A 55,727-nucleotide genomic window follows, 5' to 3' on the forward strand; every position below is an offset into this window, starting at 1 on the left:
GTTCCCGTCCGACGCGCTGGGCGCGATCGAGGGCACGACCATGTGCCGCAACTGGACGGCGCGCACCGTGTTCGACGTCGAAGACCGCTTCAGCCCCTGGTACCAGTACACCGACACGCCGTCGGGCACGTTCTGGTGCACCTCGCGCATCGAGAAGGCCAAAGAGGGCGAGTACTCGGTGTCGGTGGGCGTGCCGTTCGAGCACGTGAAATGGTTCCGCGGGCGTGAGACACCGCATCGTGCGGTGTCGCGCTGCCCCGATGACTCCTGCTGCCGCCAGGCGCCGGGCGCGCTGGCCGAGAAATGGGCGGATGCCTCGTGGCCGGCCGCTCGCACTCCCACGTCGTTGCTCGCGGCGCTGCCGACGGGCACGTTCCCGGGCGTCGACCAGACCGAGGTGTACCAGTTCCTCGAGGCGCACGCGCCGCGCGCGTAACAGCCCGGTCCAGCCGTTCGCACGAGCATCCGTTCGCACGCGACATCCGTTCGCACGAGACATCCGTTCGCTCTGTACGACAGCGAGCGGATGTCGGGACACGACGCGCTGGCGCCGGGCAGGTGCCACGCGGGAGGATGGGAACACAGACCGCATCGGAGTGATCTCGTGGCAACCACCGTCTTCGAACGACGCCGGCCGCCGGCATCCGTCGTGCAGCACTCGCTCGCCGACACTCGCCAGTCAGTGTTCTGGCTCGACGACCTCGCGTCTCGCGCCGGGGGCACGCCGCGTCGCGTGCTCACCCACAACCACGTCGCCGACCTCGCGATCGTCGGCGGCGGCTACACCGGCCTCTGGACCGCCGTGCTCGCGAAACAGCGCAACCCGAACGCGCGCGTCATGCTCGTCGAGGCGAAGTCGATCGGGTGGGCGGCATCGGGGCGCAACGGCGGGTTCTGCGAGGCGAGCCTGACGCACGGGCGCGAGAACGGCCTGGCCCGCTGGCCCGACGAGCTCGACACGCTCGACCGCCTCGGGCTCGAGAACCTCGACGCCATCGAGGCGGCAGAGTCCGAGCTGGGCATGTCGTTCGAGTTCGAGCGCAACGGCTCGCTCGACGTCGCAGTCGAGCCGCACCAGCTCGAATGGCTCGAGCAGTCGCTGGCCGACGCAGCCGGTCGCGGCGACGACTCGGTGATCTACCTCGACGAGGCGGCGGTGCAGGCCGAGGTGGCCTCACCCACCTACCTCGGGGCGGTGTGGAACACCCGCACGAGCGCGATCCTGCACCCCGCGAAGCTCGCGGCCGAGCTCGCACGTGTCGCCGAAGAGCTCGGCGTCGAGATCTTCGAGCGGTCGCCCGTGCGGCGACTCGAGACCCCAGGGTCGACGGGTGCGGCGAGCGTCATCACCGATGTGGGTCGCATCGACGCGGCGAAGGTCGTGCTCGCGACCAATGTGTTCCCGTCGCTGCTGAGGCGCAATCGGCTCATGACGGTGCCCGTGTACGACTACGCCCTCATGACCGAGCCGCTCACGGCCGAACAACTCGCCTCGATCGGGTGGTCGCGCCGGCAGGGCATCGGTGACATGGCCAACCAGTTCCACTACTACCGAATGTCGCGCGACAACCGCATCCTGTTCGGCGGCTACGACGCGGTCTACCACTACGGTCGCCGCGTGCGCGATCGCTACGAGCAGCGGCCTGCGGCGTTCGAGTTGCTCGCAAGCCACTTCTTCACGACGTTTCCGCAGCTCGCGGGCACGCGCTTCTCGCACAAGTGGGCGGGCGCCATCGACACCTCGACGCAGTTCACGGCATTCTTCGGCACCGCCCGCGACGACCGCGTCGCGTACGCGGCGGGGTTCACCGGACTCGGCGTCGCCTCGACCCGGTTCGCGGCCGAGGTCATGCTCGACCTGCTCGAGCAGCGAGACAACGAGCGCACCTCGCTCGAGATGGTGCGCAAGCGTCCGCTGCCGTTCCCGCCCGAGCCGGTCGCGGCGGTCGGCATCAACGCGACGCGGTGGTCGCTCGACCGGGCCGACCACAACGAGGGCAGGCGCAACCTGCTGTTGAAGACGCTCGACGCGCTCGGATTGGGGTTCGACTCATGAGCGACATCGGTTCCGCATCGGGCGAGGCGCTTCGCCTGGTCGCCGGCGCGCTGACGGATGCCTCGGGGCTGGTGCTCGAGCACGAGCCGGTGCCGGCCGACCAGGTCGTCGCGGGCTCGCCTTCCACCGGCTATGTCGCGCTCGATGGGTGGGGCGCGGGTGAGATCGGGGTGTGGGAGATGACGCCGGGCGCGATGCGCGACGTCGAGGTCGACGAGGTGTTCGTGGTGCTCTCAGGCGCCGCGACCGTCGAGTTCGAACACCCGCACTCCTCACCGATCGTGCTCGCGCCAGGGTCGGTGGTGCGCCTCGAGGCCGGCATGAAGACCATCTGGACGGTACGCGAGACGCTGCGCAAGGTGTTCATCGCGCGGTGAGGGGGTCGTGGATGCCGCACGCGCGTTCGCATGCTGAGCACTCCACGGCGCCGCATGATCGGAGGTCACCACAGCTTCGGGTTATTTCGCCCGATTCGGCCCGATGTCGTGCAGATCTCCGAAGGCGTGGTTACGCGACGACCCGACCGAGGCGTCGGGTGCCGGGCCGACAGGATCGACGTGGAACATCCGCGCGAAGCGCACGACCGCGTCCTGCTCGCCGGTGAGCAACTGCACGTCGGCGGGGTCGAGGTCTCCCGAGATGAGGTCGCGGAACTCCCCCGGGCTGAGCACCAGCTCGGCGCTCGCCTCGAATGCGACCTCAGCCCTGTCGCCGCGGCGCGGCTGCGGGAGTGCGCCCGGCCCGATCGGCGTCACCTCGAGCGTCGCGTTCGCGACGGCCGCCACCACCGAGACCTCACCCACGTGCAGCACGTACTCGGTCGGGGGCGCCCCGGCTGCGACATCCGCCCGGAACGCCGCACGCAACGCGACGGCGAGCGAATCAGCCGTGACGATCTCACCCTCGGCGGGAGAGCCGAGCACCGACCACCCCCAGCGTTCGAGGGCGACGACGACCGGTTCGAGCCCACGACCGAAAGGGGTGAGCTCGTACCCGCCGCGCACGGTCGGAACCCGCCTGATGACCCCCGACTCCTGCAGCTCCTTCAGCCGGTCGCTCAGGATGTTCGTGGGGATGCGCGGCAGCCCCGCCTTCAGGTCGCCATACCGGCGCGCGCCGACGAGCAGGTCGCGGACGATGAGCAGCGCCCACCGGTCCCCGACCCGCTCGAGGGCCCGAGCTGCACCGCTGTACTGGCCGAAGCCTCGGGCGGCGCGCGTCGCCATGAGGCGATCAGGCCGACGGCGACGAGGCGCCGGCGCCCTGCTCGGCGAGGTACGCGTCGGGGCCCATCTCGGCGGCGGCCGGCTCCATGAAGAGGAATGAGAGGTTGTTGCCGTCGGGGTCATCGAGGTCACGCGAGTACATGAACCCGAGGTCCTGCACGGGGCGCGGCTCGGTGCCGCCCGCGGCGAGGCCCTTCGCGACGATCTCGTCGACGCCCTCCCGCGAGTCGCGAGTGAGCGCGATCGATACCTGTGCCTGCGTCTTGGGGTCGATCACTTGCTTGTCGCTGAAGGTGCTGAAGTACTCGCGGGTGAGCACCATGAAGTAGACGTTCTCGTCGAGCACGACGCACGCGGCGTTCTCGTCGGTGAACTGCGGGTTGATGCTGTAGCCGAGGGCCGAGTAGAACGCCTTCGCACGCTCGAGGTCGGTTGTGGTGATGTTCACGAAGATGCTGGTGGTCATCATTGCTCCAAGGTTGTGTCTTTCGTCTTGCCGAATGCCCCTAGCTTGCTCTTTGCAAGTTTACTTGTCAATAGCAAGTAACGAGATCGCAGATTTGTTCAGCGGCCGGCGCTGCGCCGCACGAGCAGCGCCAGATGCAACGCGGTCAATGTCTCGCCGTCGTCGAGGTCGACCCCGAGCAGGTCGCCGATGAGCGCCAGCCGCTGGTAGAACACCGACCGTGAGAGATGCGATGCGGATGCCGCAGCCGTGCGATTGGCCGGGTGCGCGAGCATCGCCCCCAGCACGTCGAGCAGGTCGCCGCCGCGCGCGAGGTCGTACTCGATGAGCGGCGCGAGCATCCGCTCGCTGTGCCGCAGCAGCCGGTGATCGTCGCGCAACGACGTGACCAGGCGCATGAGCGGCCGGTCCTCGACGCGCCGCAAGGTCGGGCCGTTCGCGACGCGACCGCCGGGCGCCCGCGCGAGGTCGAGCGCCTCCTGCACCGAGCCCAGGAGCCCGTCGAGATCGGCGGCGGCCGTGCCGATCGAGAGCACGATCCGATCGACGGATGCCCCACCACGTGCGATCTCGCGGCCGAACGCCCGGGCGGCGCGATCATCGAAGGCCCTGCCCGCAGGCAACGACAGCAGCACCACCGTGGCGCGCCCCGACGACCTGGTCTCGGGGGCGTCGCCGGCGATCGCCCGTCCGCCGAGGGTTCGTGCCGCGACATCCGCCGCCGTGCCGACGACCGCACCGCCCGTGACGACGACTCCGTGCAGCACCGCGCCGTCGAGCGGCAACCCGGCCGCGGCGAGCCGGGCCGATGCCGCGGCGAGCCCCGCGAACCGACCGGCCAGCAACCCGTCGACGAGTCGCTGCCGACCGGCGCGAACCCACTCGTCGGCGTCGGCATCGCCCTCGGCGAGCCGGCCCAAGGCGAGCGCGATGGCGCCCTGTTCGAGCACGGCGGTGCGACCGGCCGCGTGTGGCGGCCCGGGCAGCGCGATGAGGTACCCCCAGCGGATGCCGCGCGCCTCGACCGGCACGATCAGCCAGTCACCGGGTCGCGGTGAGGTTCCGGGCACGATCGACTCGGCGTTCGACCGGTGCGCGCGACGCGACCGCGCCTCCCAGTGGGCGAGCACCTCGTCGTCGGCGCCGAACGAACCATCGGCGGCGACCACTTCGTGCGCGAGGTTTTCGAGCACGACCGGCGCACCGAGCGTGTCGGCCAACTGGCGAACGACGTAGTCGGCGGGCGCCCCGCGAAGGCTCAGCGCGGTGAATCGCCCGCGCACCTCGTCGCGGGCGCGCAGCGCGGCGGTCTGCTCGCTGATGATGCGGCTGTGCACGGCCTCGGTGAGTGCGACGAACTTGACCTCGCGATGCAGCGCCACGAGCGCGAGACCGTGCTCGTGGGCGGCCGACTCGACGACCGCGGGCACGTACCGGTAGTGCGCCCCGAGCTCGAGCACGAGGCCCGCGAGGCCCGCCTCGACGAGCCCGGCGATGAACTCGGACAGCTCGGCGGGCTCGGTCGGCCAGCCGGACCCGGTCGACAGCAGCAGTTCGCCGCCGTCGAGCAGTCGCGCGACACCCGCACTGTCGGAGACGTGCACCCACCGCACCCGCGCGTCGAGGGCGCTCTCGTCGGCCGAGAGCACCTCGGGCACCCCGGCCGCGACGGCAGGCAGCGCCAGGATCTCGCGCACGGTCGGCAGCGCCGCGCCGTCGCCGACGGCTTCAGCCGACCCGGTCGGACCGGTCGGACCGGTCGGGCCCGTCGGGCCGGCCGTACTGGTCGGGCCCGTCGGGCCCGCCGTACTGGTCGGACGATCCGTTCGGAACGCCTCATCTTCGCGACGATCTGCCACCGCTTCACTCACTTCGCCTCTGCAACACTGGGAACCAGAAGCATAGCCGAGCGTCGGTCATTCTGTCCGACCTGACCTCATCGTAGAGCTGGAAGGACCGCCATGAGCATCACAGAGACCGCATCGTCGACCACCTCGACGCCCGGAGCGCCCGTGATCGGGCATTGGATCGACGGCGCGCTGCGCGCGTCGGCGTCGGGCCGCACTGCCCCGGTGTACAACCCCGCGACGGGCGTCGTGCAGGCAGAGGTGGCGCTCGCCGACCAGGCCGAGATCGATGCGGCGATCTCGTCGGCGCTCGCCGGGTTCAAGGTCTGGTCGGGCTACTCGATCGCGAAGCGCCAGGCGGTCATGTTCTCGTTCCGCGAGCTGCTCAACGCCCGCAAGGGCGAGCTCGCCGCAATCATCACGGCCGAGCACGGCAAGGTGCTCTCCGACGCGGCCGGCGAGATCGCCCGCGGCCAAGAGGTCGTCGAGCTCGCGACCGGCTTCCCGCACCTCATCAAGGGCGCATTCTCAGAGAACGCGTCGACCGGCATCGACGTGTACTCGATCAAGCAGCCGCTCGGCGTGGTCGGCATCATCAGCCCGTTCAACTTCCCCGCCATGGTGCCGATGTGGTTCTTCCCCATCGCGATCGCCGCGGGCAACGCCGTCGTGCTGAAGCCGAGCGAGAAGGACCCGTCGGCCGCGCTCTGGCTCGCCGAGCTCTGGAAGGAGGCGGGCCTCCCCGACGGCGTGTTCACCGTGCTGCAGGGCGACAAGCAGGCCGTCGACGGGCTGCTCACCTCGCCCGACGTGCAGTCGATCTCGTTCGTCGGGTCGACCCCGATCGCCCAGTACATCTACGAGACGGCCTCGAAGCACGGCAAGCGGGTGCAGGCGCTCGGCGGGGCGAAGAACCACATGCTGGTGCTGCCCGACGCCGACCTCGACCTCGCCGCCGACATGGCGATCAACGCGGGCTACGGCGCGGCCGGCGAGCGCTGCATGGCGATCTCGGTCGTGCTCGCCGTCGAGCCCGTCGCCGAGGAGCTCATCGGCAAGATCACCGAGCGCATCGCGAAGCTGAAGATCGGCAACGGCGCGGGCGTCGACGCCGGTGACGGCACGCTCAGTGAGCCCGACATGGGCCCGCTCATCACCGACGTGCACCGCGACAAGGTCTCGTCCTACGTCGACATCGCCGAGGCCGACGGCGCGACGGTCGTCGTCGACGGCCGCGGTTTCGCCGTCGACGGCCACGAGGCCGGGTTCTTCTTCGGCCCGACCCTGCTCGACCGCGTGCCGACCACGTCGCGCGCCTACACCGACGAGATCTTCGGCCCGGTGCTGTCGATCGTGCGCGTGGCGAGCTACGACGAGGGCCTCGACCTCATCAACTCCGGGCGGTTCGGCAACGGCACCGCGATCTTCACCAACGACGGCGGCGCGGCACGCCGCTTCCAGAACGAGGTCGAGGTCGGCATGATCGGCATCAACGTGCCCATCCCGGTGCCCGTCGCCTACCACTCGTTCGGCGGGTGGAAGCAGTCGCTCTTCGGCGACGCGAAGGCCTACGGCGTGCACGGATTCGACTTCTTCACCCGCGAGAAGGCGGTCACCAGCCGCTGGCTCGACCCCGCCACGCACGGCGGCATCAACCTCGGCTTCCCCCAGAACCACTGACCCCGCTGTCGGTCGAGTAGGCGCGCCAGCGCCGTATCGAGACCTCGCCACTGGTCTCGATACGCTCCTTCGTCGCTACTCGACCGGCGAACTTCCGAAAGGACACCTCATGACCGACACACTCATCGGCACGCGGCATCCGCTGTCCGACACCGCCGCCGACGCGCAGGTGCGCGCCGACGACCGGGCGCACGTGTTCCACTCGTGGAGCGCGCAGGCACTCATCGACCCACTGCCCATCGCGGGCGGCACCGGGGCGACCTTCTGGGACTACGAGGGCAACGAGTACCTCGACTTCTCGAGCCAGCTCGTGAACCTCAACCTCGGCCACCAGCACCCCGACCTCGTGACGGCGATCCAGCAGCAGGCGGCCCGCCTGGCGACGATCCAGCCCTCGATGGCGAACGACGTTCGCGGTGAGCTCGCCCGCCGTATCGCCGAGGTGGCGCCCGGTGACCTCGACAAGGTGTTCTTCACGAACGGCGGCGCCGACGCCAACGAATACGCCGTGCGCATGGCGCGCGCGGTCACCGGACGCCGCAAGGTGCTGTCGATGTACCGCAGCTACCACGGCGGCACCGCGACGGCGATCTCGCTCACGGGCGACCCGCGCCGCTGGGCGAACGAGCCGAGCGACGGCAGCGTCGCGCACTTCTTCGGCCCCTACGAGTACCGCTCGTCGTGGGGCGCGACCACGCCCGAAGAAGAGGCGTCTCGCGCGCTCGCGCACCTCGAGCAGGTCGTCACGCTCGAGGGTGCGTCGACGATCGCGGCGATCATCCTCGAGACGATCGTGGGCACCAACGGCGTGCTCGTGCCGCCGCCCGGCTACCTGCAGGGCGTGCGCGAACTCTGCGACCGGCACGGCATCGTCTACATCGCCGACGAGGTCATGGTCGGCTTCGGCCGCGTCGGCGAATGGTTCGCGGTGAACCACTTCGGCGTGACGCCCGACCTCATCACCTTCGCGAAGGGCGTGAACTCGGGTTACGTGCCCCTCGGCGGCGTCGTCATCTCGCAGCGCATCGCGGCGCACTTCGACACTGTCGCATTCCAGGGCGGGCTCACGTATTCGGGGCATCCGCTCGCCTGCGCGCCCGGTGTGGCGACCTTCGAGGTGTTCGAGCGCGACGGAATCCTCGAGCGCGTGCGCGACCTCGGCTCACGGGTGGTCGAGCCACGCCTGCGGGCGATGGCCGACGCCCACCCGAGCGTCGGCGAGGTTCGGGGGCTCGGGTTGTTCTGGGCGATCGAGCTGGTGAGGAACCCCGCGACGCGTGAGCCGCTCGTGCCCTTCAATGCGAGCGGGGCGGATGCCGCTCCCATGGCCGCGGTGGCGGCGGCCTGCAAGCAGGCCGGGCTCTGGCCGTTCATCCACTTCAACCGCATGCACGTCGCACCCCCGCTCGTGATCAGCGAAGACGAGCTCGTGCGCGGCCTCCACATCATCGACGAGGCGCTCACCGTCGCCGACGGGTACGTCGCCGGTTAGCCCCAGAGTCGCACGCATGAGGCCCGGCCTCGGGGACAGCCCCGATGACCGGGTCTCATCGCGGAGTAGCATGGGCCGAATCCGAGGGATCCTCGCGCCACGAGGCTCCCCGATTCCTGGAAAGAGCTCATGGATGCCCGCCTGACCTCAGATCGGGTCGCGCGCGTTGCCGCCGCGACACCGTTCCAACTGCTCTACGACTACTACCGGCTCTCGGGGTACGAGCAGCGACGGCATGAACCCGGCGTGCTCGACTTCACCTTCGGCGACCCGCACGACAAGCCCTCAGAGGCCTATGTCGAGATCCTGCGCGACGCGCTGGTCCCCGAGCACGAGCTCTGGTTCGCCTACAACTTCGGCGACGCGAAGGCGATCGCAGCGGCCACCGAGTCGCTGCGCCGGCACGTCGACCTGCCGTTCGAGCCCGACGACGTGCACCTCACGACGGGCGGGTTCGCCGCCATCTCGATCGCGCTCAAGATCGTCGGCGACGTGGGCGACGAGGTCGTCTACAGCCTGCCGCCCTGGTTCCTGTACGAGCCGCTCGTGCTCGAGGCCGGGCTCGTGCCCGTCAAGGTGTCGATCGACCGCCAGACGCTCGACCTCGACCTCGACGCCATCGCGGCGGCGATCACTCCCCGCACGCGCATCGTGATCGTGAACAGCCCCAACAACCCGACGGGTCGCATCTATCCCCCGGCGACGCTCGAGCGTCTGGCGAACATCCTCCACGAGGCATCCGAGCGCAACGGGCGCCGCATCTTCCTCATCTCCGACGAGCCCTACAATCGCATCATCTACGACGGCGCCGGCTTCCACAGCCCGCTCGAGTTCTACCCCTGGAGCTTCCTCGCGTACAGCTACGGCAAGACGCTGCTCTCGCCGGGCGAGCGCATCGGATATCTCGCGCTGGCGCCTGGCATGCCCGGCCGCGAGCAGTTCCGCGACGCGATCGAGGCCATGCAGATCAGTGGCGGCTGGCTGTTCCCGAACTCGTCGATGCAATACGCCCTGCCCCGCCTCGAGCAGCTGTCGTTCGACATCGAGCTGTTCCAGCGCAAGCGCGACACCATGGTCGCGGCGCTGCGTGAGATCGGCTACCGCCTCACGGTGCCCGAGGGCACGTTCTACCTGTTCCCCGAGTCGCCGCTCGCCGACGACGTCGCCTTCACGCAGGCCCTCGACCGCGAGGGCGTGCTCGTGCTGCCCGGCCGCATGTTCGAAACGCCCGGGTTCTTCCGCATCTCGTTGACCGCGACCATGGAGTCGATCGAGGCGGGCATCCCGCGGTTCGCGGCGGCGTTCCGGGCCGTTGAGGCCGGCGAGACCGCTACAGCCCCGACCGCCTGACCCCAGCGAACCGCACCAGACGGTCCCGCGCGCTAGCCTGAAACACATGGACTCTCGGGCGGCGCCCGGCGGCATGGCCCGGCGAACCTTTCTCGCCGCCTCCCTGTCGGGCATCGCGAGCGTCGTGCTCGCCAGCTGCACCGGGCCGCAGCCGATGCCCACCCCGCCGCCCACGACATCGGGCACCGCCACACCGAGTCCCACCCCGACACCGACCCCGCCGGTCGAGGATGTGCCGCGCCCCACCGCGATGCGCCGATCCCGCTGGGGCGCCGACCCGTTCGCGCGCGGCTCGTTCAGCTTCGACGCCGCGGGTGCCGCGCCCGAACTGCGCGAAACGCTCGCCGAACCCGTCGGCGGGCGCGTGTTCATCACCGGCGAGGCGACCGACACCGACGCGCCGGGCTCCCTGCACGGAGCGCGCAACTCGGGGCTGCGCACCGCGGCGACCATCTCCGACATCGCCGAGCCCGGCGAACGCATCGCCGTGATCGGGGCGGGCCTCGCCGGCCTCACCGCCGCCCGCGAACTCGTCGGGCACGGCTTCGAGGTCGTCGTGCTCGAAGCGCGCGATCGCATCGGCGGCCGCATCGACACCGTCGAGGCCGGCGGCTTCGACGAGCCGATCGAGCTCGGCGCCATGTTCGTGCGTGGCGCCACCCTGCAGGCGCAGTTCGCCGAGGCATCCGTCGACCTGCACCCGGTCGCACCGCCGACCGAGGCGCGCACCCCCGACGGACTCGCGGTGGCGATCCCCTCAACCGGGCCCGACGCGATCGCGACCGCGCAGTCGTGGGCGGCCACGCAGTCCGAGGCCCGTACTCGCGACCTGTCGCTCGCGACCGCGATCGTCGAATCGGGCACGGCCGCGTCGATGTCGAAGACGCCCGACGCCACCGGCGTCTCGCCCGCCGACTGGCTCGCGCACACCATCGCGAGCGGTGTCGCCACCGTGACCGGCGCGACCGCGAACCGGGTCTCGGCGTTCGCGACGCTGCCGGGCACCCGGCCGGCCGTCGATCTCCCCGAGGTGGGTTCCGCGCCCGAAGGCGAGCTCGCGACGGGCATCGCCGCCGCGCTCGAACCCTATGCCGCGCAGCTCGACATCGCGGTGACGAGCGTCGTCACCCGCATCGTGTACGACGAGCGCCGCGTGAGCCTGCGGCTCGACTCGGGCGAGTCGCTCAACGTCGACCGGGTGGTCGTGACCGTGCCGCTCGGCGTGCTCAAGACCGACACGCTGCGCTTCTCGCCCAGCCTGCCACTGTTGCACCAGCGCGCGATCGCGAGGCTCGGCGTCGGTCTGGTCGACACCGTCTGGCTGCGGTTCGATTCGGCATTCTGGCGAGCGGATGACCCGGGCCCCGGGTCATCCGTCGAGGTGCTGACCGTGGTCGGCGAGACGCCGACGGTCGCTGCATGGGTCGATGCCGGCGGCCCCGACGGCGAGCCCGTGCTCGTCGGGCTCATCGCCGCGACGCAGGCTCGGCGACTCGAGGCGCTTGACGATCCTGAGTTCGAGGCGGCGGTGCTGGCCGATCTCGCGCCGTTCGCGCCCGGCGCCACAGCCACCGGTTGAGTGCGACGAGCCCCGCCGTCAGGGTCACGAAGATCACGAGCACGAGCGCGCAGTAGAACGCGACGCCGAGCACACTGCCGACCTGCGCCTCGTCGAGGAAGAAGTACGGGTACCAGCCCACGTCGGCGCCGCGAGCCAGCGTGTACGCGAGCCACACCGTGGGGTACACGAGCACCCAGCCGACGGTCGACCACGGCACCTTCGGGTTGACCGCGATGATGCTGTCGGTCGTCCACGCGACGACCGCGAGCGCAGGCACAACGAAATGCAGCAGCGTGTCGGACCACGGCACGTCGACCCGGTAGTCGCGCGTCGAGGCCTGCGCCACGATGACGCCGAAGACGATGCCCGACACGAGCACGTAGACCGTCACCATCGTGCGCACGATGCCGAGCCAGGCCGGGTCGCGCGGCGCGGCGAGGGCGTAGATGCCCGCGAGGGTCAACGTGATGACCGCCAGGAAGGCCGACTGCACGGTGAAGTAGCTGAAGAAGTTGGTCGTCGCGAAGAAGCGGAACCCGAGCACGTACTCGAAGTTGCCGACGAGCGCCGTCACCTCGAGCGCGGCGACGAGCAGCCGGAACACGCCGAGCACGCGCCTCGCCCGCACCACGCCCAGGGCACTGCGGGGACGCGAGCCGGGCATGGTTCCACGCTAGCCCCACCCGTTGCACGGTCCCCGACCAATGACGACCCCCTGCGTGCCCCGATGCTCACACTCCGAACCATCGTGCGCGTCGTGTCGCGCCGAACTCCGCCTTCTCGGCCACGTACTCCGCTGAGGGCCCTCCCCGGTCATCCGAGCCGCAGACCTTGCGCGCGGCACCGGCCCTTGATACATTCACGAAGTCCGACATCGGATGTCGTATGTCGGCGCACTCATCCTTCAATGACGAAAGTGACCCCTGTGCGCAACATCTCCCCGACCGACCGTCCCGGCCGTCGATCCCGCTCGTCGGTCGTCTCGACCACGTTGCTCGCCGGCCTTGTGACCGCGGCCATGAGCATCGGCGCCGTGCAGCCGACGTTCGCGGCGACTCCGCCCGACTACCTGAATGACCCGACGTCCGCCCCGGGTACGTTCACGTCGGTCAACCTCGCCGCCGACCGCACGGCAGAGAACTTCTTCTACCGCATTCCCGCCATCGCCCACCTCGGCGACGGCGTCGTGGTGGCGTCGTGGGACGCCCGCCCGGGCAGTGCCGCGGACGCCCCGAACCCGAACTCGATCATCCAGCGCCGTTCGACCGACAACGGCCTGACCTGGGGGCCGCTGAAGATCATCGCCGCAGGCCACGTGGGGGATGCCGACGCGCCGAGGTACGGCTACTCCGACCCGAGTTACGTGTTCGATCAGGAGACCGGCCGCCTGTTCTCGTTCTTCGTGTACTCGAAGGACCAGGGCTTCCACGGCAGCACGTACGGCAACGATGACGCGAACCGACAGGTGATCAGCTCTGCGGTCATCCACTCCGACGACGGCGGTGTCACGTGGAGCGAGCCCCGGCTGATCACCGACGTGACGAAGCCGGCGACCGGCACGACGTCCGGCGGCACCTACACGCCCGTCGCGGGCGACGTGCGCGCCAACTTCGCGACCTCGGGCGCCGGCATCCAGCTGAAGTACGGTCCGCACGCCGGCCGCCTCATCCAGCAGTACGCCGGCACCGTGCGCCAGGCCGACGGCTCCACGCAGATCCAGGCCTACTCGGTCTACTCCGACGACCACGGCGACAGCTGGCAGCGCGGCGAGTTCGTCGGCACCGGGATGGACGAGAACAAGGTGGTCGAGCTGTCCGACGGCCGCGTGATGCTCAACTCGCGCGACAGCAGCAACGGGCACGCCCGCAAGGTGGCGATCTCGACCGACGGCGGCGCCACCTACGGCCCCGTGACGCGAGACCTCGAGCTGCCCGACCCCACGAACAACGCGTCGATCATCCGGCTGCACCCCGATGCCGCGGCCGGCAGTGCCGACGCACGCAAGCTGCTGTTCACCAACTCGAACAACGGGGCGAACGGCAGCCGGGTCAACGGCGCGGTGCGCCTGTCGTGCGACGACGGCGAGACGTGGCCGGGCCTTCGCACCATCGAGCCCGGCTTCTTCGCGTACTCCCAGGCGGCGATGCTCGACGGCGGCCGCATCGGCGTGCTCTGGGAGCGCAGCTACACCGACAACGTGCAGTTCTCGACGTTCGATCAGGCCTGGATCAATGCGACGTGCGCACCACTGTCGGTGCCCGAGACCGATCTTGAGCCCGGCGTCGCGACCGAGGTGACCGTGACCGTCACCAACCAGGAGACGACCGCCCTCTCGGGCGAGGTGTCGTTCCATACCCCCGCAGGATGGGCCTCGTCGTCTGCGTCCGTCGCCGATCTTGCCCCAGGTGCGTCGACGACCGTCGCCGTCGCGGTGACGGCGCCGGCCGGCGCCGCCGGCACGCAGCGCCTTCAGGCGGCGTTCACCGCGGCCGACGGCCGATTGAGCCAGACCACCGCCACACTGCGGCTGCCGCAGGCGACCCAGCTGGGTCTGACGCTGGGTTCGACGATCACCACCGCGGCACGCGACGCCATCGCCAACCCGTTCGTCGCGGGCGACGTGCTGAGCTTCCAGGTGCGGGTCGACAGCACGTCGACCATGGCCACGCTGGTGACCCCGGATGCCTCGAACTTCACGAGCGGCTTCGCACCCACCGCGTGCCGCTGGCGCAACCTCCCCGCCATGGACGGGTACAACTGCAACACGCCGCGGCACACCCTGACGGCGGAGGACATCGGGCGCGGCTGGTTCGCGCCCGAGTTCAGCTTCACGGTCGCACCCATGACCGACACCGCGAACACGGTGCTGGTCGAGCACACCGGCGCGGCGGTACTCCTACGCGACGGGGTGCTCGGCGCCACGATCACCGGCGCCCGAACGGATGAAGGGCGGGACCTGGCATCCAGCCCCTACGCCATCGGCGAGCAGGTGCCGTACGCATTCCGCGTCGACAGCACCTCGCCGGTCACGGCGGCGGTGGTTCCGACGGCGGGGGACTTCGCACCGTTCATCCCGCCGGGGCCGGGCAACTGCCGCTACCTCAGCCTGCCGGCCTTCGGCAGCTACGACTGCACCACCCCGAAGCACACCGTCACGCAGGCCGACCGTGACCGCGGCTACTTCGTCGCCGACACGATCTGGACGGTCAGCGCCGCCGGTCAGACCACCAAGACCATCGAGGTCGACGGCGGCGAGGTCGACGTGCTCGCCCGCAATCCCCAGCTGAGCGGCCAGACCTCCGGCGAGTTCACCGACGTGAACGGCAACGGCGTTGCGAACGTCGGCGACACGGTCACCTGGACCAGCACCCTGACCAACGCCGGCAACGTCGTGCTCGACGATGTGACGGTGGGTTACGACGAGATCGGCTCGCTCACCGTCGGCGAAACGCGCACTGCGGGCTCGGAGACGGTCGTGCTGACCGCCGAGCATGTCGCTGCCGGATCCCTCACCCCGGCATCGTTCGACGCGACCGCAGCGAACGGCTCGCGCACGGTCGAGACCGTCGCGGCCGGAGTTGCGCTCGAGCTCCAACGTGCGCCGCTGTGGGATGCAGTCTCCGTCTACACCTCGGGTGACCTCGTGACCTTCGAGGGCAGGCTGTTCGAGGCCACCTGGTGGACCAAGAACACGACCCCGGGCGACCCGAAGGGGCCGTGGCAGGAGATCACGACGAATGCCGACGGGGTCGACCTGTGGACCGCATCACGCGTCTTCCTCGGGGGAGACGTGGTCTCGCACGACGGCGAGCAGTTCGTCGCCGAGCGGTGGACCCGCAACCAGGAGCCGGGCTCGAACCTCAAGCGGGATCCCTGGACGCCGGCACCGTAGCCGCAGTACGCGCCGACGAGAGCCGGTGGCGCAGCGAGCGTAGCGAGAACCGCCTGCGCGGTATCGCTACGCTCGTTGGGCGCTACTCGACCGACGAGCCGGCGAACCAGCGAGGCGTCGCACAGCGCCGAACTCGGCCTTCTCGGCCACGTAACCGACCGCAGGGCCGCGCAGTGGCGCCATCGGCCCGCCGTCGGCGTAGAAGTCGACATCGACGCGACCCACCTCGCCACGCCCTAACTCCAGATAGCACAGCCCCGTGCCGCCGCGCGATCGCTCCGTGTCGCCATTCGGGTCGCCCCGCGTGCTGCTCACGATCTCGTCGGCAACGAGCTTCGCCGCGCTCTCCGCGAACGTGCCGGCCTTCGGGATGCCGGTCTCTGCGCAGTCCCCGAGCGCATAGACACCGTCGTGCGCGGTCTGCAGGGTGCGCCGATCGACCGCGACCCAGCCCTCCTCCCCGGTCAGCCCCGCCTCGACGAGCACGTCGGGGGCCTTATGCACCGGGATGCCGATGAACAGGTCATACGACTCGTCGTGATCTTTGTAGTGCGCCACCTTCGCGGCGGGGTCGATGCCATAGACGCGACGGCGTTTGGTGTACTCGATTCCGCGTTCCGCCATGGCCCGCTCAAGCGCGGCCGACGCCTGAGGCGAGACTGGGATCGGTGAGGGTTGCGGGCTGACCAGGTGAAGTTCGCACGCGCCACGCAGCCCGCGCTCGACGAGTCGATCGTGCAGCAGCAGCATCGCCTCGTACGGCGCCGGCGGGCACTTGAACGGAATCGACAGCACCGCCAGCAGCACCCTGCCGCCGTCGAACCCCGCCAGCTCGTCGCGCAGCCGCTCGGCGCCGGCGACCGTGTAGTACTCGAATCCGCCGTCGACGAACCCCGGCGTCGCGTCGAGGTCGTAGTCGGCGCCGAGCGCGATGACGATCACGTCGGGGTCGTAGGCCGCCACGTCGGTGACGACGTGGCGCGCCGACGGGTCGATGGCAAGCACCCGCTCCTGCCTGAACTCAACTCCAGGCAAGCCGATCTCACTGTACGGAAGGCGCACCTGTTGCGCCGTCTGGTGCCCGAAGAGCACCTCGAGCTTCGAGAAGCCGAACACGAACGCGTCGCACTGGTCGACGACGGTGACGTCGACCTCGCCGGCGAGCCGCTCCGACAGGATGCTCGCCAGCTCCAAGCCGCCGAAGCCGGCTCCGAGGATCATGACGTTCGTCGTCATCGCCCCATACTGTGCCGCGGATGATCTATCCGTCAACGCCCGGCGGCGACGACGACTCCGCTCCGCCGCGTAGACCCAACCGGATCGTGTCAGCTGCCGTAATTTCTCGCCGGGGCGAGCATCACCGTCACGCCGAGCGGCACGCCCTCGAGCCTGACGAAGACCGAGTGGGTCAGGTCGGCACCGCTGTCGTGACCGACGACGGTCTCCTCGTACCGACCGTCTAACACCGTCTCGCCGGCGACCACGAGCGACTGCAGTGTGCCGGGCACCAGTGCCTCGACATCCACCTGCGACTGGCCGACAGATACCCCGGCAGCTGTCGTCACGGGCAACCCGTCCGCGGTCGGTCCGTCTACACGCACGAACCACTCCGGCTCCAGAGGAGGAGCGACGGAGGAGTTCGAATCGTTGAGCTGCAGCCCGCCCCACCGGTAATAGGTGCCGGGCGCCGATTCGATCCCGCCACTGTGCGGCGTGATCACGGGCGCAGAACCTGTGGCCGCGCTGATCGCGGCCACCGCCACGACGATGGGATCGAAGTACGTCACCGAATGCAGAATGGCTCCCGCGGCGTCGACCACCTGCAGGCGATCGGAGCGCACGCGAATCGCGGTCGCACCGGTTGGAGCACACGGCACACACGGCTTCGGCTTCTTGGACTTCTTTCCCGGCTTCAGCGACGGTGCCCCCGGAGCAGCCTCATCCCGTCCATCTTGTGGTGCGACGATATTCATGGAATCCCCCGTATCCATCACCGGCACGACCTTGGGAAGCACCATACACCCGCCGAGCACGAGTCAGTCGAGCGGTCGCAGGATGCGGTCGAGGAACCGCCGGGTGCGCTCCTCCGCCGGCTTCGTGAAGATCTGCGCGGGCGCACCCCGCTCGACGACGACACCGCCGTCCATGAACAGCACCTCGTCGGCCGCCTGCCGCGCGAAGCTCAGCTCGTGGGTCACGACGACCATGGTCCAGCCCTCGTCGGCGAGCTCCTTGATGACCTGCAGCACCTCGCCCACGAGCTCGGGATCGAGCGCGCTCGTCGGCTCGTCGAACAGCAGCAGCTGCGGCTTCAGCGCCAGCGCCCGCACGATGCCGACGCGCTGCTGCTGGCCGCCCGACAGTTCGAACGGGTAGGCGTCGCGCTTCTCGGCGAGGCCCACGCGTTCGAGCAGTGCGGATGCCTCGGCGATCGCCTGCTTCTTCGGAACCCGCTGCACGCGCACCCGGCCTTCGATGACGTTCTCGATGACCGTCATGTGCGGAAACAGGTTGTGCTGCTGGAACACCATGGCCGACCGGTCGCGCAACGCGAACCGCGTCGCCTTCGCGATCGGTGCGGCGAAGTCGAGCGACGGGCCGCCCTCGAAGTCGATCGTTCCGGCATCGGGCGTCTCGAGGCCGTTCAGCGAGCGCAGCACCGTGGTCTTGCCCGAGCCGCTCGGCCCGATGAGCACGACGACCTCGCCGCGACGCACCTCGAGATCGATCGAGCGCAGCACCTCGTTGTCGCCGAACGACTTGCGGATGCCCCGTGCCGTGAGCAGCACCGAATCGTCGGGGATGTCGGCGGGGGCGAGCGGGTCGCCGCCCGGGACATCCGCTCGCTCGCCGGCTGGGTCACTGTGCGACATAGCGGTCCAATCGCTGCTCGATGCGGCCCTGCCCGGCCGAGAGCACGAGGCAGAACAGCCAGTAGATGAGTGCCGCCTCGAGATAGATCAGCATGAACTCGCCGCTGAACGCGGCGATCTGCTCGGCGACGCGGAACAACTCGGTGACGAGGATGAGCGACGCGAGCGACGTGTCCTTCACGAGCGAGATGAACGTGTTCGAGAGCGGCGGCACCGAGACTCGCGCCGCCTGCGGCAGGATGATGCGCCGCAGCGCGGTGCCGTGCGACATGCCGATCGTGTAGCCGGCCTCCCACTGGCCCTTCGGCACTGAGAGGATCGCGGCGCGGATGACCTCGGCGGCGTACCCGCCGACGTTCAGCGAGAACGCGATGATCGCACTCGGCCACGGGTCGAGCACGATGCCGATCGACGGCATGCCGTAGAAGATCACGAAAAGCTGCACGAGCAGCGGTGTGCCCCGGATCACCGAGATGTAGAACCGGGCGATGCCCGAAACCACCCGGTTCTTCGAGAGTCGCATGAGCGCGACGCCGAGCGCGAGCACGAGTCCGATCGCGAACGAAGCGAGTGCCAGCGGGATGGTGCCGGTGAGCCCGCCGAGCACGAGGGGCCAGAACGAATCGAGGAACAGCTGCCAGCCTTCGGCCATGACCTACCGCCCTTCGCGTCAGGAAGCACCGTCGGCCCCGCACCTGGCGGGGCCGACGGTTTCGAACCAGAGACTACTCGGAGACGTCGGCGCCGAAGTACTTCTCGCCGAGCTCGGCGAGCACGCCCTCGGCGCGCAGCTCGTCGAGCGCGGTGTCGATCGCGGCGACGAGGTCGGTCTTGTCCTTCGTGAAGGCGAGCGCGCTCAGCGACGAATCGCTGGTCGTCGCGGCGACCTCGATGCCCGACGGGCCGTTGGTGTTCACGAAATCGAGGTAGGTGAGCTCGTCGTTGATGGTCGCGTCGACCCTGCCCTGCTGCAGCAGAGCGACGGCTTGGGCCCAGCCCTCGACGGCCTCGACGTTGGCGCCCGATTCGGTGGCGAGCTCGTTCCAGTTGCTCGTGAGCGACTGGGCGGTGGTCTTGCCGGCGAGGTCGTCGAAGCTCGAGATCGAGGTGTCGCCCTCGTTGACGACGATGACGCCCGACGACACCGTGTAGGGCGCGCTGAACAGGTACTGCTCTTCGCGCTCGGGGTTGATCGACACCTGGTTCGCGATCACGTCGAACCGGCCCGCGTCGAGGCCGGCGAAGATCGCGTCCCACTGCGTCTCCTGGAACTCGATCTCGAGGCCGAGCTTGTCGGCGACGGCCTCGGCCACCTCGACGTCGTAGCCGACCAGGTCGCCCGAGCCGTCGTCGTGGAAGCTGAAGGGGCGGTACGTGCCCTCGGTCGCGACGGTGAGCGTGCCGGCCTTCACGAGTCCGAAGTCGTCACCTGCGGCGGATGACCCGGCCGAAGCCTCGGGCGAACCGCTCGAGCATGCGGCGAGCACGACGAGGGCGGCAGAGGCCGCGGCGAGGCCGAGCAGGGTGCGGACGCGAGAGGCGCGGGTCATAGAGGCTCCGTTCATGGGGAGGTGTGGAGGCCGCAGGTGTGCGGTGATGCGGTCGAGTCCATCACGACCCGGCCTCCAGATTGAAACGGCGTTACCCCGCGTTTCATTCCTCCGAGCCCCCCGGCTCCAGCCCACTGCCCCACCTACTGCTCCAGCCCACGCCGACTCTCCAGTACGCAATTCAGGTACGGAGGTGTGTCGCGGGGGCATATCGGCACCGGATGACGCGACACGCCGTGCGCGGACCTGAATTGCGCACATCGATGCCGGGGTGTTCGGCTCGACCGACGACCCTTCAGAACGCGTTCAGTCCGGTGAGCTCACGTCCGAGGATGAGCTGGTGGATCTCGTCGGTGCCCTCGTAGGTGCGCACCGACTCGAGGTTCGCGGCGTGCCGCATGACCGGCCACGCGTTCGTGATGCCGTCGCCTGCGAGGATGGCCCGCGCCTCGTGCGCGATGTGCAGCGCCTCTCGCACGCTGTTGAGCTTTCCGACCGAGATCTGCGCGGGTGTGAGCGTGCCCTGCTCCTTCAGCCGGCCGAGGTGCAGGGCGAGCAGAACACCCTTCTCGACCTCGAGGAACATGTCGGCGAGCTTGGCCTGGATGAGCTGGTTCGCGCCGATCGGCTTACCGAACACCTCGCGCGAGGTCGACCGCTCGATCGCCGCCTCGAGGCACGAGCGGGCGGCGCCCATCGCACCCCACACGATTCCGTAGCGGGCTTCGTTGAGGCAGCCGAAGGGGCCGCTGAGTCCGCGTGCGCCGGGCAGGATCGCGTCGTCGTCGACCCGCACCCCGTCGAACGTGATGTCGCACTGCACCGACGCGCGCATCGACAGCTTGCCGTCGATCGGCGTCGCCGTGAAGCCGGGCGTCGAGGTCGGCACGAGGAACCCGCGCACCGCGCTGCCGCCCTCGCCGAAGGCACCCGAGGGGTCTTCGACCTTCGCCCAGACGACGGCCACGTCGGCCAGCGAGGCGAGCCCGATCCAGCGCTTGGCGCCGTCGATGACCCAGCCGTCGCCGTCGCGCCGCGCGGTCGTCGTCATGCCGGCGGGGTCGCTGCCGCCCTGCGGTTCGGTGAGCGCGAAGCAGCCGACGAGGTCGCCGGCGGCCATGCCGGGCAGCCAGCGGTTCTTCTGCTCCGCCGAGCCGTACTTGTGGATCGCGCTCATTGCGAGCGAACCCTGCACCGACACGAAGGTGCGCCAGCCCGAGTCGGCGGCCTCGAGCTCGAGACACGCGAGCCCGTACGCGACGGCGCCGGCCCCGGCGCATCCGTAGCCCTTCAGGTGCATGCCGAGGAACCCGAGGTCACCGAGCTCCTTCACGAGCTCGCGGCGGAAGTGCTTCTGCTCGAAGTCGTCCTCGATCACCGGCATGATGCGCTCTTGCGCGAAGCGCCGCGCACGCTGCTGCCACTCGCGCTCGTCTTCGCTGAGCAGGGCGTCGAGGTCGAACACGGCGTCGATTCGCGGGGCGGTGGTCATCGTGGTTCCTTTCGGCGGGCGGATGTCTCGAGCCAGTCGGCGCCCGAATGTTCGTCGAGCGCGGGCGGAGGGGTTCGGTAGGCGGCGGGGTCGGTGGTCAGTCGGATCGGATTCGCGATGGTGCGGCTGACGTGCGTGGCGGCGGGGATCTCAGCGACCGGGTCCAGCCCGAGTCCCCCGGCGAATGCGATCGCCTCGCCGACGTCGTTCACGAGTCCGGCGGGAACGCCGACTTCGGTGAGCGCGGCGACCCAGTGATCGGCGGATGCCCCGGCCAGACATTGCTCGATAAGCGCGGTGAGCTCGGCGCGATGCGCGACTCTTTCGGCGTTCGTCGCGAACCGTGCATCGTCGAACCCCGCCGATCGAGTAGCGCCCGACGAAACAGACTCCCCCGCCGATCGAGTAGCGCCCGACGAAGAAGGACTCACCCCCGCCGATCGAGTAGCGCCCGACGAAGGAGGACTCACCCCCGCCGATCGAGTAGCGCCCGACGAAGGAGGACTCACCCCCGCCGATCGAGTAGCGCCCGACGAAGGAGGACTCACCCCCGCCGATCGAGTAGCGCCCGACGAAGGATGACGCGTATCGAGATCCGCCCCGAGCACCGCGGCAAGCGCCCGGAACTGCTTGTCGTTGCCGACGGCGATGACGAGTTCGCGGTCGGCGGCATGGAACACCGCGTACGGTGCGATGCTCGGGTGCGCATTGCCGAGCCGCTTCGGCGCCGTGCCCGTGGCGAGCGTCGACGCCGCCTGGTTGGTCAGCGCCGACAGCATGCTCTGCACGAGGTTGACCTCGACGAGCTGACCTGCACCGGTGCGGTCGCGCTCGCGCAGGGCGAGCAGGATTCCGGCCAGCGCGTTCTGCCCCGTCAGCACGTCGACGAGTGCGACGCCGGCCTTGGCGGGTTCGCCGTCGGACGCGCCGGTGATCGACATGAGCCCGCCGACGGCCTGCACGAGCAGGTCGTAGCCGGCGAGCGCCGCGCCCTCACCGGTGCCGAACCCCGTGATCGAGCAGTAGACGGCGCCGGGATTGACCGCATGCACGTCGTCGAACGCGAGCCCGAACCGCGCCATGACTCCCGGCCTGAAGTTCTCGATGACGACATCCGCCGTCGCCGCGAGCCGCTGCGCCTCAGCAAGGTCGGCTGCATCGTTCAGGTCGAGGGCGACCGAGCGCTTGTTGCGGTTCACGCTGCCGAAGTAGGTGGCCTGCCCGTTCGCGTCGACGGGCGGAGCCCAGTGCCGGGTGTCGTCGCCGGTCGGCGGCTCGATCTTCACGACGTCGGCGCCGAAGTCGGCGAGCATCATGGTCGTGTAGGGCCCGGCGAGCACCCGCGAGAAGTCGGCGACGCGCACACCGGCGAGTACGCCCCGTGGCGCCTCATCGGGCCGTGGCTCGTGCATGGGTCATCCGCCTTCGCATGTCGGCGGCCCTTCGACCGCGCCAATTCATCCTATCTTGAATGATTTCTGCGCGCGCCGCCATTCGGCGGCCTGCCGCTCGACTAGCCTGAACCCATGGAGTCGAGGGTGGGACCGGGCGCACGCGAGGCCGTGTTCGCCCAGCTCGCCGACACGGGCCGTGCCGAACAGGTCGCCCAGCGCCTCACCGACGGCATCGTGCTCGGCGTGCTCGGGCCAGGCGAGCGCCTGCCGAGCGAGCCCGAACTCGCGCGCCGCTTCGGCGTCGCGCTCATCACGGTGCGCGAGGGGCTCGGCATCCTTCGCGAGACCGGCCTCGTCGAAACGCGCCGCGGCCGCGACGGCGGCAGCTTCATCGTCGAGAACGACGCCGACCACCGCTCGCTCATCACCACGCGGCTGCGGGGGCTTGCGCAGGTCGAGCTGAGCGACATGGCCGTGTACTTCGGGGCGATCCTCGCCGGAACGGTCGAACGCGCCGCCGAACGCGCGTCAACCGGCGATGCCGAGCGGATCACGACGTGGCTGCGCGCCGCCGACTTCACGACCGCGGCGGCCGCGCGCACGAACCAGGGCGGGTTCTTCCTCGAGGTCGCGGTGCTCAGCCAGTCGGCCCGGCTCGTGCGCGAGCAGATCCGACTTCAGGCCGAGTTCGGTCCCCTGCTGCTGCTCGGCCTCGACGACGCTGCGCAGCGAGCCGACGTGGCGGCGCACGATCGTCGCATCGTGCGGGCCATCGCGCAGCACCGCACCGCGAAGGCGCGCGAAGCGGTCGGCGACCTCGTGCGCGGACTGTCGGAGCACCTGCTCGCCACCAAGGCCCGCATCGAACGAGGAGGTTCGCTCGATGAGCCGATCACCGCGTGACGCGCCCGTGCCACCCGAGGTGCGTGCCGTCGCCGACGCCGTCACCACGGTGTTCGCCGGCGCCTTCGACCAGCTCGCCGAATGGCGATCACCCATCGAGCAGACGCTCGGCACGACGCCCGACATGCGGCCCGCCGCACTCGACGACGTCGTGGCCGACCTCGTGCTGCCGCGCTTGATGCCGGTCCCCGAGCACGCCGGCGTGCCGTTGTTCGTCGGTGCCGGTGTCATCGCCGACGGCGAGATCGTGCGCGGGCGCGACGTGCACTTCGCCTGGTGGCTCGGCCCGCTCGAGGCGAACCCCGTGCTCGGCTCGACCACCGAGCCGACCCGCCTCGACCTGTCGACGCGCGGCTACACCGAGTACCTGCGCGACTTCCGCGCACTCGAGTGGTACCGCATCCCCGCGACCACCCGCGACGCCCACGTCACCGGCCCCTACGTCGACCACCTCTGCACGTGCGACTACATCCTCACCCTGACGATGCCCGTACATGCCGCGATCGACGGTCCCGAGGCGGGCCCGCGCATGGTCGGCGTCGTCGGTGCCGACATCGCCGTTCGTCGCCTCGAGCACGAGCTGCTGTCGCGATTCCTCGAGGTGCCCGAGCCCCTCGCACTCGTCAACGCCGAACGTCGCGTGCTGCTCTCGACCGAGCCGACGCTGCCCGTCGGCCAATTGGCCGCCCCGGGGTCGCCCGCGGTCGAATGCGCCGCAACGCCGTTCAGCGTGATCGTCGAGCCTGCGGCATCCGTGTCGAAATAAATCATCCGCTGCTATATCTTTGAACAACGAGCGTATGCACCGCGGCAGACGAAGCTCTGGCGCGTGCACCCGAGAAGGAGAATCCCCATGAGCAACTATGCCGTGATCAATCCTGCGACCGGTGAGACGGTCAAGAGCTACCCGACGATCACCGACGCCGAGCTTCAGGCAGCCATCGCCTCGGCCGACGAGGCGCACCGCAACTGGTCGAAGGCCTCGACCGTCGACGAGCGCGCTGCGCTCATCCGCCGCGTCAGCGAGCTGCACACCGAGCGCCGTCAAGAGCTCGCCGAGATCATCGTGCGCGAGATGGGCAAGCCCATCGAGCAGGCCCTCGGCGAGGTCGACTTCGCCGCCGACATCTACGGGTACTACGCCGACCATTCGGCCGACTTCCTGAAGGACGAGCCCATCACGCTGCTCGCGGGCGACGGCACGGCGGTCGTGCGCCGCTCGTCGCTGGGCGTGCTGCTCGGCGTGATGCCGTGGAACTTCCCGTACTACCAGGTCGCCCGGTTCGCCGGCCCGAACCTCATCATCGGCAACACCATCGTGCTGAAGCACGCCGAGCAGTGCCCCGAGTCGGCCGCGGCCATCGAGCGCATCTTCCTCGACGCCGGCTTCCCGCAGGGCGCCTACGTGAACATGTACGCCTCGCACGACCAGATCGCCACGGTCATCGCCGACCCGCGCGTGCAGGGTGTCTCGCTCACCGGCTCCGAGCGTGCCGGTGCCGCGGTCGCCGAGATCGCCGGACGCCACCTCAAGAAGGTCGTGCTCGAGCTCGGCGGCTCCGACCCCTTCATCCTGCTCTCGACGAACGACCTCGACGGCGCGGTGCAGGCAGCTGTCGACGCCCGCCTCGACAACAACGGCCAGTCGTGCAACGCGGCCAAGCGGTTCATCGTCGCCGACGACATCTACGAGTCGTTCCTCGAGAAGTTCACGGCGAAGCTCGCCGAGATCGAGGTCGGCGACCCGACGTCGGCCGACACCACGCTCGGCCCGCTGTCGTCGCTGAAGGCGGCCGAAGGCCTCGACGAGCAGGTCAAGCGTGCCGTCGAGCACGGCGCCACGCTCGTGCACGGCGGCGCGCGCGAGGGTGCGTTCTTCCCGACGACGGTGCTCACCGACGTCACGCCCGAGAACCCCGCCTCGAAAGAGGAGTTCTTCGGACCGGTCGCGCAGGTCTACCGCGCCGCCGACGAGGCCGAGGCGGTGCGCATCGCCAATGACATCCCGTTCGGTCTCGGCTCGTACGTGTTCACGACCGATGACGAGCAGGCGCAGCGCGTGGCCGACAGCATCGAGGCCGGCATGGTGTTCGTGAACGTCGTGCTCGCCGACGGCGCCGAGCTGCCCTTCGGCGGCGTCAAGCGCTCGGGCACCGGCCGCGAGATGGGCCGCCTCGGCGCCGACGAGTTCGTGAACAAGAAGCTGATCCGCATCGGCTGACGCTCAGCCCCGCCGATCCGAAAACAGGAACGGATGACCCCATCGGGTCATCCGTTCCTGTTTTCGCGTCCACCCGGCGTGTGTTCCTGTGCTCAGAACGAGCCCGCGCCGGGCGCCGGCCGGGCCCGCGCGCGGCGCTACTCGGTGACGGCCGGGGTGTCGCGGACGGTCGTGTCGGCAGGCGCGTCTGCGGCCGCGCCCTCGAAGCGCGTGCCGGCGTCGTCGAGCGCGACGAACGCGGGCGTCGGCACGGGCTCGTTGCCACGCGCGATCGCCGAGCCGGCGGCCGCGCCCGCAGCGGTGCCGCCGACGAGCGACCCGATGAGTTCGCGGATGCCGACGCCCATGGTCGAGCTCAGCATCGCGTCGACCTCGGTGATGCCCGAGACGGCGTTCTTGGCGAGCTGCGACGCCCCGTCGGTCGACACGACCGTGAGCTGGTCGATGTTCGACATAGGTGCGGCCAGCTCGCGCGCGATGAGCGGCAGCGCGTCGATGAGCCGCATCTGCAGCAGCGCCTCGGACTGCTGCGCCACCGCCTCTGCGGCGGCCTTGGTGGCGGCGGCTTCTGCGGCACCTCGCGCGTTGATGGCATCGGCCTCGGCCAGACCCTCGGCCTTCAGCGCCTCGGCCGAGGCGGTGCGGGCCACGCGGTCGGCGTCGGCGGCGATGCGCACCGCGTCGGCGGCGGCCTCGGCTTCGACCTTGACCTTGTAGGCCTGGGCGTCGGCGACGGCCTTGACCTCGGAGTCGAGCTCGGCCGCACGCAGCGCGGCCTTCTTCTGCGCGGTGATCTCCTGCTGGGCGACGACCTCCTGCTGCGAGAGTGCCTCGGCAAGCGGGCGAGCGGCAGCGGCCTCGGCGGTCGCCTTGTCGGTCTCGCGCTGCAGCGCGGCCTTGCGCTGGGCGAGCTCGGCCTCGCGCTCGGCGACGGTCTGCTCGGCGGCGATGACCGCCTCACGGGCCTCACGCTGCGCCTGTGCCTCGGCGATCTCGGCCTGCTTGCGCACCTTGGCCTGCTCGGCACGACCGAGGTCGTCGATGTAGCCGTTGGTGTCGGAGATGCCCTTGATCTCGAACGAGTCGACGTCGAGGCCCTGGTTCACGAGCGACTCGCGCGCCACGCCGAGCACCGCCGCCGAGAGCTCGTCACGGCGGTTGATGATCGTGAGCACGTCGGTCGCACCGATCGACGCGCGCAGCGACCCCGAGAGCACTTCTTGGGCGAAGATGTCGATGTTCTTGTCTTGGCCGAGAAACCGCTGCGCGGCGGCACGGATCGAGGCCGCGCTGTCGCCGACCTTCACGATCGCGACGGCGTCGACGTGCACCGTGATGCCGTTGTTGGTCTGCGCTTCGGCGCGGATCTCGATGGCACGCGAGCGCAGCGAGATCTTGTGCGCCTTCTGGAAGAAGGGCATGATCCACACGCCCTGGCCGTGCACCACGCGCTGCCCCGACTCCTCGGTGTCGACACCGTCGACCATCTTGCGGCGCGAGCGCTTGCCGGTGACGACGATCGCCTCGTCGGGAGACACGTTGCGGTACAGCACTTTCGCCCAGATCCACAGGATGACGGCGGCGACGATGACGAGGGCGATGATGCCGGCGAACGGGGTGAACAGCAGTTCCACGGAGTTCCTTTGCTGGGGGGCGGGTAGGGCTCCGTCAAGAATGGATGTCCCGCGCTCCGCGCGCAATGGATACCTCTCGATCGGCGAACGAGAACTGGGGTCTTGACCGGGCGGTCAATCAGTTCTAGCGTGGTATTGACCCCCGAACAGGGGTGCTCCCGATCCGGAGGAGGTTGGTTCGATGAAGAAATGGACACGCTGGGAGGACTGGGTGGCGATCGCCGTCGGCATCGTCGTGGCCGTGTCTGGCTTGCTGATGGCCCCGATGGGTTCATCGGTCGCGCTCATGGTCACGCTCGGCGTGCTGCTCGTGATCTCAGGCGTCGTGAACCTCGCGATGCCGGGCATGGTCGCCATGGAGTACGTGCAGGGTGCCCTCGGGCTGCTGCTGATCGTCTCGCCATGGATCGGCGCATACGCAGACGCGATGACCTTCGGTCCCGCCTGGATGTCGTGGATCGGCGGAGCAGTCGCCGTCATCGTCGCCGCCCTCGCCATCCGCCCGAGCATGAAGGCGCATCACGACGCGGTCACCCACTGACCGCACCATTGATCACCGGGGACGGCGGGGACGCTGCCGTCCCCCTTATCGTTCACGAGAGCAGTCCATGACCGCGCCACCCGCCACGCGCGAGCGCATCCTCGACGCCGCCGAGCGCCTGTTCGCCGAGCGCGGGTTCGACGCCACGCCCACCTCGAGCATCTCCAAGTCGGCGGGGGTGCCCAAGGGGCTGCTGTTCTACTACTTCCCGACGAAGCACGATCTGCTGCGCGCGCTCGTGACCGAGCGACTCGACCTCGGGCCCATCGACCCGAGTGCGCTGGTCGAGCCCGGTGACCCCGTCGCCGCCTTGCTCAACCTCTCGAAGGCGCTCGCCGACGTTCAGGCCGAGTCGGCGGTGCTCGGCGTCATCGTCTGGCGCGAGCAGCGTACCCACCCCGACGTGCGGGCGAAGCTGCGCGAGTACCGGCAGCAGGTGCAGGGCATCGTCGAGCGCGTGCTGCGCGGCAGCGTGCGCTCCCCCATCGCCGCGCGCGCGGTCCAGGCCGCCGCCGCCGCGTGGGTGGCGATCCTCTCGATCCGCCCGCATGCCGACCACGGCGATTCAGACGACGACGCCGGCCCCGACCTTCGAGCGCTCGCCGAGCTGATCTGCGCCGGGCTCGGCGTCTCGGCGGCTCCCGCGTGAGCGCGCCTTGCTGCCCGTCGAGGTGCGGCGCGCCCGCACGCAGAGCACGAGCATGATGCCGCACGACACGAGGTAGAACGTATGCAGGGTCCAGATCGGGCCGATCGGCAGGCTGAACACGTAGAGCGAGTACACCGCGTTCGCCGCGTTGATCATCAACATGCTCGGGAGGCTGTACGACGAGACATCCCTCGTGCGCAGTGCCTTGCGCAGCATCGGCAGATTGCTGACCGCGAAGACCACGGTCGAGATCGTGCCGGCAAGCAGCGGGATGTCCATGCCTGAACGCTAGGCGCGACATCCGCTCGCTCGCGTCGACCGAACCATGCATCTTGGTCGTCGGGCCGAATGGGTAGATCTGTGTAGATCGGCGCTGGGATCAGCGCCGCTTCCTGTCGAGTTGCGCGTCGATCCGGGCGATCCGCTCGCCGAGGATGCGGCGCAGCAGGTCGTCGGGTATCGGGTGCTCGGCGGTGAACTGGACCGCGCCGGGCGACCAAGTGAAGTCCCCGAGCTCGTCGGCGAACCCCTGCAGTATCTGCCCGCTGAAGGGGTAGAGCCCGAGATGCTGCTTCGCCTCCATCGCCGCGACGAAGGCTTTGCCGCGGTGCAGCAAGGCGGGCATACCGTAGCTCTCGCCCTCGGTGGCGTCGGGCACGAGCTCGCGTGCGACGGCGATGACGTGCTCGAGTGCCTTCTGGTTCTCACCTTCGCGTGCGGCCAGGTAGTCGGTGACGGTCCCCATGCGGGCATCCTTGCACGGTCCCGGAGCGGCGTCATCCGACGGGTCGGGCGGGTTAATCATTCGGAGCTATAGCTTTACACCTGAATGATTCACTATGCTGACGCTCACCGTGCGCTCGGGTGGGGAGCGCGAGATCAACGACGATCGAAAGGGCACCATGCCAGTCGAACCTGCCAAGCCGAGTGAACTCGGCGACGGTGAACACCTGAGCGTCCTCGGCTACGAGGACTCATTCAACCGCTCCATGAGCCTGTGGGCGAACTTCGCCCTCGGCTTCACGTACCTCTCACCCCTCGTCGGCGTCTACTCGCTGTTCGCGCTGGCGCTGACGGTCGGCGGGCCGCCCTCGATCTGGTGGATCGTGATCGTCGGCGCCGGACAGCTGCTGGTCTCACTCGTGTTCGGCGAAGTCGTGTCGCAGTACCCGATCCACGGAGGCATCTACCCCTGGGCGCGCCGCCTCTGGGGCAGGCGATACGCGTGGATGGCCGCATGGGTCTACATCTGGGCGATGATCGTCACGATCACCGCCGTCGCCGAGTTCGGCTCGGGCTTCGCCGCCAGTCTCCTGGGCCTCGAGGCGACCCCCGCCACGACGCTGTGGCTCACGCTCGGCCTGCTGGTGATCGCCCTCGCCATCAACCTGACGGGCACCAAGTGGCTCGCACGCGTCGCCCGCATCGGTCTCGCCGCCGAGCTCATCGGCGTGATCGGGCTGGGGCTCTACCTGCTGATCTTCCAGCGCAAGCAGGACTTCGGCATCTTCTTCGACACCATGGGCGTCGAGGGCGACGGCAGCTACCTCACCGCGTTCGTCGGTGCGGCGCTGGCCGGCCTGTTCCTGTTCTACGGCTTCGAGGCCTGCGGCGACGTCGCCGAAGAGGTCGAGAACCCCGCGCGGCGCATCCCGAAAGCCATGATCCTCACGATCCTCGTCGGCGGAGTCTCGGCGCTGTTCTCATTCGGCGGCTACGTGCTCGCAGCTCCCGACCTGCAGGCGATCGTCTCAGGCGAAGACGCCGATCCGATCCCCGCGATCCTCGAGTCGACGCTCGGGCCGGTCGGCGCGAAGGTGTTCCTCCTCGTGGCGATCACCGCGTTCCTCTCATGCGTGCTCAGCCTGCAGGCCGCCGCGAGCCGACTGCTGTTCTCGTTCGCCCGCGACGGCATGATCCCGGGGCACCGCTGGCTCGCCAAGGTCTCCGTGAGGAGCAAGGTGCCCACCAACGCCCTCATCGTGGCCTGCACCGTGCCCGCGCTCATCGCCGTGCTCGTGTGGCTGAACGCCGACCTGCTCGTGCCGGTCACGGCGTTCGCGGTGCTCGGCATCTACGTCGCCTTCCAGATGGTCGTGCTCGCGTCGCTGCGTCAGCGGTTGCGCGGCTGGAAGCCGGCCGGTCCGTTCAGTCTCGGGCGCTGGGGCTTCACCGTGAACGTCGCCGCCCTCGTGTACGGCATATTCGCGATGGTCCTGCTCGCCACGCCGGGCACGTCTGGCAACTTCGTCACCGACTGGATCGTGCTCATCGGCCTCGTGGTCGTGCTCGTGACCGGCCTCGCGTACCTGCTGCTCGCCCGGCCCGACCGCAAGTCCGACGCGCCCGAGGGCGACGCCGTCGCCGTGGCGAACGAGATCCGGTTGCGCACGGGCTCGGTCTCGGCCGTGGGCACCGCCGACGACGCGACGAGCCCCGCCCCGCGGTAGCGGTCATCGATCGGATGCGGCTGCGCGGTATATCGCCGCGCAGCCGCATCTCGTGCGCGGCGCTCGCGCCCGGGGGCTGAGCGGGCATATCGTTGCCGCATGGACGTGATCCGCAGGCACGTCGTCGTGCACGGCCAGGTGCAGGGCATCGGCTTCCGGTTCAGCGCCCGCGTCGAGGCGCAGCGGCTCGGTGTCTCCGGGTGGGTGCGCAATCGCTCCGACGGCGCCGTCGAAGCCGAGATCGAGGGCGAGCCTCAGGCGATCGACGCCATGCTCGGCTGGTTCGACGAGGGGCCGCCCGGGGCGAGTGTTACCACGATGAGCGCGAGCGATCTCGATCCGACCGGCGAGCACGGATTCCGCGTCACGTACTGAAGTCCACCCGCGGCCGCCACCGGTCAGACGAGCCCGTTCTCGTAGGCGTACGCCGTGGCCGCGGCACGCGACGAGAGCTCGAGCTTGCCGAAGATGTTGGCGATGTGGCGTGCCACGGTCTTCTCGCTGAGCGAGAGCCTCGTGCCGATCGCGCGATTGGTGAGCCCGGTCGACACGAGGCGCAGCACCTCGACCTCGCGCGGCGTGAGCACCCCGGCGCGACGATCTCCCATCAGGTCCTCGAGCTCGGCGAGCGCGGGGGCGGCGCCGAGCGCGACGAAGACCTCGCGTGCACCCTTGAACTCCGCGAGAGCGGCGTCGCGATCGCCGAGCTCCAGCAGCGCTCGCCCAGCCGACACGACGCTCCGCGCGCGTTCGTACGGGGCGGCGAGGGCCTTCCATGCGTCGGCCGCGGCGTGCGCGGCGTCGAGCGCCGCCGCGGGGTTGCCCTCGGCGAGCAGCACGCGCCCCTCCGCTGCGGCCACGGTCGCGGCGAGCATCGGGGTCGGCGTCGACCTGCCCGCCTCGCGGAGCTCGTCGACAGCATGGCGTGCCGCGCCGAGGTCGCCCGCCGCTACCTCGATCTCGACCACCGCCGGCAGCAGGAACCTGCGCGTGAACGGGTCGGCGCCCGCGACGCTGCGTCGGATCTCCTCCTGTGCGCGATCGGTTCTCCCGGCAGCGAGATGCAGCAACGAGAGTCCCGGCTGCGGCTCCCATCCCGACTCGCCGGCCCGCCGATACGACTCCTCGGCGGAGTGGAACGCACCGCGCAGCCGCGCGAGCTCGGCGTGGTAGTACGGGGCACCGTAGACGGCGCGATAGTCTCCCGTGCGGAAGCGCGACAGTGCGAGTTCGGCGGCAGTCGACGCCTCGGCCCATGCGCCGCGCAGCAGCAGCAGACAGGCATCAAGCGCATGCCGCTGCCCGCTGAAGGTGACCAGCTCGGGTTGATCGCGGCACCATCGATCGAGTACGCGCGTCCACTCGGTGGCACGCTCCAGGTCGAACGCCATGATCGCGTCGGAGATCACCGCGCATGAGACGACGCCCGTCGGCACGGGCTCCACCTCGCCGGCCGCGACCGCGGTCATGAGCGCGTCGAAGCACTCGAACCCCTCGGCAATGGCATCGACCTCGATCAGCGCCTTGCCGAGACCGATCCGGGTGATCGCGGCGAGTTCGCGGTCGCCGTGGCGCTCAGCGATCGCGAGCACCTGCTCGAACTCCAGCCTCGCCTCGGCCGGATTCCCGCTGCCGAGCTGCGCGACCGCCGGCGCCAACCGAACGAACCCGGCCAGCGCCCCCGGCTCCGCCATGTTGCCAGCGAGTCGCATCGCTCGCGCCGCCCACGCGACCGAGCGCGTGAAGTCCCCGAGTTCGATCAGGTTGAGGGCGAGCCAGCCCGCCGAGTGCGCGGCACCCGCGGTGTCGTCAGCCGCGAGGTGCGCCTCGTACGCCCGCGTCAGCGCGTCGACCGAGGCCTGCGGCTCGCCGCGGAGCAGCGCGACCGTCGCGAGCAGGTCGAGCTCGGATGCCCCGAGCCCGTCGCTCGCGTCGACGCCGGCCAAGCGCTCGTACGCGTCGGCCCAGCGCCGATCGGCCGCCGCCGCGCGGCCCGCATCGAGTGCGCTGGACGAGGTCATGTCGCTCCTCCGCCGGTCGTTCCCCTGGCGGGGTCGGTGCCGGCGCTCGTGCGGGAACGGTACCGCCGAGTCGTCGGCCACCGCAAGGGCCAGCAGACGGCCCCGTGCGCGGCGTGCCGTGTGGGAGCAATCATCGGCAGCGGGAGCAACCCTCGAACTCTGCTCCCGACGCCGATCCTTGCTCCCACGCCGGGAGAAGCATGACGAAGGGCCCGCCGGCGAACCGGCGAGCCCTTCGTAGTGGTCTACATACGTCGCTGCGCGGCTAGATCTCGATACGGCGTTGCACGCCTACTCGATCCACCGCTCGACCGACGAGTGTCAGATGGCGTTGACGTCCAGCGGGATGCCGGGGCCGAACGTGGTCGACACGGCGCCCTTCTGGATGTAACGGCCCTTCGAGCTCGCCGGCTTGAGACGCAGCACCTCTTCGAGCGCGGCCTTGGTGTTCTCCTCGAGCTGCTCGTTCGAGAACGACGCCTTGCCGACGACGAAGTGCACGTTGGCGTGCTTGTCGACACGGAACTCGATCTTGCCGCCCTTGATGTCGGAGACAGCCTGGCCCACGTTCGGGGTCACGGTGCCGGTCTTCGGGTTGGGCATGAGGCCGCGGGGGCCGAGCACCTTGCCGAGTCGGCCGACCTGGCCCATGAGCTCGGGGGTCGAGACCGCCGAGTCGAACGCGGTGTACCCGCCGGCGACCTTCTCGATGAGCTCGGCGCCGCCGACCTCGTCGGCGCCGGCAGCGATTGCGGCCTCGGCCGCGGGGCCGGTGGCGAACACGATGACGCGGGCGGTCTTGCCGGTGCCGTGCGGCAGGATGACGGTGCCGCGCACCATCTGGTCGGCCTTGCGGGGGTCGACGCCGAGCTTCAGCGCGACCTCGACGGTCGAGTCGAACTTCGCCGAGCCGGTCTGCTTGGCGAGCGCGACGGCCTCGGTCGGGGTGTAGTACTTGCCGTCTTCGATCTTCTCGGCCGCGGCGCGGTAGGCCTTGGACTTCTGTGCCATGTTGGTTCTCCTTGAGAGAGTGTGGTCATCTGCGCCTGGCGGGCGCTGCCACGAGTCTGAGTTCTGGTGAGCGGATGTCTCGTGCGAGGCATCTGCACTCCGCCGGTCGAGCAGGCGCGCCAGCGCCGTGTCGAGACCAGCGGAACCGGTCTTATTCGACCGTGATGCCCATCGAGCGAGCGGTGCCCGCGATGATCTTCGACGCGGCGTCGAGGTCGTTCGCGTTGAGGTCGACCATCTTCGCCTCGGCGATCTCGCGCACCTGCGCCTGGGTCAGCTTGCCGACCTTGGTGGTGTGCGGGACGCCCGAGCCCTTTGCGACGCCGGCGGCCTTCTTGATGAGCTCGGCGGCGGGCGGGGTCTTCAGGATGAAGGTGAACGAACGGTCTTCGTAGACCGTGATCTCGACGGGGATGACGTTGCCGCGCTGGGCCTCGGTCGCCGCGTTGTAGGCCTTGCAGAACTCCATGATGTTCACGCCGTGCTGACCCAGGGCCGGGCCGATGGGCGGGGCCGGGTTGGCGGCGCCGGCCTTGATCTGAAGCTTGATCAGACCAGTGACCTTCTTCTTCGGTGCCATGATTTCTCTCTTTCTGATCGAACGCCCTGGCGGGCACTCTCCCGCAGGCCCGGCGGATCCGGGATGCGGTGGATTGGGGTTCGTGCGCGAGCGCACAACCTGTCAATGATAACGGAAAGCCGCCGGTCGAGTAGCGCAGCGTATCGAGACCTCGTGAGTGGGCCTCGATACGGCGCTGGCGCGCCTACTCGACCGCCGGAACTAAAGCTTCGTGACCTGGTCGAAGCTGAGCTCGACCGGGGTCTCGCGCTCGAACAGCGAGACGAGCACGGTGAGCTTTCCGCTCTCGGGCTTGATCTCGCTGATCGTGCCGGGAAGGCCCGCGAACGAGCCGTCTTTGATCGTGATGGTCTCGCCGACCTCGAAGTCGACCTCGGCGGGAAGCTGGCGGGCGGCACCCGCTGCGGCACCGGCCTTGGCACCCTTGGCGGGCGCGACCTCTTTGATCTCGACGAGGCTCTTCAGCATGCCGAAGGCCTCTTCGAAGCGCAGCGGCGTGGGGTTGTGCGCGTTGCCCACGAAGCCGGTCACTCCGGGAGTGTGCCGGATGACCGACCAGCTCTCTTCGTTGAGCTCCATGCGCACGAGCACGTAGCCGGGGATGCGCACGCGGGTGACCATCTTGCGCTGGCCGTTCTTGATCTCGACGACGTCTTCCATGGGCACCTCGACCTGGAAGATGTGGTCGGCCATGGCCATCGACTCACGACGCTGCTCGATGTTGGCCTTCACGCGACGCTCGAAGCCGGCGTAGGAGTGGATGACGTACCACTTGCCGGGCAGGAACCGCAGTTCGGCGCGGAACTCGGCGTAGGGGTCGGCGGTCTCTTCTTCTTCCTCGGTGACGGCTTCGAAGGCGGCCTCGGCCTCTTCGGGCGAGTCGATCTCGAGGGCGTCGTCGATGACGGCGTCGGCCTCGGGGTCGTTCGACTCGGCCATGGCGTCGAGCACGGCATCGAGGTCGACCTCGTTGCCCTCGTCGTCGACGACGTGCACCGCACGCTGCTCGGCGGGCTCGACTGAGTTCTCGTCGTGTCCGAGCGAGTTGCCCGTCTGGGCCTCGTCGTCTTCGGCGGACTGCTCTGCGGCAGTGGCCCAGTCGACGTCGTCGCGCTCAATCTTTGACACTTGTCTCAATCCTTCTCTTGCGTGCGCCTGCGGCGAATCGGATACCTCGAGCCGAAGGCCCGATCAGGCCCCGCCCGTTCCGAAGACGTACAGCACCAGCCACCCGAACAGTTGGTCGAGCCCGTACACGATCGCCATCATGATGATGACGAACACGAGCACCACCACCGTGAAGCTGAAGAGTTCTCTGCGGGTCGGGGTGACGACCTTCTTCAGTTCAGCGATGACCTGCCGGATGAACAGTGCGATGCGCGAAAAGGGATTCCGACGCGCTGCGCGATCGCGCTTCGCGTTGGCGACGACGTCTTCACTCGGCTCGTCGATTACTTTTCGCGCCACTTCGTACACCTTTCGTGGGCCGGCATTCATCGCCGGCTCGCAGGGCGGACAGGACTCGAACCTGCAACCTGCGGTTTTGGAGACCGCTGCTCTACCAATTGAGCCACCGCCCTATGGACGCCCGGGCTTCGCCGAACCTTCCACGGGTTGAGATCTCGCCGACTTCTGCCCACCTGACCCGTGAAAACGGGCGCAGTGAAGCTTGGCCGACTCAACAACCTCACCAAGTGTATGCGACCGGGTTGGCAGAGTAAAACCGAGGCACAACCGAGCGGATGCCGCGACTCGGGCAGCGGCATCCGCTCGGCAATCACGCGACCTGCGTGATGACAACCGCCACCCTCGTGCATAGGGTCACGGTCAGCACCATCCGTGCGCGGCCCGACCGAGCCCGCACATCGACAATCTGCAAGGGAGTTGTTCCACATGAGTGACACCCAAGTGACCGGTTGGGTCGGATGGGGCTGGTTCGCCGCCATCGTCCTGCTGATGGCCGGGATCTTCGATGCGATCCGGGGGTTCATCGCCCTGCTTCAGCCCGACAACGCCTATTTCATCGTCGAGGGCGAGCTGTTCCTCTTCGACGTGCAGGGGTGGGGGTGGTGGAACCTGATCATCGGCGTCGTGCTCATCCTCGTGGCCATCGCCCTGTTCACGGGTGCGACGTGGGCGCGCGTCATCGCGATCATCCTCGCGATCCTCAGCGCGATCGGGCAACTGTTCCTCATCCCGGCGCAGCCCTGGTGGTCGCTCATCGTGATCACCCTCGACGTGCTCGTGATCTTCGCGCTGACGGTGCACGGCAAGGAGCTGAAGGCGGCGGGGCGCGACGACGGAAGCTACGCCGGCTAGCGTCGCCTCCACGGCAGGGTGAGAGCGGTGCCCGCGATCGCGAGCACCGCTCCCGCCCCTGCGGCGTACCAGGCTGTATCGGCCGGAACGTCGAGGTAGACCGTGATGCCGAGAATGCGCGAGAGCCCCCACGGCAGCAGGGCCATCTGGTCGTTCCAGGCGGTGAGCACGGCCTCGAGGCCGATCGTGCCGATGAGCGCGCCGAATGCGGCGAGCACGATGCCGATGCCGGCGATGACGACACCCGTGGCGCGACGACCGCCGATCTGCGTCGCGAGCGCCCACGCTGCGGCGACGACGACCCAGCCGAACGCGGCGAACGCGACAGTCAGGTAGAGCGATCGGGCGAGCGGGTCGGTCCAGAAGCCGAACCAGTAGCCGCCGGGCCCGGTGGGCGCGAGCACTGCGAGCAGCAGGCCGACGCGCAGCGACACGGCGCCGCCGATCGCGGCGAGCACGGGCCAGGCCGACCGCCGGCCGAACAACCGCAGCGCCACCAGCACGACGAGCACGAAGACGAGCCACGACCCGAGCGTCACGAACAGGTGCGCCGGCGCGAGGAACCAGGTCTGGATGCCGCGACTGGCGACCAGCACGAGTGCGGGCACCGCGACGACGAGCACCCGATCGAGTCGCCCCAATCCCGCGGTGACCTCAACGGCGCGCCACGGCCTCGCGCCGGCCACCCACAGCGCGCGGGCAGCGCCGGCGCCGCGGTGTCGGGAACCGCTGCGTGCGGCGAGCACGCCGTAGACCAGCCACCCCGCGAGCAACACGAGCAGGATGCGCGCGGCCCACGCCATGGGCAGGTCGCGCTCAGCGCGCTCGACGCCGAGCTCGGCGGCCGTCAGGTTGTAGGCCGGGTAGTACGGGTCGCCGGCGTAGGCCGCCTCGTGTGCGGCAGCGGATGCCTCGAACGCGCGCCGCGCGGAATCCCACTGCTCGTGGGCGGCCGGATCGCGGGTGTCGTGCCACTGCGCCTGTCGCAGGAACATCTCGCGATAGTCGCCGAGCATGTCGTAGGTGCTCGCCTGGTACTCGAGGGTGTCGAGGAACATCGTGCGCAGCCCGGCATCACGCCAGGTCGCCGCATCCGTCGACTCGATCGATGCGCGCATGCGGTCGACCGCGGCGAGCGCGCGGTCGCCGCCCGCGATCGCCTCGTCGAGTTCGCCTCGGCTGATCTCGTAGATGACGTCGAGCACGGCGCTGTCGCCGGTGACGATGTCCCATTCGAAGATCCACATCATGGGCGGCGGCTCGAGTCCGATCGCGAAGACTCGCCGGTCGGCGAACGGGCCGATGTACAGCCCGTCGGTGATCGCCTCGCGCGACTGTGCCATGGCCTCGCCGATCGCCCGAACCGTGGCAGGGTCATCCGAGAACCAGCGCCTCGCCCAGTCGGCGGTGATCGCGGCCGGATCGGCGTCGGGGTCGCGGGCGAGCCGCACCGCGAGCTCGGTGTTGAGCTCGTACAGCTGCCAGAAGCCGGTCTTCAGCTCGAGTGAGAGTGGGCCGGCGCGCCAGGGGCCGCCGTCCTGGGTCCAGGTCCAGATGCCCTCGACGTTCGGATTGGCGGCGATGAACCGCGCCAGCGCCTGCCGGTAGAGCACGCCGAGGTCGTTGGGGAACGCGCCGAAGTTCTCGAACTCGCGCCGGCTCTGGAACTCGACGATGCGGCGCTGGTCGCCCACCTCGAGGGTGTCGTTGAGCGGCAGGTGGCTGTAGAAGTCGCCGAGCGTGTACTTCGTCGAGACGATGAGCCGGTCGGAGTCGATGCCGTCGAGCACGGCATGGTACGAGTCGGCGTTCGTGTGCATGTCGCCGACGGCGCCGACGCCGACGCTCCAGCTGCGGAAGATCACCTCGCGGTCGGCGCGCTCGGCCTGATCGGTGAACGCGGTGAGCATGGCGCGCACCGCGTCGACGCTCGTGACCGCGAGTGCTGCCGAGGGCGAGGAGTACTGCGAGCGCGATACCGACGAGCACCGGTCGTCGGGGGTGCGTCATCACGCCGAGCAGCGTAACAAGAGTGGGTCAGATGTCCCAGTTAATTCTTCCGCAGCATCTCGGCGTGCGGTGCGAGGGCCGCGACTGCGACCCGCGGCATAGATTGGGCGTATGTCGATCGAGCGGGCGTCACGCCGAGTTCCCGAGCCGCGCAGCAGTGCCGAGGTCACCGGTGAGCACTCGCAGTTCCGGCTCGACCTCGAGCGCATCAGGTTCTCGCCGTACTTCTCGCGGCTGTCGGCCGTCACGCAGGTGATCGCACAGCCGGGCGCGGGCCCGTTGATCCACAACCGGCTGACGCACTCGATCAAGGTGACGGCGGTCTCGCGCGCGATCGCCGTGAAACTGACGGATGCCGCATCACCGACCCGCGCGTTCGCACTCGGGCACGGCTGCGACGCGGTCGTCGTGCAGGCCGCGGCGAGCGCCCACGACCTCGGGCACCCGCCGTTCGGGCACCTCGGCGAGCGCGTGCTCGACCGCCTCGCACGCGAGACGCTCGGGCTCGTCGACGGCTTCGAGGGCAACGCGCAGAGCTACCGCATCCTCACCGCGCTCGATGTGAGCGAGGCGGCGCCCAGAGGCCTCAACCTCACTGCTGCAGTGCGCACCGCGGTCGCGAAATACCCGTGGACGCGGTACATCGACGGCGATGCGCTCGGCGACGGGCCGGTGCCACGTGGCATGCGGCGCACGGCCGAGGGCGCCGAGGCGCTGAAGTACTCGGCGTACGGCATCGATGCCCACGATCTCGAGCAGGCGCGGTCGGGACATCCGCCGCTGCAACAGTCGCTGGAATGCTCGATCATGGACATCGCCGACGACATCGCGTATTCGATCCACGACGTCGACGACTTCTACCGCGCCGGCGTGCTCAGCCAGGGCGCGGTCGCGCGCGAGTTCCGGGGATGGATGGAAGACGGCGCCGGCCTGCGCGAACTCGACGACGAGGCGCTCGCGGCGCGCGCGGCGCCGCCGGGGAGCGCACTCGAGGGCCTGCGTCGCAAGCTGTTCCGCAGCGACCCGTGGATCGCCGACGACGACGCATTCGCCGACGCCGTGCACGGAGTCGCCGACGATCTCGTCGACGGGCTGCTCGCGTCACCGTTCGACGGGTCGATCGCGTCGGAGCGGGCGCTGTCGTCGTTCACGAACCGGTGGATCAGCCATCTGCAGTCGTCGGTGGTTCCGGCGCCGCCCGACGTCGTGCGCACCGGGCTCGTGACCCTCGATGTGCGCGCATGGCACGAGGTCGAGATTCTGAAGTTCGTGCACCGGCACTTCATCCTCGACCGGGCCGACATCGTCATGTACCAGCGCGGGCTCAGCCGGGTGCTCGCCCGGGCGGTGAAGGGGCTCAGCGCCTGGGCGACCGACGAGCACGATCGCGACCGCGTGCCGCAGCGCCTCAAGGAGCTCGTCGAGATCGCGACCCACGGCTACGCCCGGATCCGTGAGACGCGACCCGAGGGTGTGCCGATCCCCGACACCGCCGACGTTCGTCGGCTCGGCGTGGGCCGCGGCGTCATCGACTACGTGGCGTCGCTCTCAGACGACCAGGCACTCGCGGTGTCGGAGGCGCTCGACGGGCGACCCGACCGGTTGTGGGACATCGGGCGCAACCTCTGAGCGGAACTCACGCGCCAGGGTCGCGCCAGGCGAGGCGCAACATCTCCTCTGCCTGCCAGTACACGGACTCATGTGAGTCGGTGAGGATCACCGACTCCGCCCCGTGCACCTTGAATGTCCAATCGACGATCTCGTCGGCCGAGTGGATATCGAGGAGCCGGATGAGGTCGACGATGTCTTCCCGATCCTTCAACCGACCAGCAGCCATCTTCATCGCGAGCAGCCAACGCGGTGACGCCAGCCTGACCGTCAACCCACCCAATGTGATCGACTCCGCCTCAGTGTCAGCCGTCGATACCCCGGTCGGCATGAACGGCTCGATGCGAGAGTTCAACCAGTGTTGTGGGATTCCGCGCTCGTGCGCCATCTCATCGGCGATCTCGAGTACGAGGCTTACGTTCGAGAACAGCCCATCGATATCCTCGGTAGACCGCCGGGAACCGAGGATGATCGCGATCGCTGCGCCGCCGACGATATACGCGTCGACGTGCTCGTGGCGGGCAGCGACGCGATCCCCAAGGTCGGAAAGCAGTTCTCGAATCTCGTCCGCGCTGAACAACGGACCATGCTCGTCAGGCAACGGCGAGATCCCGATCTCGCATCAGGATGCCCTTCTCTAGGAACTCAGGCTCCGCGCTCTGGCGGATCATCTCGAGGTACCGTTCCGCGGGTTGGCCCGGCGTCGCCGGCAACCACTCCGTCGCAAGCGGCGGCTTCCACGTCCACGACGGCGCTCGGATTCCGCGACGCTTCGCGTCCCACGCGATCGCAGTAGCCAACAGCGTGTCCCACCGGTCATCTCCGGTGGACGCCGGCACCCGCAGGAAGTCGCGAATCTCCTCACGTGTGCGAGCGCGCCGGAAGTGCTCGATCGCTTGCACGGCAATCCGAAGCGCAGCGTTCTCGTCGTCGATGGCAAGTTCAGCGGCGATGTAGCCCGCCGCGGCGCGGGCCGTCATCAGGTGCCTGGCGTCCATCGGTGCGTCGGCCGTGCCGGTCGACAATTCGGCTCCCATCGCCTTGAGCGCCCGCTTCAAAGTCGAAATGCGGATGGAGTCGTCGCGCTCGGATCGCTCCATCTGGGAAACAGCCCCGGCGGTGACGCCCAGCAAGTCAGCCAAGTCGTAGATCGTCAGGCCTCGCCGGGTTCGGGTGTCGCGAATGTGTGTCGACAACTGCCTCCTCCTTTCGATCTTGTATAGGTCTAACTATACCGAACCACGCGCGTGAGTAGTTGCGGTTTCTCAGAGAACGGTCCTCGCAGATTATGAATATCGCCAACTTGTAGTAATCCAGGCTCTTCAGATTATGAAGGTGACCGCGGGCTGACCGAGCCTGACACGTGCGACGGGTGGGCGGATGCGAGACATCCGCCCACCCGTTTCGCTTCGGGGCTTCGTGACGACGCACTTGCCCCACGGGGCATCCGCTCGTTCTAGGCTGTGAGGGTGACCGAGCACCCGCGCCTCTCAGCCCGAATCGCCGCCATCGCCGAGTCCGCGACCCTCAAGGTCGATGCGAAGGCGAAGGCCCTGCAGGCCGAGGGCCGACCGGTCATCTCGTATGCGGCGGGTGAGCCCGACTTCGCGACGCCCGAGTACATCGTCGAGGCGGCGCTCGCAGCCACGCACGACCCGAAGAACTACCGCTATACGCCAGCGGCGGGCCTGCCCGACCTGCGCGAGGCGGTCGCGGCCAAGACGCTGCGCGACTCGGGGCTCGACGTGTCGCCCGGTCAGGTCGTCGTGACGAACGGCGGCAAGCAGGCGGTGTACCAGGCGTTCCAGGTGCTGCTCGACGACGGCGACGAGGTGCTCGTGCCGACGCCGTACTGGACGACGTACCCCGAGGCCATCAAGCTCGCCGGCGGGCGCCAGGTCGACGTGTTCGCGGGCGCCGACCAGGGCTACCTCGTCACGGTAGAGCAGCTCGAGGCCGCGCGCACCGAGCGCACCAAGGTGCTGCTGTTCGTGTCGCCGTCGAACCCGACGGGCGCGGTGTACTCGGCCGATCAGACGAAGGCCATCGGCGAGTGGGCGCTCGAGCACGGAATCTGGGTCGTCAGCGACGAGATCTACCAGAACCTCACGTACGGCGACCTCGACGGCGACGCAGGGGCCTCGGCTCCACGCGCGGTCTCGATCGTCGAGGCGGTGCCCGGGCTCGCGAACCAGACGATCCTCGTCAACGGCGTCGCCAAGACCTACGCCATGACCGGGTGGCGCCTCGGCTGGATGGTCGGCCCCGCCGACGTCATCAAGGGCGCGGCTAACCTGCAGTCGCACCTGTCATCGAACGTGTCGAACATCTCGCAGCGTGCCGCGATCGCCGCGCTCAACGGCCCGCAGGACGCGGTCGAAGAGATGCGCCAGGCGTTCGACCGCCGCCGGCGCACCATCGTCGCCGAGCTGTCGAAGATCGACGGCGTCACGGTGCCGGTGCCGCAGGGGGCGTTCTACGTGTATCCCGACGTGACGGGGCTGCTCGGCCGCGAGTGGGGAGGCGTCACCCCGACCACGTCACTCGAGCTCGCCGACCTCATGCTCGAGCAGGCCGACGTCGCGGCGGTGCCGGGCGAGGCGTTCGGGCCGTCGGGCTACCTGCGGTTCAGCTACGCGCTCGGCGACGCCCCGCTGCTCGAGGGCGTGCAGCGCCTGCAGCGCCTCTTCGGCTGAGCCGCTGCTCGGAGTAGGGTCGGCAACAGCGGGCACGACGGCGTCCCCGCGGAGGAGGGCAGGATGAGCAACCACACCTACCGGGTCACCGAGATCGTCGGCACCTCGCCCGACAGCATCGACACCGCGATCCGCAACGGCCTATCACGTGCGTCGGCGACGATCCGCAACATGGACTGGTTCGAGGTCGTGTCTGTGCGCGGCGAGATCGAAGACGGCGCGGTCGCACACTTCCAGGTCACGCTCAAGGTCGGCTTCAAGATCGAAGACCCCGCGTAGCGCAGGAGTTCAGGCACGCAGCTCGCGGCGCGCCTCGTCGATCACTGCGCCGGCGATCGCATCGAGCAGCGGCGAGCGCAGGTTCCACTGCTGCCAGTACAGCGGCACGTCGACCGGTGATCCGCCGAGGCGCACAAGGGCGCCGAGCTCGAGTTCGGCCGCCGACTGGAATGCCGGCAGCAGTCCCCAGCCGAGTCCGAGCTTGATCGCCGTCGCGAAGTCGTTCGACGCCGGAACGTAGTGTCGCGGCGGCCGGTCGGCATCGACACCGCGGCCCACGAGGTACTCGCGCTGCAGGTCGTCGCGGCGATCGAAGTCGACGACCGGCGCCGTGTCGAGCGCGTCGGCTCCGCGGTCGACGACTCCCCACCGGTCGACGTACGCGGGCGCCGCGACAGCCTCGTACCGCATGACGCCGAGCGGGCGCACGAGACATCCGGCCACTGGCGTCGCCTGCGAGGTGACCGCGCCCATCACGGTTCCCGATTCGAGCAGGCCGGCGGTGAAGTCCTGGTCGTCGCGATACAGGTCGAAGACCACCGGATGCCGCTGCGCGACCCGCGCGAGCGCCGGCAGGAACCACGTCGCGAGCGAATCGGCGTTCACCGCCAGGGGCAGCGACACCGGCCTGGCGGCGGCGGCTTCGCCTGCCCCGCCTGCCCCGCCTGCCCCGCCTGCGTCGTCGCCCTCGCCGAGCCCGAAGCCGGCGAGCGCGTCGTGCTCGAGCAGGGCCAACTGCCGCGCGAGGCGCACGATCGCGGCCCCCGCCTCGGTCGGGCGTGCCGGCTTAGAGCGCACCACGAGCACCCGCCCGAGTTGCTGTTCGAGCGACTTCACGCGTTGCGAAACCGCCGACGGCGTGATGCGCAGGCGCCGCGCGGCCGCGTCGAAGGTGCCCTCGTCGATGACGGCGGCGAGCGTGCGCGCGAGGTCGAGTGGAATCTGCATCTGAAGCAATGCTAATGCCAGTGAAGAATCTCCAGCTGGACTGAACGTAATGAGCCTCGTAGCGTCGAACCCGTGATGTTCTCTTCTGCGCTCGCCGGCCTCGGCCTCGGCCTCTCGCTCATCGTCGCCATCGGCGCGCAGAATGTGTTCGTGCTGCGGCAGGGCATCCGTCGCGAGCACGTGTTCGCCGTAGCCGCGATCTGCGCGCTCAGCGATCTCACCCTCATCATGGTGGGGGTCTCGGGCATCGGTGCCGTCCTGCAGTCCGTGCCGTGGCTCGTCGACGTCATCCGCTGGGTCGGCGCCGCATTCCTCGTCGGGTACGGGGTGCTCGCCGCGCGGCGGGCGTTCAAGCCCGGCGGTGAGGCGCTCGTCGCGGACGAGGTCGAGGGTGGTCTCGATACGGCCCGGGCGGCCGACGGGTCGGGTGGTCTCGATACGGCCCGGGGGGCCTACTCGACCGACGGCATGGCCCGGGGGGCCTACTCGACCGACGGTACGGCCCGGGGGGCCTACTCGACCGACGGCATGGCCCGGGGGGCCTACTCGACCGACGCGAAATCCGTCGCCTCAGGGACATCCGCTGCCGTGATCGTGCCGACGCGCACACGACCGGCACGCTCGACGCTCACGGTGGCGGTGCTCACGTGCCTGGCGCTCACCTGGCTGAACCCGCACGTGTATCTCGACACGGTGTTCCTGCTCGGGTCGGTCGCGAACACCCACGGCGAGGGCCGGTGGGCGTTCGCCGCGGGCGCGGGCGTCGCGAGCATCGTCTGGTTCTTCGGCCTCGCGTATGGCGCGCGATTGCTCGGCGGTGTGCTCGCGAGCAGGCGCGCGTGGCGCGTCCTCGATGCCCTGATCGCCCTCGTGATGGTCACGCTCGGCGTCATGCTCGTGCTGCCGCTTTGAGCCGGGCAACCTTCGGACTCGAAGTTCGGGCCCGGTGCCGATCCGTGTTAGCGTGTCGGCATCGTGAGTACTGACACCTGTCGCTGCTGTCGCCGCTAGGCGGTCGTCTCCCCGACGACCCCAGGGCGCGAATCCTCCCGCGCCGCCGACCGCAGCCCCCGTGCTCACGCCGCATCCGACGCGTCCGCGTCAGCTCCGCGGCATCCGCTCTCGAGGCACTCGTCTCGAATCGGATGTCACGCAGCCGACGTCGAAGGATGCCGGGGCCGCCTCATCGTCGGCGCACCATCCGGCACCTCGAAAGGACCAGCACATGTCCGGCATCCCGGTCCTCGACCTCTCACTCCTCAACGGCACCCCCGAGCAGCAGTCGCGCTTCCGCGACGACTTGCGGCGCGCGACCCACGAGGTCGGCTTCTTCTCGCTCATCGGGCACGGGGTTCCCGCCGAGCTCATCGAGCGGGCGTATGCCACGGCGCGCGCCTTCTTCGCCCTGCCCGAGTCGCACAAGCTCGCGATCGAGAATGTGAAGAGCCCGCACTTCCGCGGCTACACGCGCATGGGCGGCGAGCGCACGCTCGGCCGCGTCGACATCCGTGAGCAGATCGACATCGGCGCCGAGCGACCCGCCGTGCCGATCTCGGCCGACACCCCCGACTACCAGGTGTTGCAGGGCCCGAACCTGTGGCCTGCGGCGCTGCCCCAGCTGCGCGAGGTCGCCGAGGAGTGGATCGCACGGCTCGACGAGGTCGGAACGCGGTTGCTGCGCGCCTGGGCCGAGGCGCTCGGCGCGCCGGCCGACACCTTCGACGCCGCGTTCGCGCAGCCGTCGCCGTACCTGAAGATCGTGCGCTATCCCGGCGTCGAGGCCGAACAGCCCGCGCAAGGTGTCGGCGCGCACAAGGACCTGGGCGTGCTCACCCTGCTCTCGGTCGAAGACGGCAAGGCGGGCCTGCAGGTCGAGAAGGACGGCGAGTGGATCGACGTCACCCCGCCGTCGGGCGCGTTCGTCGTCAACATCGGCGAATTGCTCGAGATCGCCACCGGCGGCTACCTCAAGGCGACCCTGCATCGCGTGGTGTCGCCGACTCCCGGTACCGAGCGCATCTCGATCCCCTACTTCCACGGACCGGCGCTCGACGCCACGATCCCCACGATCGACCTGCCGCCGGCGCTCGCCGCCGAGGCCCGCGGCGTGACGCAGGATCCGGCGAACCCGTTGCACGCCGTCTTCGGCGAGAACTGGCTGAAGAGCAGGTTGCGCGCCCACCCCAATGTCGTGGAGGCGCAGCACCCGCGGCTGCTCGTGGGAGCCTGACGGGCCCGTCGGTCGGGTAGCCGGCGAAGCCGGCGTATCGAGACCTGTACCGCGGGCGTGGTCTCGATACGCTCCTTCGTCGCAACTCGACCGACGCATCCACCGATCGGTGGAGGGCGGAATCAGACGGTCCACCGCTGCCGCCACGGCGACTGCGCTGCCACGCTTGACCCATGACAACGAACGACGCGGCCGTACAGGTGCGAGAGCTTCGCAAGACCTACGGCCAGAAGAACGCGGTCGACGGGGTGAGCTTCGACATCCGGACCGGCGAGACGTTCGCCCTGCTCGGGCCGAACGGGGCCGGCAAGTCGACGACGATCGAGATCCTCGAGGGGTACCGCAGCCGCACCGGCGGCGAGGTGAGCGTGCTCGGCACCGACCCGGCGAAGGGCGGCCTCGACTGGAAGGCGCGCCTCGGCATCGTGCTGCAATCCACCGGCGAGACCGGCCTCGTCACCGTGGCCGAGCAGCTGAAGCACTTCGCGGGGTTCTACCCGAACCCGCGCGACGTCGACGAGGTGATCGCGGCCGTCGGGCTCGAGCCCCAGGCGAAGACACGCATCGCCAAGCTCTCGGGCGGCCAGCAGCGCCGCGTCGACGTGGCACTCGGCATCGTCGGCCGGCCTGAGCTGCTGTTCCTCGACGAGCCCACGACGGGCTTCGACCCCGAGGCCCGCCGCCACTTCTGGCAGGTCATCCGCGGACTCAAGGCTGAGGGCACGACGATCCTGCTCACGACGCACTACCTCGACGAGGCGGCACAGCTCGCCGATCGTGCAGGGGTGATCGCCGGCGGCCGACTCGTCGATATCGGCGGCATCGACGAGATCGGCGGGGCCGACGCCCGCGTACCGCTCGTGCGGTGGCGCGACCGCGACGGGGCGCTCCGCGAGGAGCGCACCCACGAACCGGGCCGAGTCGTGGCATCCGTCGTCGCCGCATTCGGAGGCGAACCCGCCGATCTCGAGGTGATCCGTCCGAGCCTCGAAGACATCTACCTACAGCTCGTGCGCAGCGTCGACATCGCTGCCGAACCCGAGGAGGTGCTCGCATGAGCATGGTCACTCTCGGTGCCTCGCGCATCGGGTACGAAACGAAGACCTACTTCCGCTCACCCGACACGCTGTTCTTCACGTTCTTCTTCCCGTTCGTGATGCTCGCGATCTTCTCGGCCGCGTTCAGCGCGCAGGGCGAGGTCGGCCCTCCCGGGGCCGAGATCACGATCGCCGCGTACTACCTGCCCGGCATGATCGCCGCCGGAATCCTGCTGTCGGGCGTGCAGAACCTCGCGGTCGACATCGCGATGGAGAAGAGCAACGGCACGCTCAAGCGGCTCGGCGGCACCCCGCTGTCGCCGACGAGCTACTTCCTCGGCAAGATCGGCCAGGTGTTCGTCACCGGCACGATGCAGGCGGCCCTGCTGATCCTGGCCGGATGGCTCGTGCTCGGCATCGAGCTGCCCACCGAGCCCGAGAAGTGGTTCACGTTCGCGTGGGTGTTCGTGCTCGGCCTCGTCACGTGCGCCCTCGTCGGAATCGCCCTGTCGGCGGTGCCGCGCAGCGGCAAGAGCGCCACGGCTGTCGTGATCCCGATCGTGCTGCTGCTGCAGTTCATCTCGGGCGTCTACCTGCAGTGGAACATGCTGCCGTCGTGGCTGCAGGACATCGCGAGCCTCTTCCCGCTCAAGTGGATCGCGCAGGGCATGCGCTCGGTGTTCCTGCCCGAGGGCTGGGAGGCGCTCGAGCAGAACGGGTCGTGGAATCTGCCCGGTGTCGCGATCGCGCTCGGCATCTGGCTCGTCGTCGGACTCGTGCTCAGCCGGGTGACGTTCCGCTGGATCCGGCGCGACGCGTGAGGCGCGGGGTCGAGGCACCGCCGCAGTTCCGGCATCCGGTGCGAGAGTAGGGCCATGCAGAACATGCGATGGTGGGACGCCGCCGTGATCGGGATCGCCCTGATCACCGGTGGCGTCCTCGCCGTCGATCCGCCATATGGGCCGTCCGACTATGGAGCCTGGGCTGCGCTCGGCGCTTTCGTCGTGCTGTATCTCGCCTACACGCGACGCGCGCTGCAACTGCACCGCGCCCCGCACGACCTCATCGTCGCGGCGCTGATCGCGATCGTGCTCGGCGTCGGCATCTCGTTCGAGCCGTTCCTGTCGTTCCTGCAGGCCATCGCCTACCCGATGGTCTGGGTCGCCGCGTCGAGCGTGCGACGGGCGATCATCGGCAACGTGATGGTGTCGGTGGGGGTCTTCGCGGGGTATTACGCCGGGTCGGACTTCGAGAACCTCCTGCTGGCCATCGGCTTCGCCGCGCTGTCGCTGCTCTTCAGCCTCGGCCTCGGGCTCTGGATCACCCGCATCGAAGAGGCGGGAGAAGAGCGCGGCCGCCTGCTCGCCGAGCTCGAGGCGGTGCAAGACGAGCTCGCGGCCATGCACCGCGACGCGGGCGTCACGAGCGAACGCGAACGCCTCGCCCGTGAGATCCATGACACGCTCGCGCAGAGTCTCACCGGCCTGGTGCTGCTCGCGCAGCGTGCGTCGCGAGAGATCGAACCGACGGATGCCGCGACCCAGACGATCTCGCTCATCGAGCAGACCGCGCGCGAGGCACTCGGCGAGGCACGGGCGCTCGTGGCCGTGAACGCGTCCGTGCCGGTCGGCTCGGGCCTCGCCGAGGCGCTCGGGCGGCTCGGCGAGCGCTTCGCCCGCGAGACGGGCGTGCACGTCGAGACGCACGTGGACCCGGTGCCGCTCGACCGCGACCGCGAAGTGGTGCTGTTGCGGTGCACGCAAGAGGCCCTCGCCAACGTGCGCAAGCACGCGCACGCGACATCCGCTCGGGTTCGAGTGATCTCGCACGACGACGAGGTGATCCTGACCATCGAAGACGACGGCGTCGGGCCTTCAGGAGCCCATGAAGACGCGGGGTTCGGCGTCAGCGGCATGCGCGAGCGGCTCGCCCTCGTCGGCGGGCGGCTCACGCTCGAGCCCGGCGAGACGAAGGGCACGGTGCTGCGCGCAACGGTGCCCGCGCGAGAACGGAAGGTCGACGCATGATCCGCGTGCTCGTGGCCGACGACCACCCCATCGTGCGCGCCGGCATCGTCGGGCTGCTGTCGGCGGCGGTCGACATCGAGGTCGTCGGCGAGGCGGCCGACGGGCTCGACGCGGTGCGGCTCGCCGCCGAGCTCGACCCCGACCTCGTGCTGATGGACCTGCGCATGCCCGGGCTCGGCGGCGCCGAGGCCACCGCCCGCATCATCGCCGAGCGGCCGGTCGCGAAAGTGCTCGTGCTCACCACGTACGAGACCGACGAGCACATCCTCGGGGCGATCGAGGCCGGGGCGTCGGGCTACCTGCTCAAGGCGGCGCCCGAGGCCGAGATCCTCGCAGGCGTGCGTTCGGTCGTCGCCGGCGAGACGGTGCTCGCGCCCTCGATCGCCGCGAAGCTCGTGTCACGGGTGCGGCAGGACGCGACATCCGCCGCGCCCTCACTTTCGCCGCGCGAGCTCGAGGTGCTGCGACTCGTGGCCGACGGCCGTTCGAATCCCGAGATCGCGCGCACCCTGTTCATCGGGGAGGCGACCGTGAAGACGCACCTGTTGCACGCGTTCGAGAAGCTCGAGGTGAACGATCGCACCCGCGCCGTCACACGTGCGATGGAGCTCGGCCTGCTCTGAGCAGGCCGAGCCCCGATTGCATCTGATGCGGTGTCAGCTGACGGTAGATGGCGACGGCCCAGACGTAGGCGACGACGAGGATGCCGACGAGCCAGGCGAGGGCGATCCAGATCTCGCTGCCGACGGGCTGCTCTGAAAACAGGGCGCGGATCGTGTTCACGATCGAGGTCACGGGCTGGTTCTCGGCGAACCAGGCGACCGGGGCCGGCATCGAGTCGGTGGGCACGAATGCCGAGCTGATGAACGGCAGGAAGATCAGCGGGTAGCTGAACGCGCTCGCACCGTCGACGGTCTTCGCCGAGAGCCCGGCGATGACGGCGAGCCAGGTCAGGGCGAGGGTGAACAGCACCAGGATGCCGGCGACGGCGAGCCAGGCGCCGACGGATGCCCCGGTGCGGAAGCCCATGATGAGCGCCACGCCGATCACGATCGCGACCGAGATCAGGTTCGAGACGAGCGACGTGAGCACGTGCCCCCAGAGCACACTCGACCTCGCGATCGGCATCGACTGGAACCGCTCGAAGATGCCGCCCTGCATGTCGAGGAACAGCCGGTACGCGGTGTAGGCGATGCCCGAAGCGATCGTGATGAGCAGGATGCCGGGGAGCATGTAGTCGATGTACGACTCGTCGGTGCCGGTGTTGATGGCACCGCCGAGCACGTACACGAAGAGCAGCATCAGGGCGATCGGGGTGACCGCCGTGGTGATGATCGTGTCGGGACTGCGCAGGATGTGGGTGAGCGAACGGCCGGTGAGGACCCGGGTGTCGCTGAGGACGTGAGTGGTCATGATGCCTCCTTGAGTTCTTTGTCGCCGGCTTCGCCGGTCTCGCCGGTCTCGCCGGTCTCGCCGGTCTCGCCGGTCTCGCCGGTCTCGCCGGTCTCGCCGGTCTCGCCGACGAGCGTGAGGAAGACCTCTTCGAGCGTCGGCTGCTTCTCGACGTACTCGACCTTGGCCGCCGGCAGCAGCCGCTTGAGTTCGTCGAGGGTGCCGTTCTGGATGATCGTTCCCTTGTGCAGGATCGCGATGCGGTCGGCGAGCTGCTCGGCCTCGTCGAGGTACTGCGTGGTGAGCAGTACCGTGGTGCCGTTGTTCGCGAGCTGCTTGATCGTCTGCCACACTTCGATGCGCGCCTGGGGGTCGAGTCCGGTCGTCGGCTCGTCGAGGAAGATGATCGGCGGGTTGCCGATCAGGCTCATCGCGATGTCGAGCCGGCGGCGCATTCCGCCCGAATAGGTGGCCGCCTTGCGGCCGCCCGCCTCGGTGAGCGAGAAGCGGGCGAGCAGCTCGTCGGCGATCCCGCCCGGGTTCTTCAAGTGCCGCAGCTTCGCGATGAGCACGAGGTTCTCACGGCCCGTGAGCACCTCGTCGACCGCGGCGAACTGGCCGGTCAGGCTGATCGAGTCACGCACATCGGCGGATTTCGCGGCGACGTCGAGGCCGTTGACCGTTGCGGTGCCCGCATCGGCCTTCAGCAGCGTCGACAGGATGCGGACCAGTGTGGTCTTGCCCGCGCCGTTCGAGCCGAGCAGCGCGAAGATGCTGCCCGCCTTCACGTCGAAGTCGACGCCCCGAAGCACGTGCACGTCCTTGAATGACTTCTCGATGCCCTGCACGCGGATCGCGGGCTCGCGACTGCGTGTGGGCGTCGTGTTGATGGTGCTCATGTGTCGATCCCTTCTCTCTTGCTTCTTCTGATGCGTGCCGATGTCATCGGGCGCGCTGGATGGTGATGTCGCCGTACTGCGTGCGCGCACGCACAGCGACGGTCTGCTCCGACTCGTCGGGAGCGCCGCCGCCCTCGAGCTGGTTGCGCACGTGCCCGTCCTTCGAGGACAGGTCGAGCCAGGCGGGCACCCCGGGCCGCACACCGATGGTGACCTGCCCGTATCCGCTCTGGACCTCGATGGAACCGCTCGACACCTCGGCGAGTCGGATCGTGCCGTACGCGGTCTTCGCGGTGACGGACGCGAGCGCCTTCGTGATCTCGAGGTCGCCGTAGGAGAGCTTCGCGTCGAGGTCGCCGCCGACCTCTCCGACCATGATCGTGCCGTGCGACGCCTTGAGGATCGCGTCGCCCGTGACCGTGCCGACCCGAATCTGACCGTGGTCGGCCGTGATCTCGACCCCGCCGTCTGCGGTACCGGCGGTTGCGTTCCCGTGTCCGGCACGCAGCCAGAGGTCGGCGGTGGTGTCGACCTCGACCGGACCGGTCATGGCCTTGATGCGGGTGGCACCGAGGCGTCCGACGGTGCGCACGCCGCCGACCGCGATTTCGGCGGTGACGCGCGATCCTGTGGGCAGCTCGACCTTCACGTCGACGGAGTCGAAGGGGCCAGGGCCGATCCAGCTGAGGCGGGGTCGTGGGCCCGTGATCGTGAGCCGTTGGCCGTCGAAGTCGACCTTGGTGTCCTCGACGCCTCGGCGATCGACCGCCTTCGCGGGATTGGTCGCCGACACGGTCACGACCGTGTCGGAGCGGTCACTTGCGACGACCTCGATCTCGCCGACCTGCATGTTGATCGCGAGGTCGATCGGGTTCGGTGTGGTGTAGGTGGGCATGCTGGCGCCTCCCTCTCTGTGGGTGTGGTCGTCCGGCCCCGCCGGTCGGCGTGGCCGGTGGATCTGGTGGGCTGGGACCGGTTAGCGCGCCCAGCCGGCGAAGTCGCTTCCGGTGCGCAGCGTGCGCTGCGCCGATCGACGTTGCTTGGGTTGGAGTGCGGCCGCGACCGCACGCACGAGCCACGTGTTGACCGACAGGCCATCAGCGGCCGCCGCTTCATCGACCCGCGCCTTGAGGGCGTCGGGCAGGCGAAGCGTCGTGCGGGAGGTGCTCGCGTCGTCGAAGTCGACGGTTGCGGCCGGCCGCTCGTCGGCGTCGGACTCGGAGTTCGACTGCGTCACGACGAAGTCGATCTCACGACCGCGCAGTCGCAGGTCGACCGAGCCGGGCGCGAGGTCGCGGGTGATCTCGCCGGCCGCGGCCGACAGGGCATCGAGCAGCACGAGGCGCGTCGCGGCGTCGAGGCCGGCGGCGAGCCGCTCGGCGGCGGCGCGAGTGTCGTCGGACCCGTTCTCGGCGGCGTCGACGAGCTGACGCTGCAGGTCGGTCACGTACTGTCCAAGTTCCATGACACCATCATGACACCACTGTGATGCCATGTCAAGCAATCTGACACCAATCTGGTGTCAACAAGATCTTCAGGTGGTGTCACACCGGTCGAGGTGGCGTGCAAGCGCCCGAGACTCCGACACTGATGCCCAGCAGCATCAGTGTCGGAGTAGCCATATGGGGACGGGGCGGGCCACGTTCCCGCCGACTGCGTCACTGATGCAGATTCAGCACCAGTGACGCAGTCAGAGCAGGCGACGCGCGCTCGCCCAGGCGGTGAGTTCATGGCGGCTCGAGAGTTGCAGCTTGCGCAGCACCGCCGACACATGCGTCTCGACCGTCTTCGACGAGATGAAGAGCTCGGCCGCGACCTCCTTGTAGGCGTAGCCACGGGCGATGAGGCGCATGACCTCCTGCTCGCGCGCCGAGAGCCGGTCGAGTTCGTCGCTCGCCGAGGCGGTCTCGCCGACCGCCGCGCCGAACGCGTCGAGCACGAACCCCGCGAGCTTCGGCGAGAACACCGCGTCACCGCCGGCGACCGCATGCACCGCACGACTCACGTCGGCGCCCGAAGAACCCTTCGTGATGTAGCCCCTGGCACCGGCACGGATGACCCCGACGACATCCTCGGCCTTGTCGGACACGCTCAGCGCGAGGAACCGGGTGCCCGGGACGCTCGGCGCTGCGCGCCGGATGACCTCGGCCCCGCCGCTCGTGCCGGCAGGGACGTCAAGCCCCGGCAGGTGCACGTCGAGCAGCACGACGTCGGGCGCGGCCTCGGTCACGACCCGCACCGCCGACTCGACGTCGTGCGCCTCGCCGACCACCTCGATCGAATCGGCGAGGTCGGCCTTCAGGCCCGACCGGAAGATCGAGTGGTCGTCGACCACGACGACGCGCACGCGAGCCGACGCGTGAACGGCGGGCGACACGGATGCCTCAGCCACGGCCGTTCTCCGATGCGGTGCGCTCGACGGGGTAGTGCAGGCGCACCTCGACGCCGACGCCGCCGGCTCCGGGCAGCACCTCGCCCGTGCCGCCGGCACGGCGCATGCGGCCGATGATCGACTGGCGCACGCCGAGCCGGTCGCCCGGCACCTCGGCGAGCGCGAATCCCGGGCCGCGGTCGCGCACGAACACCTCGACCGCCGCAGGGCTCGACTCCACGTACACCGACACCTCTCCCCCGGCGTGCCTCGCCGCATTCAGCATCGCCTCGCGGGCAGCTGCCGCGAGCTCGCCGCTCGCCCGCTCGCGCGACTCCCCGACCACGACCACGTCGAAGGTGACCGGATAGTCGATCTCGAGGGCGCCGCCGTAGTCGCGCAGGTCGGTGGCGAGGTCGCTGTCGGGAGGCGCGTCGCCCGCGAAGAGCCAGTCGCGCAGCTCGCGCTCCTGCGCGCGGGCGATGCGGGCGACCTCGCTCGTGGCGCCCGCCCGGTTCTGGATGAGGGCGAGGGTCTGCAGCACCGAGTCGTGCAGGTGCGCGGCGATCTCGCTGCGCTCCTCTTCGCGGATGCGCCGGGTGCGCTCGGCGGTGAGGTCGCGCCACTGCGCGATGAGCGTCGGCGCGAAGACGAGGGCGATGCCGACGAGGGCCGCGAGCGCAGTGAAGGCGGCGCCGAAGGTCTTGGTCGTCGTCGTGGACTGGCCGAGCACGACCACGAATACGAGCACCGTGACGACCAGCAACGCCGTCGCCGTGATGCGGATCGTCAGCTCGTGGCGCGGCCCCCGGATCGACTCGGCCCGGTCGATGAAGGTCGCCCATGCGCCGGCCGCGACGGCCGCGACGACGCCGGCCAGGGTCGGGCCGAACCAGGTGCCGACGGCGGCGACGTATCCGGGGCCCGAGGCCTGCGTCACCCACACCGGCACGAGGCAGATCACCGACACTGAGACCATGATCCACGCGACCGGTGCGCTGCGGCTCGGCCGCTCGTCGCCC

At 69.4% G+C, this 55,727-nt stretch carries 54 protein-coding genes and 1 tRNA gene (2 of these 55 only partly in view); 25 read left to right on the forward strand and 30 right to left on the reverse strand.

Features of this window, described 5'->3' with window-relative positions:
* The 3 genes from ABD164_RS07135 to ABD164_RS07145 all read left to right on the forward strand — a co-directional run.
* A protein-coding gene (locus tag ABD164_RS07135) for a helix-turn-helix domain-containing protein (protein WP_344294887.1) crosses the window boundary here: on the forward strand, positions 1–436 show its end. The gene continues 1,055 nt to the left of window position 1, outside the view; only the last 436 of its 1,491 coding nucleotides appear in the window; its start codon lies off the left edge, out of view; its stop codon occupies positions 434–436.
* Positions 437–604: 168 nt separating this feature from the next.
* A complete protein-coding gene (locus ABD164_RS07140) occupies positions 605–2,056 on the forward strand; it encodes an NAD(P)/FAD-dependent oxidoreductase (RefSeq protein WP_344294889.1) in 1,452 nt (483 codons plus the stop codon).
* A complete protein-coding gene (locus tag ABD164_RS07145; RefSeq protein ID WP_344294891.1) occupies positions 2,053–2,433 on the forward strand; it encodes a cupin domain-containing protein in 381 nt (126 codons plus the stop codon). Before ABD164_RS07140 ends, ABD164_RS07145 begins: the two co-directional genes overlap by 4 nt.
* A gap of 81 nt (positions 2,434–2,514) precedes the next feature.
* Here ABD164_RS07145 and ABD164_RS07150 read toward each other — a convergent pair whose 3' ends face one another.
* From ABD164_RS07150 to ABD164_RS07160, 3 genes are all read right to left on the reverse strand, one after another.
* Positions 2,515–3,282 carry a winged helix-turn-helix transcriptional regulator gene (locus ABD164_RS07150; RefSeq protein WP_344294893.1) on the reverse strand — a complete coding sequence of 256 codons (768 nt, stop codon included), beginning with the start codon at positions 3,280–3,282 and terminating at the stop codon, positions 2,515–2,517.
* A gap of 7 nt (positions 3,283–3,289) precedes the next feature.
* Positions 3,290–3,748 carry a VOC family protein gene (locus ABD164_RS07155; protein ID WP_344295085.1) on the reverse strand — a complete coding sequence of 153 codons (459 nt, stop codon included), beginning with the start codon at positions 3,746–3,748 and terminating at the stop codon, positions 3,290–3,292.
* Between the two features lie 98 nt (positions 3,749–3,846).
* On the reverse strand, positions 3,847–5,607 hold the full coding sequence (locus ABD164_RS07160; RefSeq protein ID WP_344294895.1) for a PucR family transcriptional regulator: 1,761 nt from the start codon (positions 5,605–5,607) through the stop codon (positions 3,847–3,849).
* A 102-nt stretch (positions 5,608–5,709) separates the two neighbouring features.
* Between ABD164_RS07160 and ABD164_RS07165 the strand changes: the two genes are divergently transcribed.
* From ABD164_RS07165 to ABD164_RS07180, 4 genes are all read left to right on the forward strand, one after another.
* Complete coding sequence (locus ABD164_RS07165) at positions 5,710–7,275, forward strand: CoA-acylating methylmalonate-semialdehyde dehydrogenase (RefSeq protein WP_344294897.1); 1,566 nt, start codon at positions 5,710–5,712, stop codon at positions 7,273–7,275.
* 109 nt (positions 7,276–7,384) lie between these two features.
* Positions 7,385–8,767, forward strand: a complete 1,383-nt coding sequence (locus tag ABD164_RS07170; protein ID WP_344294899.1) for an aspartate aminotransferase family protein — start codon at positions 7,385–7,387, stop codon at positions 8,765–8,767.
* 129 nt (positions 8,768–8,896) lie between these two features.
* A complete protein-coding gene (locus ABD164_RS07175) occupies positions 8,897–10,117 on the forward strand; it encodes an aminotransferase class I/II-fold pyridoxal phosphate-dependent enzyme (RefSeq protein WP_344294901.1) in 1,221 nt (406 codons plus the stop codon).
* Positions 10,118–10,163: 46 nt separating this feature from the next.
* Entirely contained in the window at positions 10,164–11,696 is a 1,533-nt protein-coding gene (locus ABD164_RS07180) for a flavin monoamine oxidase family protein (RefSeq protein ID WP_344294905.1), read from the forward strand.
* Here the strand turns inward: ABD164_RS07180 and ABD164_RS07185 are convergent.
* Positions 11,584–12,342, reverse strand: a complete 759-nt coding sequence (locus ABD164_RS07185; protein WP_344294908.1) for a Pr6Pr family membrane protein — start codon at positions 12,340–12,342, stop codon at positions 11,584–11,586. The genes ABD164_RS07180 and ABD164_RS07185 overlap by 113 nt on opposite strands.
* A 243-nt stretch (positions 12,343–12,585) precedes the next feature.
* Between ABD164_RS07185 and ABD164_RS07190 the strand changes: the two genes are divergently transcribed.
* Complete coding sequence (locus ABD164_RS07190; RefSeq protein ID WP_344294910.1) at positions 12,586–15,570, forward strand: exo-alpha-sialidase; 2,985 nt, start codon at positions 12,586–12,588, stop codon at positions 15,568–15,570.
* Between the two features lie 66 nt (positions 15,571–15,636).
* On the opposite strand, the gene ABD164_RS07195 is transcribed toward ABD164_RS07190, so the two are convergent.
* The 7 genes from ABD164_RS07195 to ABD164_RS07225 form a co-directional block, all read right to left on the reverse strand.
* The gene (locus tag ABD164_RS07195) at positions 15,637–16,806 is read right to left on the reverse strand and encodes an NAD(P)/FAD-dependent oxidoreductase (protein WP_344294913.1); all 1,170 of its coding nucleotides are present in this window, start codon (positions 16,804–16,806) and stop codon (positions 15,637–15,639) included.
* An 89-nt stretch (positions 16,807–16,895) separates the two neighbouring features.
* Positions 16,896–17,588, reverse strand: a complete 693-nt coding sequence (locus ABD164_RS07200; protein WP_344294915.1) for a hypothetical protein — start codon at positions 17,586–17,588, stop codon at positions 16,896–16,898.
* 18 nt (positions 17,589–17,606) lie between these two features.
* The gene (locus tag ABD164_RS07205) at positions 17,607–18,443 is read right to left on the reverse strand and encodes an amino acid ABC transporter ATP-binding protein (RefSeq protein ID WP_344294917.1); all 837 of its coding nucleotides are present in this window, start codon (positions 18,441–18,443) and stop codon (positions 17,607–17,609) included.
* Positions 18,430–19,095, reverse strand: coding sequence for an amino acid ABC transporter permease (locus ABD164_RS07210; RefSeq protein ID WP_344294920.1), 666 nt, complete (start codon positions 19,093–19,095; stop codon positions 18,430–18,432). The genes ABD164_RS07205 and ABD164_RS07210 overlap by 14 nt, the downstream gene beginning before the upstream one ends.
* Before the next feature lie 73 nt (positions 19,096–19,168).
* The gene (locus ABD164_RS07215) at positions 19,169–19,993 is read right to left on the reverse strand and encodes an amino acid ABC transporter substrate-binding protein (protein WP_344294923.1); all 825 of its coding nucleotides are present in this window, start codon (positions 19,991–19,993) and stop codon (positions 19,169–19,171) included.
* Between the two features lie 295 nt (positions 19,994–20,288).
* Positions 20,289–21,485 carry an acyl-CoA dehydrogenase family protein gene (locus ABD164_RS07220; protein ID WP_344294926.1) on the reverse strand — a complete coding sequence of 399 codons (1,197 nt, stop codon included), beginning with the start codon at positions 21,483–21,485 and terminating at the stop codon, positions 20,289–20,291.
* Positions 21,482–22,897: a CoA transferase gene (locus tag ABD164_RS07225; RefSeq protein ID WP_344294929.1), complete on the reverse strand. Its 1,416-nt coding sequence runs from the start codon at positions 22,895–22,897 to the stop codon at positions 21,482–21,484. The genes ABD164_RS07220 and ABD164_RS07225 overlap by 4 nt, the downstream gene beginning before the upstream one ends.
* Before the next feature lie 114 nt (positions 22,898–23,011).
* On the opposite strand from ABD164_RS07225, the gene ABD164_RS07230 reads away from it, so the two are divergent.
* The 3 genes from ABD164_RS07230 (at position 23,012) to ABD164_RS07240 (ending at position 26,003) form a co-directional block, all read left to right on the forward strand.
* Positions 23,012–23,782 carry a FadR/GntR family transcriptional regulator gene (locus tag ABD164_RS07230; protein WP_344294932.1) on the forward strand — a complete coding sequence of 257 codons (771 nt, stop codon included), beginning with the start codon at positions 23,012–23,014 and terminating at the stop codon, positions 23,780–23,782.
* Positions 23,763–24,548: a cache domain-containing protein gene (locus ABD164_RS07235; RefSeq protein WP_344294935.1), complete on the forward strand. Its 786-nt coding sequence runs from the start codon at positions 23,763–23,765 to the stop codon at positions 24,546–24,548. The genes ABD164_RS07230 and ABD164_RS07235 overlap by 20 nt, the downstream gene beginning before the upstream one ends.
* Before the next feature lie 87 nt (positions 24,549–24,635).
* Positions 24,636–26,003 carry an NAD-dependent succinate-semialdehyde dehydrogenase gene (locus tag ABD164_RS07240; RefSeq protein WP_344294937.1) on the forward strand — a complete coding sequence of 456 codons (1,368 nt, stop codon included), beginning with the start codon at positions 24,636–24,638 and terminating at the stop codon, positions 26,001–26,003.
* A gap of 137 nt (positions 26,004–26,140) precedes the next feature.
* Here the strand turns inward: ABD164_RS07240 and ABD164_RS07245 are convergent, their stop codons facing one another.
* Entirely contained in the window at positions 26,141–27,637 is a 1,497-nt protein-coding gene (locus ABD164_RS07245; RefSeq protein ID WP_344294939.1) for a flotillin family protein, read from the reverse strand.
* Between the two features lie 181 nt (positions 27,638–27,818).
* On the opposite strand from ABD164_RS07245, the gene ABD164_RS07250 reads away from it, so the two are divergent.
* Both ABD164_RS07250 and ABD164_RS07255 read left to right on the forward strand, forming a co-directional pair.
* Positions 27,819–28,178, forward strand: a complete 360-nt coding sequence (locus ABD164_RS07250; protein WP_344294941.1) for an SPW repeat domain-containing protein — start codon at positions 27,819–27,821, stop codon at positions 28,176–28,178.
* 67 nt (positions 28,179–28,245) lie between these two features.
* Positions 28,246–28,827: a TetR/AcrR family transcriptional regulator gene (locus ABD164_RS07255; RefSeq protein ID WP_344294943.1), complete on the forward strand. Its 582-nt coding sequence runs from the start codon at positions 28,246–28,248 to the stop codon at positions 28,825–28,827.
* On the opposite strand, the gene ABD164_RS07260 is transcribed toward ABD164_RS07255, so the two are convergent.
* Complete coding sequence (locus ABD164_RS07260) at positions 28,744–29,106, reverse strand: hypothetical protein (protein ID WP_344294945.1); 363 nt, start codon at positions 29,104–29,106, stop codon at positions 28,744–28,746. The two genes, ABD164_RS07255 and ABD164_RS07260, sit on opposite strands and share 84 nt — an antisense overlap.
* 100 nt (positions 29,107–29,206) lie before the next feature.
* Positions 29,207–29,572: an iron chaperone gene (locus ABD164_RS07265; protein ID WP_344294947.1), complete on the reverse strand. Its 366-nt coding sequence runs from the start codon at positions 29,570–29,572 to the stop codon at positions 29,207–29,209.
* A 94-nt stretch (positions 29,573–29,666) separates the two neighbouring features.
* Here ABD164_RS07265 and ABD164_RS07270 point away from each other — a divergent pair, with 94 nt between their 5' ends.
* Together ABD164_RS07270 and ABD164_RS07275 are read left to right on the forward strand one after the other, a co-directional pair.
* Complete coding sequence (locus ABD164_RS07270) at positions 29,667–31,277, forward strand: APC family permease (protein WP_344294949.1); 1,611 nt, start codon at positions 29,667–29,669, stop codon at positions 31,275–31,277.
* Between the two features lie 99 nt (positions 31,278–31,376).
* Positions 31,377–31,652, forward strand: coding sequence for an acylphosphatase (locus ABD164_RS07275; RefSeq protein WP_344294951.1), 276 nt, complete (start codon positions 31,377–31,379; stop codon positions 31,650–31,652).
* A gap of 23 nt (positions 31,653–31,675) precedes the next feature.
* Here ABD164_RS07275 and ABD164_RS07280 read toward each other — a convergent pair whose 3' ends face one another.
* From ABD164_RS07280 to ABD164_RS07305, 6 genes are all read right to left on the reverse strand, one after another.
* The gene (locus tag ABD164_RS07280) at positions 31,676–33,298 is read right to left on the reverse strand and encodes a helix-turn-helix transcriptional regulator (protein ID WP_344294953.1); all 1,623 of its coding nucleotides are present in this window, start codon (positions 33,296–33,298) and stop codon (positions 31,676–31,678) included.
* 321 nt (positions 33,299–33,619) lie between these two features.
* Positions 33,620–34,309, reverse strand: a complete 690-nt coding sequence (rplA, locus tag ABD164_RS07285) for a 50S ribosomal protein L1 (protein WP_344294955.1) — start codon at positions 34,307–34,309, stop codon at positions 33,620–33,622.
* A gap of 151 nt (positions 34,310–34,460) precedes the next feature.
* A complete protein-coding gene (gene rplK / locus ABD164_RS07290; protein WP_232498213.1) occupies positions 34,461–34,889 on the reverse strand; it encodes a 50S ribosomal protein L11 in 429 nt (142 codons plus the stop codon).
* Between the two features lie 201 nt (positions 34,890–35,090).
* The gene (gene nusG / locus ABD164_RS07295; RefSeq protein WP_344294958.1) at positions 35,091–36,017 is read right to left on the reverse strand and encodes a transcription termination/antitermination protein NusG; all 927 of its coding nucleotides are present in this window, start codon (positions 36,015–36,017) and stop codon (positions 35,091–35,093) included.
* 63 nt (positions 36,018–36,080) lie between these two features.
* Positions 36,081–36,356, reverse strand: coding sequence for a preprotein translocase subunit SecE (gene secE, locus ABD164_RS07300; protein ID WP_344294960.1), 276 nt, complete (start codon positions 36,354–36,356; stop codon positions 36,081–36,083).
* 40 nt (positions 36,357–36,396) lie between these two features.
* A tRNA-Trp gene (locus ABD164_RS07305) sits at positions 36,397–36,469 on the reverse strand.
* A 313-nt stretch (positions 36,470–36,782) separates the two neighbouring features.
* On the opposite strand from ABD164_RS07305, the gene ABD164_RS07310 reads away from it, so the two are divergent.
* Positions 36,783–37,208, forward strand: a complete 426-nt coding sequence (locus ABD164_RS07310) for a DUF7144 family membrane protein (protein WP_344294962.1) — start codon at positions 36,783–36,785, stop codon at positions 37,206–37,208.
* On the opposite strand, the gene ABD164_RS07315 is transcribed toward ABD164_RS07310, so the two are convergent.
* Entirely contained in the window at positions 37,205–39,127 is a 1,923-nt protein-coding gene (locus tag ABD164_RS07315; RefSeq protein WP_344294964.1) for a hypothetical protein, read from the reverse strand. The genes ABD164_RS07310 and ABD164_RS07315 overlap by 4 nt on opposite strands.
* Positions 39,128–39,329: 202 nt before the next feature.
* Here ABD164_RS07315 and dgt point away from each other — a divergent pair, with 202 nt between their 5' ends.
* Entirely contained in the window at positions 39,330–40,847 is a 1,518-nt protein-coding gene (gene dgt, locus ABD164_RS07320) for a dGTP triphosphohydrolase (RefSeq protein WP_344294966.1), read from the forward strand.
* A 7-nt stretch (positions 40,848–40,854) separates the two neighbouring features.
* On the opposite strand, the gene ABD164_RS07325 is transcribed toward dgt, so the two are convergent.
* Positions 40,855–41,406, reverse strand: a complete 552-nt coding sequence (locus ABD164_RS07325; protein WP_344294968.1) for a DUF6036 family nucleotidyltransferase — start codon at positions 41,404–41,406, stop codon at positions 40,855–40,857.
* A gap of 13 nt (positions 41,407–41,419) precedes the next feature.
* Positions 41,420–42,022 carry a helix-turn-helix domain-containing protein gene (locus tag ABD164_RS07330; protein WP_344294970.1) on the reverse strand — a complete coding sequence of 201 codons (603 nt, stop codon included), beginning with the start codon at positions 42,020–42,022 and terminating at the stop codon, positions 41,420–41,422.
* A 273-nt stretch (positions 42,023–42,295) separates the two neighbouring features.
* Between ABD164_RS07330 and ABD164_RS07335 the strand changes: the two genes are divergently transcribed.
* Positions 42,296–43,522, forward strand: a complete 1,227-nt coding sequence (locus tag ABD164_RS07335) for a pyridoxal phosphate-dependent aminotransferase (protein ID WP_344294972.1) — start codon at positions 42,296–42,298, stop codon at positions 43,520–43,522.
* 63 nt (positions 43,523–43,585) lie between these two features.
* Complete coding sequence (locus tag ABD164_RS07340; RefSeq protein ID WP_344294974.1) at positions 43,586–43,801, forward strand: dodecin; 216 nt, start codon at positions 43,586–43,588, stop codon at positions 43,799–43,801.
* A 9-nt stretch (positions 43,802–43,810) separates the two neighbouring features.
* On the opposite strand, the gene ABD164_RS07345 is transcribed toward ABD164_RS07340, so the two are convergent.
* Complete coding sequence (locus ABD164_RS07345) at positions 43,811–44,749, reverse strand: LysR family transcriptional regulator ArgP (protein WP_344294976.1); 939 nt, start codon at positions 44,747–44,749, stop codon at positions 43,811–43,813.
* A 75-nt stretch (positions 44,750–44,824) separates the two neighbouring features.
* Here ABD164_RS07345 and ABD164_RS07350 point away from each other — a divergent pair, with 75 nt between their 5' ends.
* From ABD164_RS07350 to ABD164_RS07375, 6 genes are all read left to right on the forward strand, one after another.
* Entirely contained in the window at positions 44,825–45,661 is an 837-nt protein-coding gene (locus ABD164_RS07350; protein WP_344295088.1) for a LysE/ArgO family amino acid transporter, read from the forward strand.
* A gap of 313 nt (positions 45,662–45,974) precedes the next feature.
* The gene (locus ABD164_RS07355; protein WP_344294978.1) at positions 45,975–46,979 is read left to right on the forward strand and encodes an isopenicillin N synthase family dioxygenase; all 1,005 of its coding nucleotides are present in this window, start codon (positions 45,975–45,977) and stop codon (positions 46,977–46,979) included.
* 173 nt (positions 46,980–47,152) lie between these two features.
* The gene (locus ABD164_RS07360) at positions 47,153–48,037 is read left to right on the forward strand and encodes an ABC transporter ATP-binding protein (protein WP_344294980.1); all 885 of its coding nucleotides are present in this window, start codon (positions 47,153–47,155) and stop codon (positions 48,035–48,037) included.
* Positions 48,034–48,837 (forward strand): ABC transporter permease, encoded by an 804-nt coding sequence (locus tag ABD164_RS07365; protein WP_344294982.1) that lies wholly within the window; start codon positions 48,034–48,036, stop codon positions 48,835–48,837. Before ABD164_RS07360 ends, ABD164_RS07365 begins: the two co-directional genes overlap by 4 nt.
* A 54-nt stretch (positions 48,838–48,891) precedes the next feature.
* Positions 48,892–50,043 (forward strand): sensor histidine kinase, encoded by a 1,152-nt coding sequence (locus tag ABD164_RS07370; RefSeq protein ID WP_344294984.1) that lies wholly within the window; start codon positions 48,892–48,894, stop codon positions 50,041–50,043.
* Entirely contained in the window at positions 50,040–50,666 is a 627-nt protein-coding gene (locus ABD164_RS07375) for a response regulator (RefSeq protein ID WP_344294986.1), read from the forward strand. Before ABD164_RS07370 ends, ABD164_RS07375 begins: the two co-directional genes overlap by 4 nt.
* On the opposite strand, the gene ABD164_RS07380 is transcribed toward ABD164_RS07375, so the two are convergent.
* The 6 genes from ABD164_RS07380 to ABD164_RS07405 all read right to left on the reverse strand — a co-directional run.
* Positions 50,635–51,456 (reverse strand): ABC transporter permease, encoded by an 822-nt coding sequence (locus tag ABD164_RS07380; RefSeq protein ID WP_344294988.1) that lies wholly within the window; start codon positions 51,454–51,456, stop codon positions 50,635–50,637. The two genes, ABD164_RS07375 and ABD164_RS07380, sit on opposite strands and share 32 nt — an antisense overlap.
* Entirely contained in the window at positions 51,453–52,334 is an 882-nt protein-coding gene (locus ABD164_RS07385) for an ABC transporter ATP-binding protein (RefSeq protein WP_344294990.1), read from the reverse strand. The genes ABD164_RS07380 and ABD164_RS07385 overlap by 4 nt, the downstream gene beginning before the upstream one ends.
* A gap of 43 nt (positions 52,335–52,377) precedes the next feature.
* On the reverse strand, positions 52,378–53,229 hold the full coding sequence (locus tag ABD164_RS07390) for a DUF4097 family beta strand repeat-containing protein (RefSeq protein WP_344294992.1): 852 nt from the start codon (positions 53,227–53,229) through the stop codon (positions 52,378–52,380).
* Between the two features lie 81 nt (positions 53,230–53,310).
* Positions 53,311–53,799 (reverse strand): type II toxin-antitoxin system HicB family antitoxin, encoded by a 489-nt coding sequence (locus ABD164_RS07395; protein ID WP_344294994.1) that lies wholly within the window; start codon positions 53,797–53,799, stop codon positions 53,311–53,313.
* A 225-nt stretch (positions 53,800–54,024) separates the two neighbouring features.
* Positions 54,025–54,726, reverse strand: coding sequence for a LuxR C-terminal-related transcriptional regulator (locus ABD164_RS07400; protein WP_344294996.1), 702 nt, complete (start codon positions 54,724–54,726; stop codon positions 54,025–54,027).
* Positions 54,719–55,727: the 3' portion of an ATP-binding protein gene (locus tag ABD164_RS07405; protein ID WP_344294998.1), read on the reverse strand. Its footprint extends 323 nt past the window's final position; 1,009 of the gene's 1,332 nt are visible here — the last part of the coding sequence; its start codon lies off the right edge, out of view; it ends in the stop codon at positions 54,719–54,721. Before ABD164_RS07405 ends, ABD164_RS07400 begins: the two co-directional genes overlap by 8 nt.

Origin of the sequence: Agromyces neolithicus, assembly GCF_039529735.1 — a bacterium.
In the GTDB taxonomy this organism is placed as follows: Bacteria; Actinomycetota; Actinomycetes; order Actinomycetales; family Microbacteriaceae; genus Agromyces; species Agromyces neolithicus.

What these genes read in the sequence shown, in the direction of transcription:
- ABD164_RS07220 (WP_344294926.1), bottom strand. Translation starts at nt 21,485, where the DNA reads ATGACCACCGCCCCGCGAATCGACGCCGTGTTCGACCTCGACGCCCTG.
- ABD164_RS07210 (WP_344294920.1), bottom strand. Translation starts at nt 19,095, where the DNA reads ATGGCCGAAGGCTGGCAGCTGTTCCTCGATTCGTTCTGGCCCCTCGTG.
- ABD164_RS07175 (WP_344294901.1), top strand. Translation starts at nt 8,897, where the DNA reads ATGGATGCCCGCCTGACCTCAGATCGGGTCGCGCGCGTTGCCGCCGCG.
- rplK (WP_232498213.1), bottom strand. Translation starts at nt 34,889, where the DNA reads ATGGCACCGAAGAAGAAGGTCACTGGTCTGATCAAGCTTCAGATCAAG.
- ABD164_RS07165 (WP_344294897.1), top strand. Translation starts at nt 5,710, where the DNA reads ATGAGCATCACAGAGACCGCATCGTCGACCACCTCGACGCCCGGAGCG.
- ABD164_RS07230 (WP_344294932.1), top strand. Translation starts at nt 23,012, where the DNA reads ATGGAGTCGAGGGTGGGACCGGGCGCACGCGAGGCCGTGTTCGCCCAG.
- ABD164_RS07170 (WP_344294899.1), top strand. Translation starts at nt 7,385, where the DNA reads ATGACCGACACACTCATCGGCACGCGGCATCCGCTGTCCGACACCGCC.
- ABD164_RS07310 (WP_344294962.1), top strand. Translation starts at nt 36,783, where the DNA reads ATGAGTGACACCCAAGTGACCGGTTGGGTCGGATGGGGCTGGTTCGCC.
- ABD164_RS07190 (WP_344294910.1), top strand. Translation starts at nt 12,586, where the DNA reads ATGACGAAAGTGACCCCTGTGCGCAACATCTCCCCGACCGACCGTCCC.
- ABD164_RS07180 (WP_344294905.1), top strand. Translation starts at nt 10,164, where the DNA reads ATGGACTCTCGGGCGGCGCCCGGCGGCATGGCCCGGCGAACCTTTCTC.
- ABD164_RS07385 (WP_344294990.1), bottom strand. Translation starts at nt 52,334, where the DNA reads ATGAGCACCATCAACACGACGCCCACACGCAGTCGCGAGCCCGCGATC.
- rplA (WP_344294955.1), bottom strand. Translation starts at nt 34,309, where the DNA reads ATGGCACAGAAGTCCAAGGCCTACCGCGCCGCGGCCGAGAAGATCGAA.
- ABD164_RS07225 (WP_344294929.1), bottom strand. Translation starts at nt 22,897, where the DNA reads ATGCACGAGCCACGGCCCGATGAGGCGCCACGGGGCGTACTCGCCGGT.
- ABD164_RS07150 (WP_344294893.1), bottom strand. Translation starts at nt 3,282, where the DNA reads ATGGCGACGCGCGCCGCCCGAGGCTTCGGCCAGTACAGCGGTGCAGCT.
- ABD164_RS07390 (WP_344294992.1), bottom strand. Translation starts at nt 53,229, where the DNA reads ATGCCCACCTACACCACACCGAACCCGATCGACCTCGCGATCAACATG.
- ABD164_RS07395 (WP_344294994.1), bottom strand. Translation starts at nt 53,799, where the DNA reads ATGGAACTTGGACAGTACGTGACCGACCTGCAGCGTCAGCTCGTCGAC.
- ABD164_RS07155 (WP_344295085.1), bottom strand. Translation starts at nt 3,748, where the DNA reads ATGACCACCAGCATCTTCGTGAACATCACCACAACCGACCTCGAGCGT.
- ABD164_RS07185 (WP_344294908.1), bottom strand. Translation starts at nt 12,342, where the DNA reads ATGCCCGGCTCGCGTCCCCGCAGTGCCCTGGGCGTGGTGCGGGCGAGG.
- ABD164_RS07240 (WP_344294937.1), top strand. Translation starts at nt 24,636, where the DNA reads ATGAGCAACTATGCCGTGATCAATCCTGCGACCGGTGAGACGGTCAAG.
- ABD164_RS07215 (WP_344294923.1), bottom strand. Translation starts at nt 19,993, where the DNA reads ATGACCCGCGCCTCTCGCGTCCGCACCCTGCTCGGCCTCGCCGCGGCC.
- ABD164_RS07265 (WP_344294947.1), bottom strand. Translation starts at nt 29,572, where the DNA reads ATGGGGACCGTCACCGACTACCTGGCCGCACGCGAAGGTGAGAACCAG.
- ABD164_RS07145 (WP_344294891.1), top strand. Translation starts at nt 2,053, where the DNA reads ATGAGCGACATCGGTTCCGCATCGGGCGAGGCGCTTCGCCTGGTCGCC.
- ABD164_RS07375 (WP_344294986.1), top strand. Translation starts at nt 50,040, where the DNA reads ATGATCCGCGTGCTCGTGGCCGACGACCACCCCATCGTGCGCGCCGGC.
- ABD164_RS07200 (WP_344294915.1), bottom strand. Translation starts at nt 17,588, where the DNA reads ATGGTGCTTCCCAAGGTCGTGCCGGTGATGGATACGGGGGATTCCATG.
- ABD164_RS07275 (WP_344294951.1), top strand. Translation starts at nt 31,377, where the DNA reads ATGGACGTGATCCGCAGGCACGTCGTCGTGCACGGCCAGGTGCAGGGC.
- ABD164_RS07280 (WP_344294953.1), bottom strand. Translation starts at nt 33,298, where the DNA reads ATGACCTCGTCCAGCGCACTCGATGCGGGCCGCGCGGCGGCGGCCGAT.
- ABD164_RS07370 (WP_344294984.1), top strand. Translation starts at nt 48,892, where the DNA reads ATGCAGAACATGCGATGGTGGGACGCCGCCGTGATCGGGATCGCCCTG.
- ABD164_RS07205 (WP_344294917.1), bottom strand. Translation starts at nt 18,443, where the DNA reads ATGTCGCACAGTGACCCAGCCGGCGAGCGAGCGGATGTCCCGGGCGGC.
- ABD164_RS07345 (WP_344294976.1), bottom strand. Translation starts at nt 44,749, where the DNA reads ATGCAGATTCCACTCGACCTCGCGCGCACGCTCGCCGCCGTCATCGAC.
- ABD164_RS07365 (WP_344294982.1), top strand. Translation starts at nt 48,034, where the DNA reads ATGAGCATGGTCACTCTCGGTGCCTCGCGCATCGGGTACGAAACGAAG.
- dgt (WP_344294966.1), top strand. Translation starts at nt 39,330, where the DNA reads ATGTCGATCGAGCGGGCGTCACGCCGAGTTCCCGAGCCGCGCAGCAGT.
- ABD164_RS07255 (WP_344294943.1), top strand. Translation starts at nt 28,246, where the DNA reads ATGACCGCGCCACCCGCCACGCGCGAGCGCATCCTCGACGCCGCCGAG.
- ABD164_RS07270 (WP_344294949.1), top strand. Translation starts at nt 29,667, where the DNA reads ATGCTGACGCTCACCGTGCGCTCGGGTGGGGAGCGCGAGATCAACGAC.
- ABD164_RS07380 (WP_344294988.1), bottom strand. Translation starts at nt 51,456, where the DNA reads ATGACCACTCACGTCCTCAGCGACACCCGGGTCCTCACCGGCCGTTCG.
- ABD164_RS07195 (WP_344294913.1), bottom strand. Translation starts at nt 16,806, where the DNA reads ATGACGACGAACGTCATGATCCTCGGAGCCGGCTTCGGCGGCTTGGAG.
- ABD164_RS07355 (WP_344294978.1), top strand. Translation starts at nt 45,975, where the DNA reads ATGTCCGGCATCCCGGTCCTCGACCTCTCACTCCTCAACGGCACCCCC.
- ABD164_RS07340 (WP_344294974.1), top strand. Translation starts at nt 43,586, where the DNA reads ATGAGCAACCACACCTACCGGGTCACCGAGATCGTCGGCACCTCGCCC.
- ABD164_RS07350 (WP_344295088.1), top strand. Translation starts at nt 44,825, where the DNA reads ATGTTCTCTTCTGCGCTCGCCGGCCTCGGCCTCGGCCTCTCGCTCATC.
- ABD164_RS07235 (WP_344294935.1), top strand. Translation starts at nt 23,763, where the DNA reads ATGAGCCGATCACCGCGTGACGCGCCCGTGCCACCCGAGGTGCGTGCC.
- ABD164_RS07360 (WP_344294980.1), top strand. Translation starts at nt 47,153, where the DNA reads ATGACAACGAACGACGCGGCCGTACAGGTGCGAGAGCTTCGCAAGACC.
- ABD164_RS07250 (WP_344294941.1), top strand. Translation starts at nt 27,819, where the DNA reads ATGAAGAAATGGACACGCTGGGAGGACTGGGTGGCGATCGCCGTCGGC.
- ABD164_RS07260 (WP_344294945.1), bottom strand. Translation starts at nt 29,106, where the DNA reads ATGGACATCCCGCTGCTTGCCGGCACGATCTCGACCGTGGTCTTCGCG.